This is a genomic window from Sphingomonas sp. SFZ2018-12 (assembly GCF_022496715.1).
In the GTDB taxonomy this organism is placed as follows: Bacteria; Pseudomonadota; Alphaproteobacteria; order Sphingomonadales; family Sphingomonadaceae; genus Sphingomonas.
This window is the reverse complement of the sequence record NZ_WTFM01000002.1, coordinates 787,314-843,336: the sequence shown is the minus strand read 5'-3', so window position 1 is coordinate 843,336 and position 56,023 is coordinate 787,314. Positions and strand designations below refer to the sequence as shown.

Here is a 56,023-nt window from a genome sequence, read left to right as displayed (position 1 = left end):
GCCGATGGGCCGATTATCCGATCCGCTGTCGCGCATCGGTGCCATGAGTCCACAGCGCTAAGTCGCATTGTTTTGTAACTCATAGCGGTTGTGCTACGAATAGCCCACCATGAAGCGTCTACTCATCCTGATTCTGGCGATGTTTGTCGTGGCGGCTCCGGTTCCGGCGCTCGCGACGCAGGCGATGTGCGCCGATGCGATGCCGGTAATGGCGTCGATGGATCATGGCATGAAGAAAGGCTCGTGCTGCGACGAGAAGCACAAGGCGTGTATGCTGGCGTGCGACGCGATGTGCGTCGTCGCGCTGGCGACGCCCGCGCCGCAGCCTTCTGCCCGGGCGATTGAGCTCAGCGTTCGCCCGTTACCGCAACTGGTATCGTTCACGATCGCCAAGCCCACGCGCGGGCTTGATCCTCCTCCTCGAAACGTCGCCTGACCCAAGCGCCCGACGGCGCTCCCACTTTACCGGATGCGGATCGCGACTGCCGAATGGCCCGCGCCCGCATGGATCAAGCGACATAACCGGCCCGACCCAGAGCGGCGGGACTGGCATCATTCGAGGAACTTATCATGACCCGTTTTTCAAGCATCGTTCTCGCTGCGACCGCGCTTGCCGCAGGCCTTGGCACCACCGCCCCGGCTTTCGCCGCCGCCCATGGTAGCGATGGCTATCATTGGGAATACACGCCCGGCCCGCGTGGCACGGCGCATCGCGTAGCCGACCGTCCCGCCAAGCCTGTCGAAACGGCTGTTATAAAAGGGCACTGGCGTTGGAATGCCGGCCCCCGCGGCGGCGTTACTTGGGTCCCCACCGTCACCGACCGCCGGATGGTTCCGGTCGGGCAAATGGCCGACATGAAGGCTACGCCGGAGATGGCCGCGAGCGCATCGTAACTCCCCCTTCGCCCGATGGACTGACGTCCATCGGGCGACATTCTGTCACGCACAAGGACCGTCTTCTATCGACGGTCCTCTTTGCCGTTTCAGCTCGATCAGCCATAAATGGCGAAGGGGGATTATGATGCACCGAAGGATCATTACTGCGGTCGCAATATTCGCGTCGGTTCCGGCGAACGCGGGGCCATTGACATTCGATCAGGCGCTGGAGCGCGCCGATCATGATGCGCCGAGCATTGCTGCGCGCGCCGCGTCTGCCGATGCGGCGCGATCGGCGGCGATTGCCGCTGATCGGCTGCCCGATCCCAAGCTCGAAGTTAAGCTGCAAGACTTTCCCTTTACCGGTCCTGACGCGGGCAAGTTCAACAGCGACAACTTCACGATGGGCGTGCTCGGCATCAGCCAGGAAGTGCCCAACATCGCCAAGCGTCGAGCGCGCGCCGCGCGCGCGACTGCCGATATCGGGATGGCCGATGCCGAGGGCGCAGCGGAACGTCGACGGGTCCGTGTCGCAGCGGGGATGGCGTGGGTCGATCTCTATTATGCCGAGCGCCGGCTGGCGATCCTGGACCGGCTGGGCCAGCGACTGAATGATCTCGCAACGACCGCGCCGGCCCGGCTGGCGAGCGGTGCCGCCCGTCCGGCCGAGGCGATCGAGCCGCAGCGACTGCGCGCTGCGCTCGATGACCGCCGCAGCGATCTCAAGGCGGCAATCGCCAGCGCCCGTGCCCAGCTGACGCGCTGGACGGGCGAGGCCGATCCGCAGGTGGTCGGTCCGCCGCCGGATGCGACGCTCAACGAGGCCGGCCTGCGCGCCGGACTGGCGACGCTCCCGTCGCTCCAGGTCAAGGACGCGCTGATCGGCCAGGCGGCCGCTGAGATGCGTCTGGCGGAGGCTGCCAAGCATCCCGATTGGGAAGTTAGCGGATCGATTGGCAATCGCGAGCCGCGTTACGGCAACCTGTTCTCGCTGGGCGTCAAGATCGACCTGCCGTTGTTCGCGGGTAAACGCCAGAATCCGGTGATCGCGGCCAGGGCGAGCGAGATGGCACGCGCCCGCCTCGACCGAGCCGATGCCGAACGCGAGATCATCGCGGCGTTCGAGAGCGATCTTGCCGATCATCGGATGCATCATGAGCGGCTTGAGCGTGCGCAGGATATTTTGCTCCCGCTGGCCCGCCAGCGGAACGATCTGGATCGAGCGAGCTACGCCGCCGGAAGGATCGATCTCGGCACCGCGCTGCAATCGTCGATCGCGCTGGCCGAGGCGGAGGTCGACCTGCTCGACCGCGAGGCCGAGGTGGCGCGCGACGGGGTGCGGATCACGCTCAGCTACGGAGGAGATCGGCCGTGAAGATGAACGCAGATCGGGCCTCCCAACTTGCCGCAGCGTTGGCCTTCGTCGCGCTGATCGGGTTCCTCGGCGGTCGTTATTCCTCACCGCCAAATGGTGGTGCGTCCACCGGGTCGGAAGCGGCCGGCGGCAAGCAGCCGCTTTATTATTACGATCCGATGTTCCCGAACCAGAAGTTCGACAAGCCCGGCAAGTCGCCGTTCATGGATATGGAGCTGGTCCCCAAATATGCCGATGGGGGTAGCGGCACAGGGGGCACGGGTGCGAGCGGCCCCCCGGCAGTGACGATCAACCCGGCGGCGATGCAGAATCTGGGCGTTCGCATCGCCGCAGCGAAGCGCGATACCCTCGCGACCGGCGTTGATGTCACCGGCGTCATCGCCTTCAACGAGCGCAACGTTGCGGTGGTGCAAGCGCGCAGCGCCGGGTTCGTGCAGCGCGGCTATGGCCGGGCACCGGGCGACGTGGTTGCCGCCGGAGCGCAGATAGCCGCGTTGCTCGTGCCCGAATGGGGCGGCGCGCAGCGCGAATATCTGGCGGTTCGGCGCACCGGCAATGCCGCACTCGCGGCAGCGGCACGCCAGCGGCTCGCGCTACTCGGCATGCCGCCGGGGTTGATCGCTGCCGTTGCACGGAGCGGGCGCGTTCAAGACGTAACGGCGATGACCACGCCGATAGCAGGCGTCATCGACACGCTCGACGTGCGACCTGGCATGACACTCGCCGCAGGCCAGCCGCTCGCGCGGATCGTCGGCCTGCAATCGGTATGGCTCGACGCGTCGGTCCCCGAGGCTCGGGTTGGCGAGGTCCATCCGGGTGGCACGGTGACGGCGGAACTCGCCGCCTTTCCGGGCGAGCGCTTTCCCGGGCGGGTGCAGGCGATCCTGCCGACCGCGCAGAGCGACAGCCGCACCGTCACGGTGCGGGTCGAGCTGCGCAATCCGGGGCTGCGATTGCGGCCCGGCATGTTCGCCCGCGTGGCGCTGGGCGAAGGCGAGCGCAGCGCGCTGTTGATCCCGACCGAAGCGGTGATCCGCACCGGCAAGCGCACGCTCGTGATGCTCGCGGCAGGCGATGGCCGCTATCATCCCGCCGAGGTTCAGATCGGCCGCGAAAGCGGCGGTCGCAGTGAAGTCCTTGCCGGTTTGGCCGAGGGCGAGAAGGTCGTCGCCTCGGGCCAGTTCCTGCTCGACTCCGAAGCGAGTCTGACCGGCATCCCGGTCCGCCCGATCGGCGCGGCTCCTGCGGGAAGCCACAAGTGATTGCCGCCGTCATTCGCTGGTCGATTGCGCAACGACTGTTCGTGCTGCTCGCTGCGGCGATGATCGCGGCGGCAGGGTTCATTGCGGTGCGCTCGACCGCGATCGACGCGCTTCCGGACCTGTCCGACGTGCAGGTCATCATCCGCACCAATTATCCGGGCCAGGCGCCGCGTATCGTCGAAAACCAGGTCACCTATCCGCTCGCGACGACGATGCTGTCGGTGCCCGGCGCCCGGGTCGTGCGCGGCTATTCCTTCGTCGGCTACAGCCTCGTCTACGTGCTGTTCGAGGACAATACCGACCTCTATTGGGCGCGCAGCCGCGTGCTCGAATATCTGAGCCAGGTCCAGGGACAGTTGCCGGCGGGCGCCAAGACCGAGCTCGGGCCCGACGCGACCGGCGTTGGCTGGATTTACGAATATGCGCTGGTCGATCGCAGCGACCGCCATGACCTGGCCGAGCTCCGGAGCTTGCAGGACTGGTTCCTCCGCTATGAGCTGAAGACGATCCCCGGCGTCAGCGAAGTCGCGACCGTTGGCGGCATGGTGCGGCAATACCAAGTCGTGCTCGATCCCGACAAGCTGATCGCCTACGGCGTCACGCACGAGGCGGTGATCGACGCGATCAGGCGCGGCAACCAGGAAGCGGGCGGCTCGGTGATCGAACAGGCCGAAGCCGAATATATCGTCCGCGCGAGCGGCTATCTCGCCAATCTCGACGATTTCCGGGCGTTGCCGATCAAGACGACGGCGGGTGGCGTGCCCGTCACGCTTGCCGATGTGGCAACCGTACAGGTCGGCCCCGACATGCGGCGCGGTGTGGCCGAATTGAACGGACAAGGTGAAGTCGCCGGCGGCATCATCGTTCTGCGCTCGGGCGCAAACGCCCGGGCTGCCATCAGCGCGGTCAAGGCCAAGCTCGAAACGCTGAAGGCCAGCCTGCCGGCCGGCGTCGAGATCGTTCCCACTTATGATCGATCGGCGCTGATCGGGCGATCGGTCGATAATCTGACGAGCAAGCTGATCGAGGAGTTCATCGTCGTCGCGATCGTCTGCGCGCTGTTTCTGTGGCACGCGCGATCGGCCTTGGTCGCGGTCGTGACGCTCCCGCTCGGCGTTCTTGCCGCTTTCATCGTGATGCGGGTGCAGGGGATCAACGCTAACATCATGTCGCTGGGCGGCATTGCCATTGCGATTGGCGCGATGATCGACGCCGCCGTCGTGATGATCGAGAACGCACATAAGCATCTTGAGCGCTGGGCGCACGATCATCCCGATGAGGAGCTGAAAGGCGCCCGCCGTTGGGCGGTGATCGGGAATGCAGCTTCGGAAGTCGGACCGGCGCTGTTCCTCAGCCTCATGATTATCGCCTTGTCGTTTGTTCCGGTTTTTGCGCTTCAAGGGCAGGAGGGGCGGCTGTTCGCGCCGCTTGCCTTCACCAAGACTTACGCGATGGCCGCCGCCGCCATCCTGTCGATCACCCTGGTACCGGTGCTGATGGGGTATCTGATTCGCGGTCGCATCCCGCCGGAAAGCGCCAATCCGATCAACCGCGTGCTGACCGCGCTCTATCGGCCCGCGCTCGATTGGGTGCTCGTTCATCCGAAGCGCACCTTGGCCATCGCTGGCCTCGTCTTTGCGACCAGCCTCTTCCCCCTCTCGCAACTGGGCGGCGAATTCATTCCGCAGATCGACGAGGGCGACCTGCTATACATGCCATCGGCCCTTCCCGGCATCTCGACCGCCAAGGCCGCGCAACTGCTCCAGCAGACCGACCGGCTGATCAAGACCGTCCCCGAGGTCGACAGCGTGTTCGGCAAGGCGGGACGTGCCGAAACGGCGACCGACCCCGCGCCGATGGAAATGTTCGAGACAATGGTCCGCTTCAAGCCGCGCGACCGGTGGCGCCCCGGCATGACGCCGGAGAAGCTGGTCGATGCGCTCGACCACGCGGTCAAGGTGCCGGGCCTCGCCAATTTCTGGATTCCGCCGATCCGCAACCGGATCGACATGCTGTCGACCGGGATCAAGAGTGCGATCGGGATCAAGGTGGCGGGTTCCGATCTGACGCAAATTGACGCCACGGCGCGCCATATCGAGGCCGTCGCCAAGACCGTGCCCGATGTGAGTTCTGTGCTCGCGGAGCGGCTGACTGGCGGACGCTACATCGACATCGATATCGATCGCTTTGCCGCCGCCCGGTTCGGGATGAATATCGCGGATGTCCAGTCGGTTGTCTCGAGCGCGATCGGCGGCGAAACCGTGGGCCAGACGGTGGAGGGGCTGGCGCGCTATCCGATCAGTGTCCGATATCCGCGCGAGTTGCGCGACAGCGCGGACGCGCTGCGCAATCTCCGCTTCCTGGCGCCGGGCGGTCAGCAGGTGACGCTGGGGACGGTGGCGACGATCACGACCAGCGAAGGGCCGCCGATGCTGCGTAGCGAGAATGGACGGCCTGTCACGTGGATCTATGTCGATGCGCGAGGGCGCGATCTCACCTCGATCGTCGCCGATCTCCAGCATGTGATCGACCGCGACGTGAAGCTGCCGCCGGGGATCAGCGTCAGCTTCACCGGCCAGTTCGAATATCTCGCGCGTGCAAGGGAGCGGTTGACGGTCGTCGTGCCGGCGACGCTCCTCATCATCTTCGTGCTGCTCTATGTCACCTTTGGCCGGTTCGACGAGGCATTGCTGGTCATGGCGACCCTGCCGTTCGCGCTGACCGGCGGGTTCTGGCTGCTTTGGCTATTGGGCTACAACCAGTCGGTGGCGACCGCAGTCGGCTTTATCGCGCTGGCGGGAGTCGCGGCGGAGTTCGGCGTGGTCATGCTGATCTACCTCAAGCACGCGCTTGCCGAGCGCGGTGCGGACCCGTCAGCCGAAAATGTCGAGGCGGCGGTGCGCGAGGGCGCGCTGCTACGCGTGCGGCCCAAGGCAATGACCGTGGCCGTGATTTTGGCCGGGTTGTTCCCGGTTCTGATCGGAACCGGCACGGGTTCGGAGGTCACCAGTCGCATCGCCGCGCCGATGATCGGCGGGATGCTGACTGCCCCGCTTCTGTCGATGCTCGTCATCCCGGCAGCCTATCTGCTAATGCGTCGACGCACCCGCTTTCGACCTGGAGATGAAGGAGTATTTTCGTGAAAAAGATCATTTCTATCGCCCTGCCGCTGATGCTGGCTGGCTGTGGCAATCCCGACACCAGCCCTGGCACTAATGTGCATGCCGCCGAGGCGCAGACCGAGCCCAAGATCGGCAACGGTGAGGGTACCGTCACCGCCATCGATGCGAGCACCGGCAAGATCACGCTCTCACATGGCCCGGTAACCGAGCTGCAATGGCCTGCAATGACGATGGGCTTTTCCGCCAAGGATGGTCAGACGGGCGGGCTTAAGGTTGGCGACCGGGTTAAGTTCAGCTTCCGGTGGGACGGCAAGACTGCGGAGATCGAGTCGATCGAGCGCAAATGATCTGGATGGAAATCAGTTCGGAAGGTCCGATCCGATCGATGGCAACGCTGTTATGATCCAGTGTCCCGTTGCCCCGTCTTATCGACACTCTATCATGCCGCTCACAAGACTATTGCGGTCCTGTCGTCGCAATGCAGCCCAGGCAGTTGTCCGGCGCCCAGAAGCCGTACGACTGAGGAATTTCCTTTCCGCGAGCCTGCACGGCGCGGCTATTCGACTAGCCGATCGGCTCAACGAACGACGAACCGCACCGTCCCGTCGGTTCTGTCGCCATCGGTGGCGATGGCGTGCCAGGCGATTAGATAGCTACCCCTGGCGAGCGGTTTCTGTGGCTTTGTGATGAGCGTCCTCGCGTCGCCGCCAAGGGTCGTCGCGACGCCGATAGGCATCGGGCTGCCCGCTGCCTTCCCGGGAGCGGCAGTCATGAACAGTTCGACGCGCGATTTGGGCGAGAGCTTCTCGTCGTAGCGAAGTTCGAGCCGGGCCGGCGCAGCGACGGTGGCATTCGCGGCTGGCGTCGATGCGACCAATTTGGAATGCGCCTGCGCGGCGGTCCCGGCCAACAGCGCGGCCGCCACAGCGGATATCGTCAGCAAGGTTCGATTAGTGGGCATCACAACAATCCTGCGCGGTTGGTTCGATCTCTTTACGCACGCCGACCGGGCTCCCCTCATCGACGGCGCGAATTTCTGAGCGGGTTAGCGAGTGGAATAATCTGAGGGCCGAACCCCTGCGCTGCGTATCGGTCTTGAAACTACAGTGGAGGACGTGCGGTCAATGCAGCGGGGGCAAGGTGCAAATTGGGTGCTGCGGCTGGCAATCGTCGTCTCGACGATCGTTGTCGGGTCAGCAGGCCTTGCCCAATCGGAGCCGCCCGCGCCCGCCGCCCGCGATCTGCATGAAGCCGTCGATATCGCCATCCGCTTGTCTCCCGACGCTGCCAGCCTGCCGGCGCTCAGGGATCAGGCGAGTGCGCTGGCGCGCGCCGGTCGCGGCCCGTTCGCAGGACCGCCGGTGGCGGCAGGCGATGTGCTGACGCGGGGCAGCGGGTCGATCGAGCAGGAAGTCTCGGTATCCGCCGGCTTGCGCTGGCCCGGCGAGGGACGCGCAATCCGATCATGGGGCGCGAACACCGGCCGGGCAGCGGACTCGGGATTCGCCGCCGCCCAGCTCCGCATTGCAGGGGAGGTGCGGGACGCCTGGTGGGCGCTGGCTGGTGCTCGGGCGATGGTGGCGGTGAACCGCGATCAACTTGCGATCGCGACTACGACCGGGTCGCAGGTTGCCAGGCTCGAAGCCGCCGGCGAGGAGTCACGACGCGATCTGCTGCTGGCGCGAAGTGAGACGGCAGCGGCGGCGGCGCGGCTCAGCCAAGCGGAAGCCGAGCTGGCGCGCGCCGAGGCGGCTTATGCGGCACTTGCAGGTGCCCCGCCGAACGATCTGACACCCGAAATATTAACGCGCCGTTCCAGCATCGAGGATCATCCCGCGCTTCGCGCGGCCAGCGACCGCGCGATCGCGGCAGACGCCCGCGCACGGGCGCTCGCTTATGGCGCGCGCATCCGGCCGGAAGGACAGGTCGGTGCGCGCCGTGAACGGATCGGTCCGGGACAGGGGTCGGCGACATCGCTTCTGCTCGGAATACGCGTGCCGCTGGGACGCAATCAGCTTGCGGTCGCCGACGCTTCCGGCGCTCGCTCCGAAGCGCTCGCCGCCGTTGCCGAGGCAGCCCGCCTCCGCGCCCGCTTGATCGCCGAACAAGCCGCCGCGCAGCGCCGGCTGGGCTCGGCTCAAACCGCGCTCGACGCCGCCGAGGCGCGTCGATCCGCGTTGGCGCAATCGTTCGCGCTGACGCAAAAAGGTCAGCGCGAAGGCGAGATCGGCTTCATCGAAGCCTTGCGCGCCCGCCAGACACTGTCCGAAGCGGAGCGCGACCTAGCGGCGGCAAAGGTTGCCTACGACGCTGCGATTTCGGCTTTCAATCAAGCCATGGGTGTGCTGCCGTGACGAAACGCATGATGAAATTGCTGGGGCTGATGGCGCTTGCCCTGAGCGCGTCGAGCGCCATGGCGCACGGCGATGAGGATCATGCCGCGGCGAGTGCGCCGACGGGCGTAGCGATTGCTCCCCGGATGGAGGCGGCCACCGAAACCCTTGAGCTGGTGGCGGCGGCCAAGGCTGATGATTTGACGATCTGGATCGACGGCTATGCCGACAATGTACCCGTCACGAACGCCAATGTGAGCGTCACGCTTGACGGCAAGACCATTCCGGCGGCCGCCAAGAACGGCGTTTATGTGTTATCCGATGACGGACTGTTGAAGCCGGGCAATCACGAACTTTCGTTCCTCGTGACGCGCGGGGATGCGATTGAATCGCTGTCAGGTGATCTTGCAATACCGAAGCCTGCCGCCAGCAGCGGCGTGGCATTGTCGTGGACTTGGCTGCTCGCCGGGATCGCGCTGCTGATCGTGCTCGCGGCGGCGTGGTATTGGCGCTCACGGCGTCTGGTCGCGGCAGGGCTGACGCTGCTGATCGGCGCGCAGCTTGCGACAGGTATCCCGGTATTGCCATCGCCTGCCCTGGCGCATGGCGATGAGGACGCACCCGGCGCACCGGCCGGCTCGGGCGAAGCGGCGGTTCGGACGGCCGACGGCAAGTTGTTCGGACCCAAATCGGTCCAGCGCATTATCGGCGTCCGCACGTCACCCGCCGTCAGCGGCACCGCGCAGCCGGTGGTCAGTCTGACCGGCACCGTCGTCGCCGATCCGCAGCGCGGCGGGCTGATCCAGAGCGCGACCGGCGGCAAGGTTGGTGCACCCGCGTCGGGCCTTCCGACGATCGGCCAGACCGTCCGCGCCGGGCAGGTTCTTGCCTATATTGAACCGCCGCTCCAGGCGATCGACCGCGCCGACATCGCGCGCGAACTGTCGGACCTCGATCAGCAGGTCGCGCTCGCCGCCAACGCGGCGGCGCGATTGCGGCGGCTCGATGGCGTCGTGCCCCGGCGCCAGATCGAGGAGGCGGCGATCACGCTTCGGGGATTGCAGCGCCGCCGAGCGGCGCTCGGCCAGGCGCGCAGCGCCCGTGAAGTCCTCGTGGCGCCGATCAGCGGTGTCGTCGGATCAAGCGCGGCGCGGGTCGGGCAGGTCGTGCCGGCAGAAACCACGTTGTTCGAGATCGTCGATCAGTCGCGCACCTTTGTCCGCGCCAATCTGTTCGATCGCCGCACATTGTCGTCCGGCGCAAGAGCCGTCGGCAAGACCGCCGACGGCGTGACCTTCGATCTCGTTTTCGAAGGCGCGGGTCTGGTCGATCTCGGTCGCGCCGCGCCCGCGCTGTTCCGCGTGACGGGCGGTGCCGCCAATCTCCGCATCGGGGAGCCGATTACGATCGAGGCGCCGGTCGGTGCGCCCGTCGCGGGCGCAGTAATTCCGCGTGGTGCCGTCATCACCAACGCGAACGGGCTGGAATCGGTGTTCGTCAAGGCTCGCGCCGAGCTGTTCGAGCAACGCACCGTCAAAACGTCCCCGGTCGATGCCAATCGGGTGGCGTTGCTGTCGAACGTCAAGCCGGGCGAGCGCGTCGTGACAGCGGGCGCGGAACTGCTCGGACAGGTGCGCTAGGCGATGTTCGACCGGCTTGTCGCCTTTTCGCTTCGCAACCGGATACTCATCCTGTTCCTGTCGGCGGCGCTTCTGTTGTTCGGCGGCTTCGCCGCGAGCCGCCTGCCGGTCGATGTGCTTCCCAATCTCAACCGGCCTGTCGTCACCATCTTGACCGAGTCGCCGGGACTGGCGCCGGAGGAAGTCGAGACGCTTGTCACCCGGCCGATCGAGACCTCCATGAGCGGCGTCCCAGGCGTCGATCGCGTACGCTCGGTGTCGGGGATCGGCTTGTCGATCGTCTATGTCGAGTTCGGCTGGAAGGAGGACGTGTTCCGGGCGCGGCAGCAGGTCGCCGAACGGTTGACGCTGGTGCGCGAGCAAATCCCCGCCGACACGGTGCCGCAAATGGGGCCGGTGACGTCGATTATGGGCGAAATTATGCTGGTCGCGATCCCCTATGGCCGCGCCAGCCCGATGCAGGCGCGCGAAATCGCCGATTTCCAGCTTCGCCCGCGGCTGCTGGCCATCCCGGGCGTCGCGCAGGTCATCCCGATCGGCGGCGAGGTGCGGCAATATCGGGTGTCACCCGATCTCGCGGCGATGAACGCCGCAGGCGTCAAGCTCAAGGATGTCGAGGAGGCGGTGCGGGCCTTCGGGACGAACACCGGCGGCGGCTTTGTCGATCAGTTCCAGCGCGAGTTCCTCATCCGCAATGTCGCGCGTACCACCCGGATCGAGGACTTGCAGCAACTCGTCGTCGGCAATGACGCCAACGGGCCGATCCGCCTTTCGCAGGTGGCCAAGGTCGATTTCGCCGCCGCCTTCAGGCGCGGCGATGCAGGTTATGACGGCAAGCCCGCCGTGGTGATCGCGATCCAGAAGCAACCGACGGCCGATACCCTGACCGTGACGACCGAGGTCGAAAAGGCGCTCGAGGAAGTCACCGCGACATTGCCGTCAGGATTGCGCGCCGACCGTGTTCAGTTCCGTCAGGCCGACTTCATCAATACGTCGATAAACAGCCTCAATCGCGCGCTGATCGAAGCTGCGATCATGGTCGCGATCGTCCTGTTCGCCTTCCTTCTCAACGTGCGGACGACCGCAATCTCGCTCGCCGCGCTGCCGGTTTCGATCCTGATCACGGCTGTCACGTTCGAGGCGTTCGGCTTGTCGATCAACACGATGACGCTTGGTGGCCTCGCGATCGCGATCGGCGAACTGGTCGACGATGCGGTAGTCGGCGTCGAGAACGTCTATCGCCGCTTGCGCGAGAATGCCGCCAGCGACGATCCGCGCCCGGCCCTCGCGGTGATCGCCCATGCAACGGGCGAGGTCCGCTCCGGGATCATCTATGCAACCGCGATCATCATCCTGGTGTTCCTGCCGCTGTTCTTCCTCGGCGGCGTCGAGGGCCGGTTGTTCAGTCCGCTCGGCATCGCCTATGTCATTTCGATCCTCGCCAGCCTGGTCACCTCGATCACGCTGACGCCGGTCCTGTGCTATTATCTGCTGCCCAAGCTCGCCAAGACGCACGCCGAGGCGGAATCGGGCCTGGTCCGGCGCCTTAAGGCCGCCAATCGTCGCCTGCTCGACTGGGGCTTCAGCCGGTCGCGCCCGATCCTGATCGCAGGTGCCGTCGTGACGGGCGTGTCAATGCTGGGCGCATACAGCCTGCCCCGCGCGTTTCTGCCGCCGTTCAACGAAGGCAGCTTCGTCGTCAGCGTGCTTTTCCAGCCGGGTATTTCGCTGGAGGAATCGAGCAAGCTCGGTGCCGCCGCTGAACAGCTTCTGCTTCAAATTCCCGAGATAGCGTCGGTCAGTCGCCGGACCGGTCGCGCCGAACTCGATGAACATGCCGAGGGCGTCCATTCCAGCGAGATCGATGTGGCGTTGAAGCCCGGCACCGACGATCGCGAAAAGGTCGCCGGCGAGATCCGTGAGAAGCTTGCCATCTTGCCGGGGTCGATCGCCGTCGGCGCGCCGATCGGCCATCGCCTCGAACACCTGTTGTCGGGCGTTCAGGCGCAGATCGCGATCAAGATTTTCGCCGAAGACCTCGATGCGTTGCGGACCACCGCCGAGACGTTGCGCGCCCGGATCGCCGCCGCGCCGGGAATCGCCGATTTGACCGTCGAGCGGCAAGTCCGCGTGCCCGAACTCGACATCCGGGTGGATTATGATCGCGCCGCATCTTACGGGGTCGCCCCCGCTGCGGTTGCCGAGGCGGCCGAGACGCTGTCGAACGGCAAGATCGTCAGCGTGATCGTCGACGGGTTGCGTCGGTATAACGTTGTGCTGCGGTTGCCCGACAGTGAGCGAACCACGGCTGCGCTTTCCGACCTGTTGATCGAGACGCCCAAAGGTCCGGTCCCCCTGCGCAATCTCGCCGAGGTCCGCGAAACGGATGGCCCCAACCAGATCCTGCGCGAAAATGGCCGCCGACGTATCGTGCTGTCTGCCAACGCGGCGCCCGGCGCCAATCTCGGCACTATCGTCGGCGTTATCGATGCCGAAGTCGCGAAGTTGAAGTTGCCGCCCGGCGGATCAGTCAGCGTCGAGGGGCAGTATCAGGCGCAGCAACAGGCGGTACTCACGATCGGCGGGCTGAGCGCGATCTCGTTCTTGATGATCTTCGCGCTCCTGTTCACCCGCTATCGCTCGACCACGCTCGCACTCATCGTCATGGCGGGTGTGCCAATGGCGCTGGTCGGCTCGGTCGTCGCGCTGTGGATCGCCGGCCTGCCCCTGTCCGTCGCGAGCCTGATCGGGTTCGTCACGCTCACCGGCATCGCTGCGCGCAACGGCATCCTCAAGATCAGCCATTATATCAATCTCGTCCTCCACGAAGGCGAATCCTGGGGCGACGCGATGATCGTGCGCGGGACGTTGGAACGCCTGACCCCGGTGCTGATGACCGCGCTCGGCGCCGGATTGGCGCTGGTGCCGCTGCTGCTCGGCGCCGACGAGCCGGGCAAGGAAATCCTGCATCCCGTCGCGGTCACGATCTTTGGCGGACTGCTGTCGGCGACGCTGCTGGACGCTCTCGTCACGCCGATCCTGTTTCGGCTCTACGGCCGTAAGCCCCTTGAAAACCTCGTCGCTGAGGCTCGCGCCAGCGGCAGCACCGACGCCTTTTAACATATGAGGAATGATCCATGAGAAGCTCGCCAGTCTTGTTACTCCTCCCGATCGTGGCGTTGGCTAGCTGCGGCGCGCCCAAAGGGTCGAACAATCCCGATGCCATGTCCGAAAACGCCGCAGCGGCGGGCGACCACATGGCCATGGGCGGCCAGGCGATGGGCAAGGAACGCAAGGGCGCCCCTTCGATGTCGCTCGCTTTGAAGCCCGCCGGACCTTTTGCAGTCGGCAGATCGCAAGCTGTGGCTCTGATGCTCACCGATCTCGCCACTGGCAAGTCGATGGGACCGGACGACATGGCGGTCGCTCATACCAAGAAGCTGCACCTCCTGATCATCGATGGCAGCCTCAGCGACTATCAGCATATCCATCCGCAATATGACCCGTCGAAGCCGGGCACCTGGCGGTTCGACTTTGCCCCGCGCTTTGGTCGTACCTACAAGGTCTGGGCGGATGTGACCCGACCGAACGGGGGGCAGGAATATGTCGGCACCGAAATGGTGGCAGGCGACCAGCCTGCTCCAAAACCGAGCAGCGCAGTGGCGACGAAGGCTGCGGCCGATGGCCTGATTTTTTCGCTCTCCTTTTCGGGTCCGTTGAAGGTTGGGCAAGGCGCGCAAGGGTCGATCGCGATCGCCGACGGCAAGACGGGCCAGCCGTTCGCCGGTTTGCAGCCGATCATGGGTGCGTTCGGCCATATCGTCGCCTTCGCCGGCAACTGGAACTCGATCGAGCACGTCCATCCACTTGGCGCCGAACCGACACTGGAAACCGAGCGGGGTGGTCCCGTCATTCGCTTCCATATCAAGCCTGAGCAGGCCGGCACCTTGAAGCTATTTGCGCAAATCCGTGCAAACGGGCGCGAGACGATCGTGCCCTTTACCCTGACGGTTCAGCGGTGATGCGATAAGATGGCCGAAGAATGAAAGGCTAAAGGCTGATGGACACTCTCGACACCATGCTGGCCGGGCTCGCGTCCGCGCCGACACCCGCCGCGCTCGACGCGCTCGACGAGCGCGTCTTCGCGGACCTGCTTGCGCGCGCGGCCCATCCGGGTCCCTCAATCGCCGCCTTTGGCAGTGGCGCTGCAATGGTGGCGTTGGCGGTCGGCGTGGCAACGGCGCAGCTTTCGATCGCGCCGCAAGCGAAAGCCCCGGAACTAGCAGCACTTTCATCGCCGACGGCCTATGCGCCATCGACCCTGCTCGGCCAATGATTACGAGCCAAACCCGGCGCCTCGCCCTGATGACCGTCCTGGCGTTCGTCGCCGGGATGTCAGGCGTTCTTGCAGGCCGGGCTTTACTTGCACCAGATACACGACCGACGAGCGATTTTCACGAGTTTGTTCATCAAGGTCTCGATCTCGATAGCGCTCAAAAGGCGGCGCTGGAACAACTCGAACAACGCTTTGCGACCCGTAAGCGCGCGCTTGAGCTCGAACTCCGCAGCGACAATGCGCGTCTGGCCGAAGCGATCCAAATCGAGCACGGTAATGGTCCGCAAGTGGCCGCAGCAGTGGATCGCTCGCACATCGCCATGGGTGAACTTCAGAAGGAAACGATCGCGCATATTTTCGCGATGCGGCAGATATTGCGGCCCGATCAGGCGGGCCGGTTCGATGCGGCGGTCGTCCGGGCGCTGACCGAAGAAAAACGGTGAGCCTGGACCTTTCGGCGGCGACCGAAGGAGAATTGGCTGCGCTGACCTTAGCTGGCCGCCAGGCGGCGTTTGCCGAGATCATGCGGCGCCACCGCGATCCGATCTTCAGGCTTGTGCAGGCTCATCTCGGCAGCGCCGATGATGCGCTGGATGTCGTGCAGGAAAGCTTCGTCGCGGCGTTCGTGCATCTGCGCCGTTACGACGGCGCGCGACCGATGCGGGCATGGCTCTCGCGCATTGCCATCAACAAGGCGCGCGATTTTCGGCGTAAGGCCGCGGTACGGAGATTGCTGAGAAACGGATTCGCTGAGGCAGAAACCCAACTTCTGTCGTTGGCAGACGATCGTCCGAGTGCGGACCAGGAATACGATGGGCGCGCTCAACTACAGCGCATTGGCGCCGCCATTTCGAATCTGCCGCACAAATTGAAAGAGCCGCTGCTTCTGAGGGCGATCGAAGGACTCTCCCAATCGGAAACTGCGATGACGTTGCGAATAAGTGAAAAAGCCGTGGAAACCCGGATCCGGCGTGCCCGTATCAAGCTCAGGGAGGCGCTCGACATTACCGAGCAGTCGGGCCGAACGGTGCGCGGCAAGCCGTAAATACGCTGATCGATCCGCTCGGCGTGGCCACTATCGCCGCCTCGTTGACGTCAACGAAGCCAGCCTCTTCGATCAATCGAGGCAGGATGCCATCGGCATTCGGCTGTGTATCGGCGCGGCCGTCGATGCGCTGCACCTTGAGGCGAAACAGCGTCCGCATCAACCACGATCGTTGTAACGAATAGTCGGCGATGACCAGACGACCGCCGGGTTCGAGCGCCGCGAACATGGCTGCGAGCGCCGCGCGTTTGCCGGCTAGCGGTATTTGATGGAGCACCAGCGTACAGGTAAGGGCGCCGAACTGACCCTGCGCCGCTGTCTCGTCGGCGAACCCGAGACGAAATTCGGTGGCAATGCCCGCCTTCTCTGCCTTGCTGCGGGCCATTTGCAGTGCTTCGGGATCGGGATCGCGACCGAACGTACGCGCCGCTGGCTGAAGCCTTGCGATCGCAAGTATCAGAGTTCCAGTCCCGCATCCGACGCCAATGAGCTTTTCGCCAGCGATCGGTGCCAGCTGGCGGAGAACGGCAGCGCGCCAAGCCTGTTCGCGTGTGAAAATCCGAAGCGCGAGGTCGTAGAGGCGCATCGGTGCCGAGCCAAGGGCAGGCGTGTATGCCTTCGCGCCGCTCGCGATCGGGTTATCATCGCCCGAACCTGCCTGCATTGACCAATCTCCATCCGCGCCCGTTACCACGAGGGATTACGCGGCGAGGGACGTAATCCGTTATGGCAGCACCGTGTTTTCGAGGGCTTGACCCTGACATGATGTCAAACTCCATATCGGTGTGCTCTGGAGAACTGACATGACGAATCAGGCGCGCGAGCACGGTCACGATCACGAGGCAGGGAACTGCTGTTCAACCGGGGCGACACCTGGTGAAGCGGCAGCCCCGGAGACCGTCAAGGATCCCGTTTGCGGGATGGACGTCGATCCCGCGAAGACGCAGCATCACGCAACCCATGGTGGCACCGAATATCATTTCTGTTCGGGTGGGTGCCGGACGAAATTCGTCGCCGATCCGGAACGCTACCTGAGCGAGCACCCCCGTCCCGAACCCGTAGCGGCGCCGGGTGCGATGTGGACTTGCCCGATGCACCCCGAAATCCGTCGCGACGGGCCGGGAACGTGCCCGATCTGCGGAATGGCACTGGAGCCGGAAGAGCCGTCGCTCGATGACGCGCCCAACCCCGAACTCGTCGATTTCACGCGGCGCACCTGGCTCGCCGGTGCGCTGACCGTTCCGCTGCTCGCGATTTCCATGGTCGCCGAGATGATCGGGGTTCACTTCATCCCGCCCGCGCTCAATCCGTGGGCGCAGCTCGCGCTGACGGCACCGATCGTTCTGTGGGCGGGGTGGCCGTTCTTTCAGCGCGGCTGGACGTCGATCGTCACGCGCCACCTCAATATGTTCACCCTAGTCTCGATCGGGGTCGGCGCGGCCTTCGTCTACAGCGTCGTCGCGACATTGGCACCGGGCCTGTTTCCGCCGACGTTCCGCATGCACGGAATGGTGCCGGTCTATTACGAGGCTGCCGGTGTCGTGGTGACGCTCGTGCTGCTCGGTCAAGTGCTCGAACTCCGCGCTCGGGCAGCGACGGGGCGTGCGATCCGTGCGCTGATAAATCTGGCGCCAAAGACAGCGCGCCGGATTGCCGGGGACGGGGCCGAGGAAGAAGTCGATCTCGCCGCAGTCGCCGCGGGCGACCGACTGCGCGTTCGCCCGGGTGAGGCGGTGCCGGTTGATGGCGTCGTCGTCGAGGGCCGCTCGTCGGTCGACGAGTCGATGCTGACCGGAGAGCCGGCACCTGTCTCGAAGGAGGACGGCGCGAGCGTCACCGGCGGCACCGTGAATGGCACCGGCACACTGGTGGTTGAAGCGCGCGCGGTGGGATCGGACACGGTTCTGGCGCGGATCGTGAAAATGGTTGCCGAGGCGCAGCGCAGCCGGGCGCCGATCCAGGCGGTGGCGGACCGCGTGTCGGGCTGGTTCGTGCCGCTCGTTGTGGCTATCGCAATCGCGACGTTTGTTATCTGGAACCTCTTTGGCCCCGAGCCTCGGTTCGGTCACGCGCTGCTTAACGCGATAGCCGTGCTGATCATCGCCTGCCCCTGCGCGCTTGGGCTGGCGACGCCTATGTCGATCATGGTCGGCACCGGGCGGGGCGCGCACGCGGGCGTGTTGATCAAGGATGCCGAGGCACTCCAATTGATGGATACGGTCGATACGCTGGTGATCGACAAGACCGGGACGCTGACCGAAGGCCGTCCTGCAATCGTCGCGGTCGAAACCGCCGAAGCGTTCGCACGAAACGACGTGCTGGCAGCCGCGGCCGCGGTCGAGGCGCGATCCGAACACCCGCTCGCCTATGCGGTCGTGACCGGCGCTCGCGATGACGGGCTTGAGGTCGTGTCGGTCGATAGGTTCGACTCGCAAACCGGCCTCGGCGTCAGCGGTCAGGTCGATGGCCAAGAGGTGGCCGTGGGCAATTCGGCGCAGATGGAGCGCGTCGGCGCCGACGTGTCGGCGCTCAGCGACGTAGCCGACCGCCACCGCGCGGAAGGCGCCGGCGTTATGTTCGTCGCGATCGATGGACGGCTAGCCGGACTGCTGGCGGTCGCCGATCCAATCAAGACGTCGGCACGCGAGGCCATCGCCGCCTTGCGCGAGGAAGGTCTGCGGATCGTCATGCTGACGGGCGATGCGCAAGGCACGGCGAACGCTGTCGCCAAAGCGATCGGCGGTATCGATGAGGTCCATGCCGGCCTCAAGCCCGAGGACAAGGCGCGCATCGTCGGCGAACTGAGGGCCAAGGGCGCAAGAGTAGCGATGGCGGGGGACGGCATCAACGATGCGCCGGCGCTGGCGGCGGCCGAGGTGGGTGTTGCGATGGGCACCGGGACCGACGTGGCGATCGAGAGCGCTGGCATGACTTTAACGAAGGGCGATCTCGCGGCGATGGTGCGCGCTCGCCGACTGGCGAAGGCGACGATGCGCAACATCCGTCAGAACCTGTTCTTCTCGTTTTTGTTCAATGGAATTGGGGTGCCGGTGGCCGCAGGCGTCCTTTACCCGGTCGCCGGCATTCTTCTGTCACCGATGATTGCTGGAGCAGCGATGGCGCTGTCGAGCTTCACGGTGGTGACAAACGCGCTCAGACTGAATGCGGCCAAGCTGTGAAGATCGGTCCGGCCTCGGCCGCCAGTGGCGTCTCGCCGCGCATGATCCGCCACTACGAGAAGATCGGTCTCGTTCCCTCGGCACCGCGCCGGGACAGCGGCTATCGTGACTATTCCGACACCGAGGTTCACCGTTTGCGGTTCATCGCCAACGCGCGCGACCTCGGATTTCCGGTCGAGGAGATCAGGACGCTTCTGGGACTGTGGAGCGATGCTTCTCGATCGAGCGCCGACGTCAAGCTGCTTGCCACCGCACGCGCCGACGAACTAGGTCGCAAGGCGGCTGCGCTCGAAGCAATGCGGCGGTCACTTCTCGACCTTGCCGGACGCTGCCACGGTGACGACCGGCCCGATTGCCCGATAATCGACGACCTCGTGGGCGATATCCCTGTCGCGTTGCGGAAGGACTATTTGCCCGACGACCAGTGAATGTGGACGATCTTCCAGATCTTGCCGAAGCGCCGCAGCACCATTGGTTCGGTCGAACTGATGTCGATTGCCCGCCCCTTGTAGATACTGCTCGTTCGAGATTCCGTTGCGATCCATGCCACGTCATCGATTGCCTCGCCCGATTGGCTCTTCACCGTTTGGGTGGTTGACTTGGAAAATTCCGCGTCGGCAGTAAGGTGATGTCCGGCGTATTCCGCCTTGCTGCGCTCGACGCCGCCGCTCTCGTAAATCAATGCACTGCTGTCGAGGAGTGCAGGGGCGACGCTCGGATTGCCATTCTTCAGCGATCGGTGAAACGCCTCAACGACCGCTGCCGCGTCGCGCGCTCCCGCCGGGATCGAAGAAGAAGTGGCCGAAGCCGCACCGGGATCATGAGCCTGAACGGACGTCGTCAGCAACGGCACCAAGATCGAGAGACAGAACAGTGCAAAGGTTGAACGCATTTTTACCCCGAACGACTTGAACGATGTCGAACCACCATACGGGTCGGAGCGGCCACCCCTCATAGGTCGAAATTCAGTTTTCGGGGGTTCCGGACTGTTGCCCGATCGACTTGCCGCAAAAGAAGGTCTGCTTGCCGCAGGAGTTCGTACCAATCCGCCACTGAAACCCGGACGCGAACCCGGATGCCGAGGCCGATTTCTAAAATAATTCAATGACTTCAGCGATCTTTGACGGAGCGGGAGGGAAGAGACCCCCATTGATTGGGATCTCTCTAAGCGCGAAATTGCAGGCGAGACTCATGTCCGCTACGGCTACCGCCGTGTCTATCACCTCCTTCGCCGGGAAGGCTGGGCGGTGAATGCCAAGAAGGTTTACAGGCTTTACAGGGCGTTGGGCCTTCAGCTGCGCAACAAGACACCCAAGCGGCGGGTGAAGGCAAAGCTGCGGGAGGACCGTGCGCCGGCGGTCCGCCCGAACAATGTGTGGGCGATGGACTTCGTCCACGACCAGCTGGCGACGGGTCGCAAGCTGCGCATCCTGACCGTGGTCGACACGTTCAGCCGGTTCTCGCCGGTGATCGATGCGCGGTTCAGCTACCGCGGCGAGGACGTCGTGGCCACGCTCGATCGCACCTGCCGGAAGGTGGGCTATCCGAAGACCATCAGGGTGGACAATGGCAGCGAGTTCGTCTCGCGAGACATGGATCTATGGGCTTATCAGAGGGGTGTGACGCTAGGCTTCTCGCGGCCTGGCAAGCCGACCGACAATGCCTTCATCGAGGCGTTCAACAGCAAGCTGCGCAGCGAATGCGTGAACACCCACTGGTTCCTGTCGCTGGAAGACGCTTGCGAGAAGCTGGACCGCTGGCGTAGACACTACAACGAAGAGCGACCGCACAGCGCGATCGGGAATATCCCCCCGATCATGCTGGCAAACCCGACCGGGGCCACCAGCCCTCCGGATCCAGGCCAGGCGGAAAACTCTAGACCCGAGCGTTCCAAGGTTGGGTAGCAGTGCAAAGAGAGCCGGACTCTACCTCTGACTGGTAACAATCAGGGGAGCACGTCACGGCGCTTGCTGCTTCGATCACATTGCCCGAAGGAAGCTAATCGGGCAAGGCGCAGCGATGAGAAGCCGCTAAATTCCGTTCAAGGTCGGGGCAATGTAAAGCCCCTGAAAGACGGTGTGGAATGTTGTACGCGTGGATCGATGGGGCAAAGCGCCCTCCCTTAGAGAAGGGCGAAAGCACGACCTGTCATGATTGCGGCAACCTGCTGACTTCCGTCATTCCCGTCGAGAACGTCAAGCACTGGCGACACAAGGCCGGGGATTGCGATGCCTGGAGCGAGCCGGAAGGTCCGTGGCATCTCGGCTGGAAAGAGCAGTTTCCAGAAGGCTGCCGCGAAATCGGGCTGATCGACCCCGCGACCGGGGAGCGCCACAGGGCCGATGTGCTCTGCGGAGCCGGCACGCCTGCTGCGACCGTGCTGGAGTTGCAGTTTTCACCAATATCGGAGGACGAGCGCACCGCGCGGGAGGTCTTCTATCGTCAGGCGCACCGCATGTTCTGGCTGGTGCACGTCCACGATACCCAGTCGAGCTTCACGGGTTGGAGCTTTGCCAGCTCCATCGACTTCAGTTCGCGGCCCGTCGACATTGACGGCCGCCGTTACGCGATCATGCAATGGTTCGGTCGGAGCAAGCAGTTCATCGAGAAGTGGAAGCGCGCGACCGCGCATGTCTTTTTCGAGTGCCAAGGCCGAATCTTCTTCCTCGCCGGCGATGCCCTGTCGCGCCGCATGACGGGCGGCGCGCCGCTGAAGCGGGGCCAATATGCCCTCACGTCATTGACGCGAGAAGAATTCATGCGCGCCGTTCAGGGGATCGGCTGACCCATGACGAATGGTAGCGGCATCCGCGTGGTGATGGATGGTAGTATGGACGCCTATATGGCCGCCGCCGACGAGACCTTGGCCGAGCTGCTCGTGTCAGATAGCGTGCTGGTCGCGGCGCTCAGGGAATATGATAGCTTTTTCCGGACACGCCTTTTTACGCAAGGCCCTGCCGAGCCCATTGCGCTTGTGCTCTTCATGAACGCCTATCAGCTGTTCCTCGCCGGCGCGCGCATGGCTTTGAGCGGCCATTGCGCCGCGGTCTTCCCGTTGCTGCGCACTGCTCTCGAATCTGCCGCCTATGGTGGACTGATCGCCAGAAACCCCGCGCTAAGCGAGGTCTGGGCGGGCCGACATCGGGGCGATGCCGAGAAGAAGGCGTGCCGCAAGAGCTTCACCTTCGAGAAGGCCATTTCCCCACTGGAGGATCGCGCGCCCGATATTCACGCCCTGGCTGTTTTGGGCTACGAAGGGGAGATCGACTACGGCGCCCACCCCAATATCAAGGGCGTGTTCGGGCATGTCTCGCTTAACGACCAGCGGGAGGACGGCTGTAAGGCCGTGACCCATACTAGCCTTTATGGCTCCGCGCACATCGAGACCATCCGGGGTTTATGCGCCTGTCTCGATTTCGGGTTTGCCATCATCGGCATCATCGCCCTGTCGGGTCCGACGATCAGCGACAATCTGGTGGACGGGCTTCAGTCGCTCAACGACGCGAAAAATACTGCGGTTGCACCCTATCAGTCCCCGAATAGCTAGAAGCAGTACGGCGCTCGTGGCTATCAGCTAGACCGATGACGGCGTTTTTCTGGCGCTTTCATCGATCCAGCGCAAATAGCGGGACGGGCGCATTTTGAGGGCTGATAGCTCAATTCATCCGAGAGAGCCCACGGTTGGCCGCATCGTTCCACGCGGAGAACCGGGTCGCTAACCGGGTTGCTAGCCCCTCAGCTATAGAAAAATCTAATAAAATCAATTGGTTTTGGCGGAGACGGAGGCCGTCACATTATCACGCTCCAAGCACGCATTTGCGGCGTTTCCGTCTCAGTGTAACCGCTCGATACCATAAATTATACCATGAAATTCAGCGGACGCTTGTCCCCTTGCGCCGCAGCGGTGTGCGGGCAGCCGTGTCGTGCAGTCCAATGGAAATCGAAAGACTGTATCTGCCCGATCGCCGCGCAGAAGTCCCGGCCGATTGCGCGAAACGAATGGTCGCAGCTAAGGTGGGTCAGCGGGGAAGATTCGGGGGTTCCATGAACAAGGCAATGATGGCGCTGGCCTGCATGTCGACGGCTATGTTCAGCTTGCCGGCGGTGGCGGAGCCGATTTGGGGCAAGGTCGACTTCGGAATGAGCCGCGACCAGATCGAGCAGCTCTACCCGGAGGGCCCGGAAGTCGATTATCAGCCGCGGGCGATCGAGATCAGCGGTATCACGATCATCGGCAAGTGCCAGGCCGAGGTGAACATCTACTTCGACGACGCTCGTCTGGTGAACAAGGTGATGATCGCGGGCGACCCCAGCATCGGCGGGCGATGCTCGCGCGATGTCATGGCGGCGCTGGCGGCCAAATATGGGGAGCCGCTCGACCGCGACTACAGCTTCGGCACGCTTGCTTCCCGGCAGGGCCGCGTGCTCGTGTGGTCACGCGCCGATGGTGTGACGATGCAGTTCAAGAAGTACGAGAACGGGCTTTGGGGCGGCGGTGGTCTCGGCAAGGCTTCATGGGAACTCACTTATTCGCGGCTGGGCGACGCCATCGATCTCTGACGATCAGCGCCACCGCGCCCTGAACTCGCGCAGCACCGGCAACACCCGGCGCACATAGCGGCCCGCCGCTGGTGCATGATCCGCCATCGCATCGGCAACCGTCACGAGCATCACGAAATCGAAGATGCCGTCATAGCCAGCCCGAAGCTCCGCCGCCGCGCGCCATCGCAGTTCGGCAACGTCACCGCCATAGATCAGCGCGCGCGCCTGCACCTCGACCTCGTGCCCCCACAACTCGATCCGGCGGCGAATGCGCGGCAACCGTTGCACCGCCAGCGCCAGGCCCATCGGCAGCACGCCGGCCGCCACCGCATAACCGGCCGTCGACCACGACCAGGCCAGCGCCAACAGCACCGCCGCCGCACCGATGGCCCCCGCCCCGATCGCCGGCCAGTACAGCCGCGACCATTTCCAGTCCCGCTCGCCCAGTTCCTGCGCCAGCGACGCCGCGTTGCTGCCGGGGTTGCCATACATCGTGACGCCCAGCACGCCGTTGCGGCCGTTGCGCGCCGGGTTCAGTCGATTGATGACGCGGATCGGCGGCCGCCATCGGAACATGGTCATGCTGATCTATCCTTTGCGGGTCGAAGATGGCATTCAGCCGGCATGCCCATTGCCGCCGTCAGCCGATGAAGCGCCCCGGCCCGCTCCAGATCGAGGCCGCGCTGCTGGCGATCCTGATCATCGCCGCGCTTGCAATGTAGGATTTCGTTCTATTCCTGTTCGCGCTCCACCAACGGGAGCGAAACGATGCGACAGGTCCGGCTCGACGAACTTGAGTTCAACCTCTTCCTGGCGATGCAGTCGCTGGGCCAGGCAATCAAGAACGACCTCGCCGGCCGTCACCGCGAAAAGCGCCGTCGCGCCGAACGCATCGCCGCCGCCGTCATCGCGGAAAAGCTGAAGCGATTCGAGATCATGACCGACACGCCCGAACCGCCCCCGTTCAGGGGCTGGGATCAGGACGGCGCGCCGCTTCCCTCGGCGGCTGTCCGCAATCCAGCGTGACGCCGGCGTCGACGAACCACCGGCACGCGGTCCACATCCGCACGTCGAGATCGATGCCCCACTGGTTGCGATCCTCGCGCCACTGCTCATAGGCGCGCTCGGACGTCGCCGCCTCGGCGGTTATTTCAGGGCGCGCGGGGCGCTCCAGCAGCGCAGGCGGCGGGGAGAGGGCGACCGGGGGACGTTCGCTGCAGCTCGATGCAGGCGCGAACACGCTGACGATCGCTAACAGGGCGATCCGGAATAGGGGCAATCGCATCGTCGATTTCCTTTCGTTCGGCCGCGATCTTGCTCGCAGCGGTGGTGCGGGTCGTGGCGAGCAGCTGGTCGGCAGCGCGCTGGATCCTCTCGATCGCCGCACGGTCTCGCGCGATCTGGGCCAGCCAGCGCTGCTGCACGCGGTTCGCCCCGCGATGGTCGCCATAGAGGAACAGCCCGACCAGAGCCGCCAGGGCGGCGAGATAGGGCAGGAACGGGCGGACGAGCCGCCAGATGGTGAGTGGAGACATCACTGATCCTTGTCGGTCGCGAGCGCCGGCATGACGCTCAGGTCAATCTGCGCGGTGTTCTCGCCGCACCATGCGAGCAAGATTTTCGCAAAGCGGCCGTGAGGCTTCACCGCCCAGTCGCGCTCGAAGTTGCAGCGGCCGATCACCCCCGCGACCGCGAAGGTAATGCGCTTCACCAGTTCGTCTTTGTCTGAGACGTTGTGCTCGCGCCACGGGATGGCAACTAGATCGATGTCACGGTTCAGTGACCCGTGCACGCAGATCGCGTAACCGGCCTCTTTCGCGGTCATGCGCATTGGGGGCAGGATCAGGTCAAGGAGTGCCCGATTATAGGCACCCTGCACCGTGTCGTCGGCTGCGGTCCGATCGCGCATCACGCTTTCCAAGCCTTGATGATGCTGGTCATCGCCTGCCCGCCGAACAGGAAAGCGACCAGCCAGTAGAGCTGCTCGGGATAAGCGCGCAGCAGCGCCGCCATCGCCGACGCCATGCGAACGCCGGCGTGCGGCACGATCGCCTCGACGATGCCGACCAGCAGTGCGCCGAACCCCATCGTCATCACGCCCAGCGCCCACAGCAGCGCCGGCCGCGCCAGCCGGATCGCCGCCGCCTGCCACCCGGGCAGCCCGGCCACGTCCCACATGTCGTGCGCCGCATTGCCCTCGGGATTGTCGTCGGCGGCCGTCATGCCCACCCCCCGGCGACCAGCGCATCCTGAAACTTGATCGCATGGTCGGCGATCAACGCCGCCTTGTCGGTCCCGTTGATGATGCGCCGCGCTGCGGTGAACTCGCCCAGCGTGCCCAGCCGGTTCGGCAGATAGGTCGCCAGCGACTTGGCCGTGAACGCCCCGGTCTCCATCCCCCAGATCAGGATGCGCACGGCCACATCCGGCTCCAGCGCGCGGTCGGGTTCGGCCAGCAGGTCGATGCCCAGAAACTCGCCCGCCCGCGCGTAATTGGCCCGACCGGTGATCTGCACCAGCCCGCGCCCGGCGTAGCGGATGCCGTCGCCGTCCGCCTCGGGCGTGTTGCCCAGCTGCTGCGCCAGCCGCCCGGTGTCGTACTTTGCCAGATACTTGTCGCCGCCCTTCTCGCGGATCGGCCGCAGCCGCGCCTCATGCCAGGCGGTGGCCAGCCCATAGGCCAGCCACGCAACCGACCAGTGCGCCGCAGACGCCAGCAGCGCATTGATCGTGTCGACCTGCACCTGGTCGAGCGACCCGGTCAGCTGGCGGGCGCGGTTGAAGAACGCCGCTGGGTTGGCAAGCGCGCGCTCCGCTTGCACGGTCACGTCGCCGCCCAACGCGGCCCAGATCGCCGCGGCAGTCTTCGGCCCCCATACGCCATCGGGGGTCACCCCGACGCGGCGCTGGATCGTCTTCAGGTCGATCATTTCGGTTCACTCCCCTTGCGCACCCGGCGCGGGCGCGCTGCCTCCGGCACGTTGCCCCGCACCTCATTCTGCAGTTCGGAAATCGCGGCTTGCGTCGCGCCGCGCACCTGGCCGATCGTCAGGGCTTCGAGCACGCGGATGCGGTCGTTCAGCGCCGCGATCTGGCGTGCATGGTCCTCGCGCTCTTCGGCGCGATCCTGCTCCAGATGCTCGATCCGCTTGATCAGCAGCGCCATCTGGTCGTCCTTGGCCTTGACCAGCTGCCCCATCAGCCACCGGCCCAGCCCGACACAGAACAAAAAGGTAAGTGAGCATCCCGCCGCGAAGGCCAGCGCCAGCTTGCCGCCGAGCGGGCCCATGTAATCCTCGGGGCCGATCACGCCGGCGCGCCCTCGGGCTCCGGTTCCGGGGCGGGCTGTGGCGGCGGAATGAAGGGCGTGCTCGCCATCATCTGGTCGCGGAACGCCAGCAGTTCCTCCGCCTGGATTCGCGCCCATCGCGCCCGCGTCGCGTCGGCGTCGATCGCGCCGGGCTGCACCTCGATCGTGAACGACTGCGCCGGCCGCACCATCCCGCGCCCGCCAATGGCGATCACCTGGCCCGCTTCGTCGACCAGCGACGCGCTGACCATCATGCACAGCTGACGCGGCGCCAGCGGCATGTTCGCCGGCATCGCCGGGTCGATCTCGACCGCCTGATAGCGGACGCGGATGACCTCGCCGGTCCCGGCCTGCCAAGCCAGCTCGTAATGCGCGCGCCCGTCGGCCCATGTCCACATCGGGTGCAGCCCCGGATAATCGGGCAGCGGCGTCAGCGTGACGCCATCCCCCGGCATCGCGGTGGTCTGAACGGTTTCGGTCATCGGCTACGCCTTCCGCTTACGGGATGTCGGTCAACTGGTTTTCGTAATAGCGCTCGCGGATGCCGCCGCCGCCGCCGCCGCCGCCCGAGACCCCGGCGCCCGCGGGCGTGCCGGGGCCGGGCGTGATCACCGATCCGACCAGTCGCCGGTTCGGCGCGTTCAGGTCGTTGGCGTTGGTCGTGAACCCATAGGTCGGGTTGCCGCTCACATAGCCGCTGTCGTCATAGATCCAGTAGATCGCGTTGAACGCCGCGCCGAACAGGAACCCGCCGCCAAAGGTCAGCGTGCCGGCATCGTCGATCAGCAGGTGCGGAAAGACCTGGATCGTCGCGGTCGATCCGTTGCCGTCGTGATAGGCCCACACCGGCGATCCCGGCACGTTGGCCGCAATCGTGCCGCCGACATTCGTGTTGCCGCTGGTCGGGATGTAGACCTGCTGCGCGCCGCCCAGCGCGTACATGCTGTTCAACCGGCGCGACGTGCCGCGCCCGTTCGCGTCGACCTGCGACAGCCGGTTGCCCACCACCGCCGCCGTGTTGTCGGCATTGCGCGGGGCGTTCATCGCGACCCGGAACGCCTCGATCGCCGCCTTCGTCGCCTGCCACCGCGTGGACAGCGTGTCGCGATCCAGCGGCGTGTCGACGCTGCTGTCGATGTACGACGGGGTCAGCCCGCCCAGATAGGCGCCGAGCGACCCCGCCGGGCTGCCGAGCGGCCCCAGCGCGTTGAACGCCGCCGTTTGTGCCGACGTCACCGCAGGCGGCAGCCCCTGGTTGATATAGGACAGGTTGACCGCCTCGAACTCGCGGTTCAGCGACTGCCAGTCATTGACCAACGACCACTTTTCGGTGCGGTCCAGGATGCCGTTGTTCTCATAGACAGCGATGCGATCGAGCGCCGCCGTCGCCCGGGCATCGACATAAACCCGCAACGCATCCGCCAGCGTCGTCAGCGCATTGCCATAGCCCTCCAGCCTCGCGCGATAGGTGGCGCGATCGACCGGGCTGTCGGCCCCCGGCGTCAGGCCGCCGGGCGTCAGGCCGTTCAGATAGTTGACGAACTGCGTCCGCGCAGTGCTCGCCCCGCTGCGCGCCGACGTGACCACCGCCGACCCGGTAATCGCCGCGGCGCGCCCGTCGAGCAGTGTCCACGTCGCCTCCAGCTGGTTGTACGTCGGCAGCAGGATCGTCGACTTCTCATAGGCCGACAGGATGCCGTCATCGCCCAGCCCGCCCGCCGCGCTGATCGCGCTCTCCAGGTCCTGATAGACCGATCCGACCAGCGCGGCATGGAACGCCTCGATCGCCGTGTAGGCGGCCGACCAGCGCGCGTTATAGATGCTGGCATCGACCGGCGTGTCCTGGGTCAGGTCCGTGTAGGGCGGCGTCAGGCTTTCCAGATAGGTGCCGATCGAGTTCGGCGCGCCCGGCAGCGCATAGATCGCCGCCGCCGCCGCATCGCGCGCGGCAATCGCGTCCGCCGGGCTGCCCTGCGAATCGAACTGGTCGATCAGGCCGTTGAACCGCTTGACCAGCGATTCATATTCGCGGCGCACCGCCGGCTTTTCAACGCGGGTCAGCCACCCGTCGCTCGCGATGCGCGCCAGCTCCGCCGTGCTCGCATCGATCTGCGCGACAACAGCGTCCTTGCCGGTGACGTTCGCCCAGTCCGCCCGCGTCGCCGCATCGTTGCGAAGCGCCTGCGACAGCGCGGTCAGCGACTGGGTGTACGCGTTGATCAGCGAATCATACGTTGCCCGGTCGATCGCCGTTTGCGTGGACGTGTCGTTCCATGCCGGGGACAACCCGTTGCGATAGTTCAGCCAGTTCGTGCGGGCCGTCGCGGCGTTGCTGCGCGCCGTCGCCACCGTCGTGACCGTGCCCGGCACCGCCGCGGCCTGATTGTCGAGGATCGTCCAGGTGCCTTCCAGTTCGGACGACAGCGGGATCAGCCGCTTGATCTTCTCGTCGATCGACAGGATGCCGTCCTCGCCGATCGCCTGCAGCTCCGCCGACAGTCCGGGGATGCCCGCCTCGACCGCTTCCAGCCGGCCGATCAGGTCGGCGCGCACGTCGTCGATCGGCGTGCCGTCGGCATATACCGCGTTCGGCGGCGCGCCCGTCGTCACCGGCCCCAGCACCAGGCGCAGGCCGATGACGCCGCGCACCCGGTACGACACCGCCACCTCGTAATCGGCGGCACTGTCCAGCCCCAGGATCACCTTGGTCACCGTCTCGACCGGGTCGATCGACGGCATCGTCCAGGTCGTCGTGCCGACCTTGCGCACCTCGAAAACCACGGCATCGGCGTTGGCGTTGCCGATCCCGCCGGTCACGAAGATCGCCGGCTCGCGATAACCGGCATCCACCCGCACGCCGCCGGTCGCGTTCCACTCGGTCGCGAGGGGCGCGGCGGGTTCTTCGTCTTCGATGCCCAGCGTCGGCGCGGGCGGCACCACGCCGCTTTGGCCGAGCGCGAAGGCATGCTTGCCGGCGGTTTCGGTGCGGAACGTGAGCGTGACAACGCCATCGCGCGGGTTCGTCGACTTCCCGCGAACGATCGCATCCTGATCGACCAGCCCCACCTCGGGAATGTTGAGCGTCAGACAGTCGCCGACCCGGAACACGCCGAACTGCGGCTTGAGCGGCAGCGAGATCGGTTGAAGCTCGCGGCTGTCGAATACCTTGTAGGCGGCAATCGTCGCGCCCTGATCGGCCTGCTGGACCAGCGCAAAATCACCCGAGCCGGTGCTCTCCCGACCGTCGGCCGCCACATACTCAGGGATCTGGACAACGGCGAGCGGGGTCATCTCCCAGCCGTGCGCCTCGCTCCGGATCCGGGCGCGATACCCGTTCAACCGCTCACGCCGTGGCCGGATGCCGGCAAGGTTGCGCACGGGGCCTGCCAGGTCGTCGCCGGTCACCGTTCCGATCGGCACGCGGGGCTGCTGCACCATCGTCGCCAGCCGCGCAGCACCGGGCACCGGCTCCGAACAACCGGCTTCGGCGATCAGCTTCAGGACTTCCCAGCGGCTCATGTTCGAACGAACTTCGCCGCCGACTTTCCAGCCGTTCGCCTGCTGCACATTCGCGGCGGTGACATAGGACGCGACGTCGATTTCCTCGATGCGCGCGCCGATCCCCAGGATCTTGCGATAGGTCGCCGCCGGGTTGGTTTCGTCACGCTGCCAGATGCCGAGCGCCCACATGAGCTCGTGCAGCGCGGGCAGTTCCGAATAGACCCATGTGGCGCGTGCGGCGGCGTGTGCAGCTGCGTTGCTGGGGTCCGCCCATCGGCAAGGGCCTGATCCGCCCGGATAGGTGCTGTCCAGCCGCGGATCATAGACCTTCGCACCGCGCACGATCCACGACGGTGCCGGCTCGCCCGATTGGAACCGCTTGCCCTTCACGTTGAAGGCCAGCGTGTGCATCGCGCTGGCGTATCCGCTCATCCGGTGCGCGCTGCTCCAGCCCGGCAGCGCCGGCACGCTGCCCTTCGGCCCGGGACGCCCGGCGGGGTTGGTCAGCGCGGTCGCCGGCGTCGCGCCCACGCTCGCGCGATGCCAGATATGCGCGTGGCCTTCCTTGCTGTCGTAATAGTAGCCGACCGCGTCGCTGTTCGCGTTGAAGCTGACCGTCACCCGGTCGGCCTGAAACGCCTCGATCGCGTCATAGGGCCCGCCCGCGCCCAGCACGGTGACATAGGTTTTGTAGAGATTGTCCGGGCCGTAGGTGCGGCGATAGGCCATCGTGCCGCCAACCGACGTCCGTCCGATCACATAAGGCAGCGGCCCGCCGGGATCGATTTTGAAGCTTGTCTGGCTGCCTTGCGCCCGGCTGACCGGCTTTTTTGCGGTCAGCGCGGCGCCGATGTTCGCAACGGTCGCCACGGCCGCCGCGATCGGCTGGATCGGGCTCGGGATCAGCGCGACGACGCTCGCCACCGCGCCGATGATGCGAAGAACCTTGCTCATGCGCGCCAGGCCGATTCGATGTTGGCCAACGGGATGCGGATAACGGTCGCGACTTCGGAATCCTCGTGGAAACCGAGCACGGTGTTGTTGCCGGTGGCGATGACCAGCGCCGGCCAGTCGTCGGTCCCGGCCACCATGAAGATGTCGCCGGTGATCGCCATGGCCGGCGCGATTCGTTCGAAGCCCTTGGCGTCCAGCACGTCGGGAAGTGACGCATAGCCGAGCCGCCCAAGCGCGCGGCGCGCGCCCAGCGCCGACGAATAGGAGCCGGCCTTGCTCAAGCCCATGGACAGGCCGCGCAGCTGGCGGAGATGCCAGGCAACCATTTTTGCGCAGTCCACGCGGCCCCATTCGAAGGCGCGGCCCTGATAGTGCGCGACCGTGGCGCGCGTCGCCGCGGCGCGAAGCTCGATCTCGGTCATGTCAGAGGAACCTGAATTCGCCGCCGCCACCACCACCACCGCCGCCGGGGTTCTGCGGAATGGTCACGGCTGCCGGGGGCCGATCGCCGGGACCCCAGATTTCGTTGATCGGGGTGCCGGTCATGTGGACGAAGCCGAGCTCGCCCGGCCAGATCGACTGGTGGAACGTGTCGGAAAGCGCCGCGCCCTCGTCTTCTTCGGCCAGCCGTTCCCACACGCTGGTGACGGAGATTCGCACCACGGCCTCGCCCTGGTCGAAGTCGAGCGCGGGCACGTCGATTTCGCCGATGAACAGCAATTCCGGCGTTCCGATGACGGCACCGGTGTCATGGTCCAGCTCGCCAAGCCATACCTGCACCCTCGCTCCGGCCGATAATGGCCCGGCAAGCGCAACAGCCGCCGCCAGATCGGGCGGATACATGCTGAAGTCGAACGCCGGCATCGTGTCGCCGATCGCTTCGGCGATTTCCTCCATTTCGGCGATCGTCCCATAAACAGGATCGCGACCAGTGAAGGTGCCGCCGTTGAACGGGACGCTGATCGACCCGTCCGCGATCCGGATCGTGTGGTCGGGCAGGTCGATCTGGATCAGGCCGACGAGCAGGATGCGCGTGGTCATGCGTCCTCCTCGATGATGAATTCGAACGACACGAACCGGTCGAGCGGCTGGGGTTTGCGCAACGGTGCCGTGATCGATCCCTCGATCTTCGGCTCGGCGATTTCCGCAATGGTCCCGGCAGGAAGCGGCACCCTCAGGAGGTTCTGGATTCGAAGCGTTGCCGTCCCACCCCCGCTGGCAGTGACCTGCTCGGCTGCGAAGTCGAGATAGCGACGGCCGCCAACCACGAACGAAATCGCCTGGTCCTGCCGGATCACATACCCGGCGGTCAGCCCAGACAGCGGGATCAGCCGCCCGGCCGCGGTGAGCGATGCCACGACCGGCGCGCCGGGCGATCCGATCACCAGACCCGGTTGCGGGACGGTGATGATCGCGCCCTCCGCGCGTGCGCGCTTCAGCGTCGCAAAAGCCACGCGGCCGTCGGGTTCGATCGGCTTCGCTGCCGTAGTGATCGAGATACCATAGCGCGAGCCGGCGCGGTCGACGTTCAGCACCGGCCCGCCCAGCGGCGGGACCAGCCGCCCGCCGAAGTCGATTTCAAGGATCTCGGTCGGCCCCAGCGCCAGGCCATCAAGGCTGACGCTCATTGCGGCACTACCCGGCGGCGAGCGCGGGTGAACGCGCGGTTATTGTCATCGACGACGCGCACGCTGACATCGCCACTGATCTGCTGGACGCGGGGCACGAACAGCGATCCCTCTTCGACCAGCACCTGCACGACGGCCGGGACAGGCGCAGCGGGGCGCATCATGCCCGGCGACACCCGCGGCGCGACATAGCCACCGCCAGCGAACGACGGCATCCGCCCCGAATTGATCTGCTCAAGCAGCGCGCGGTTCTCTGACGCGGCGGCAGCGTTGACAATGAATTCGCCGTTGGACACGCGCGCCAGGATGCTGTCCGAGCGGCCGGTGCCTGGACCGACGATTCTCCCGCCAGTTGCGGCTTTGGGCGTGCCGCCGAGCAGCTTGCCGATGCCCGAAAAGATCGAGCCGGAACCGCTCAGGCTGCCGAGCGCGTTGGACAGGCTGTTGCCCTGCGCCAGCGAGCCAAGCACGAGCGCGACAGCCCGCAGCCCCTCGGCCTTGAACTGCTGCCACAGGCCTTTCGTGCCGCTCGTGAACAGCGTTTCGAACAGGTCGGCCGATGCATAGAGCGCGTCGTCGCGAGCCTGCCGGGCAATTTCGATCTCACGAAGCTCGGCGTCGCTGAACGCCTTTGCACGGCGCTCCGCTTCGTCGCGCAGCTCATCGAACCCGCCAGTGTCGAAGAAGCTGGCGAGCCGGCTTTCGGTCGCCCGGGTGGCATCGATCGGCGCATCGCTCAGCGCCTCGGTACGCAGCCGCTTCAGCGTGTCTTCAAGTTCCTCGGCAGCCTTCTTTTCGGCTTCCAGGCGGCGCTGTTCGGCCGACTTGCCGGTGCGACCGGCTGATCTACCCACCTTTGCTCCGCTTGATGCAGCGGACACTGCAGATGCCCGAGGCGTACCATCGTTGCGGAGGCCGAGAGATTCGAAAAGCCGCGATTGCCCGGAGCTCAGCACCTCCCGAAGCCGGCGGTCCGAATTCGCGGCACCGGCCGCTGCATTTTGCGACCGGAAGGTCTCTGCGTATCTGGTCCGAGCCGTACCGAGATAATCCGCGCCGAAAGCGTTCAGCTGGTCGATCCGATCGAATAACGCACCGATCTCTCGCCGGAAGCGAGCCGAAAAGCTGTCGGTATCGTTCTGCAGTCCACCGAAGAAAGCCCGGCCGGCCAGAACGAGCGGATCAAACGCATCGCCGAGCGTCTCCAAGGTCGATCTGATCGTCGTGCCCAATTCTCTTGCATCGTCTCCCAACGACGCGAAGCCAGCCGAACCGTCGGAGATGAACGTGGCAATGTAACTGGAGAACTCACCGCCTCGATCAAATTCCCCGATCACGCGGGTGGCGTCGTTCCGCACCTTTGTCAGCGCCTGATCGATCGTTACCGGCAGCTGCTGGAACTCAGTATCGATCCCGGCGGTAAACTGGCGGTCGGTCAAGGCGCGGATCAGCTTGTCGCCGGAAAGTTGTCCTTCCTGTCCCAGCTCGCGCAGCTGCCCGATCGTCACCCCCAGGCTGTCGGCCAGCAGCCGCGCGAGCCGTGGCGCGTTCTCAAGGACGCTGTTGAGTTCCTCGCCGCGCAGCGTGCCCGACTGCACGCCCTGAACGAACTGCCGCAACCCGCCCGCGGCCTCACTTGCCGTTGCACCGCTGATCGCGAAAGTTTTGGTAACCGTTTCCGTGGCACGCGCCGCTTGCTCTTGCGTGATGCCCAACTCTGCGGCGCTGCGCTGAAAAATGGCATAAAGATTAGCGGTCGCTTCGAGCGGCGATCGAGTAGCCTCCGCCACCCTGCTGACGTCCAATTGAGCTTGCCCGAAACTCCCGGACGTGGCCGTTGCAAGGCGCAATTGCGCGTCGAGGCGCTTTGATGCCTCTGCATAGCTCACCAGAGAACTGACTGCCTGGCTGGTGATCAGCCCCAAGAAACCCCCACGAAGCTGAGAGAGTGATCGGGACACATTACCGATCGACCGCTCAAGCTGCGGCATCCCGTCAGCACCCGTGCGCCTGAGACGGCCGTCGAACCGATCCAGCACCCGCCGCGCTTCGCGGTCGAACTTGTCGACGCGCCCGCCGCCTTCATCAAGCTTGCGGCGAAGCAGCTCGATCGACGCGTCGACCTGCAGGAGCAATTGCCGGGTATCGACGGTGTCAACCATCCCCTATCGATCCTTCTCGCTGCAGTTGATGTCCCGCCAGGCTTCCCAGGCGGCATGGAATTCGTGCGGCGTCGACCGCCAGAACTGATCCGCCGACCAGTTCAGCGCAGCCATCGCCAGGCCGGCTATTCGGCGACGGGGGTCGCGGGGGTCGTTGTCCCCGTCGCCTTGGGCTCCCCCGATGGGAGCACGCCGCCGGTGACCGCGCGCAACAGGACGATCGCGACGCGCGGGATGACCTTGAGCAGGCCCTCGGAAAAGATCAGTTCGCCGATGCGGTCAGGCTGCACGCCCTGCACTGAAATGCGCTCGATGGACTTGCCCCACGCACGGATGCACTCGGTCACGATGATCGCGAGCGTTTCGATGGTAAGCTCGTGCGCCTCCGCAGCGAATGCCAGCTGGGCGACCGACCGCCCGGTCTGCTTTTCGATCGCCAGGATCGCCTCCCAGGACGGGCGGAGCACGAAGCTCTGCCCGTCCAGGGTGACTTCGACCTCGCCGCGAATCTCGTTCGCCTGTTCCGTCACGCCAGCTGATCCTTGGTGGGCGCGGCAGCCAGGGTCAGCTGCGCGGTGACCGCGACGACGGCGTTGCGACCCATGTCGGTGTCGAAGTTGCCGATATACATCGACGCCGCGAACACGGCGTCACCGCTCGCGCCGGACGATCCGCCCTTGCGGATTTCGATGTCGACCGGATCCGTGGCAGCTGCAGCCGCCTCGAGCGCTCCATAGCCGGTCGCGTCGGGCAGGTTCGGATAGAGCTCGAGGTCGATCGTCAGCGTCTTCAGGCCCGGCGCCTGCGTGCCATAGGGGAAGTCATCCTTGGTGCTCGTGTCGATCTGCTCCGACTGTCGGCTGATCGACAGGCTGGTCTGCCCCTTCACTTCCGCGAAAGCGCCTGGCGTTCCGCTCTTGATCCACAGTCGATAATCATTGCCCAGCTTCTTCGCCATTGTGCTTCTCCCATGCGAAAAAGCCCCGCTGGCGAAGCGGGGCCGGGTGGTTGATCGTTCAAAAAATCAGGCGGCGAGCGCGAAGCCCGTGAAGTTTACCGTCCCGACATAGGTTTCGGCGTCGCCCGACAGCACGACCTGGCTCGACTCCACCGTGAGCTCGATCGAATAGCCGTCGACCGTCATCGTCACGCCGTCGATCGCCTGCTCGACCTGAGCGACCAGGTCCGAGCATGGCTTACGCTGCTGGCCCTCGGTCACGACGACGACGATCATCGCGATGCGGCGGTCGGGGTCATCCTTTGCGCCGATCGGGCTCGCGTCGATGTCGCCGATGATGACTACCGGGGGCGCCGCATTGTTCGGCGCATGCTGATACACGCCCGCGCCTGTAATCTGAGCGTCCAGTCGATCGAACGCCGCCTTCTCCGTCGCATTGATCGCATCAGGCATTGCGACCCCCCGCGATCCGCCCAAGCGCACGTTGGAAAACGCGCTGCAGTTTTGAATTCAGGTCGCGGCGCAGCTCCGGATAGCGGCCGTAAACCAGCCGCCGGCCCTGCAGCGGCCGAACGCGCAGCTGATAGACCGATACCAGGTCGCCAGCCGGCTTTCGGCCGCTGACGAGCCGTTTTGCGGCGCCGGTGCGGCGGCGCGAAACCGTGACCGTCTGCGACCTGCGGCCAAACTCCAAGATACGTGCATAGAACAGCTTCGCACGGCCGCGCGGCGTGGCGATGAAGCCGACGCGCAGGCGCAGCGTACGCGGAAACACCTTCATCTTCAGTCCGGCCGCGAGCGCGCCGGTGCGGCGCGGTGCCTTTGCGCGCATGGCAGCCAGGATCGAACGCCCGGAACTCTCGAGCGCGGCGGCGATCTCGACCCGCACATTTTCCGGCAGCCGCTTCAGCAGCCGCCGGATCTGCGCGACCCCTTTGGAACGACTGGGCATCAGGGTGCCCGATCCTCGGTTGCGGTGATCACCAGCCAGTCGCGCGAACCGGTCGGGCGCTCGCACGTCTCGATGTCTAGAATGCGGCCCTGGTCCCGGATGCGGTGCTGGCGCGTGATCCCGGCTTGCCAGCGAATGGTGACTTTCCACAGCTGGACATTCTGCTCGATTGCGTTGCGCAGCGCTTCGTCGCCGCGAAGCGGGATCATTTCAGCCCAGGCACGCTTATGGACTGTCCAAACCTGTGTGCGCCCGCCGCGGCCATTGTCGGTGTCGGTTGCCCGTTCGAACGCAATGCGGCGATCAAGCACCGGCTCTGCCATGTCAGCGGCCCCAGCGCCGATAGCGGCGCGCCAGGCTGACCGCCGCCTTCTCCGCTGCTTCCATTTTTGCGGCGTCGTACAGCCCCTCGACCAGTACCAGGATCGCGCTCTTGAGCTCTGCCGGCACCGCTGCCGGCGTCGCATAGCCCGCCGCGATCGTAACCGACACATCGCCCTCGATCGATCCCGCCGACGGCCACCCGTCGTTCGCGGGCGCATAGAGCATCGCCGGCCGGACATCGGCTCGCACGGTCGCGCCTGCCACCGTTCGATCCGTGCCGTCGACATCGCGATAGCTGACCGTCGGCTGCGCACCGGCCGCAATTGGCCAAACGCGCAATCGGGTCGGATGTGCAAGCCGATCGATCGCGACGGTCACGGCCCGTGGCGTCAGCGTCAATCCCGTCAACGCCTCGACCCTGCCGGTCGCGGTCGCGACATGCCGGGCGATCGCCGACTCCTGCGCCGCCTGCGCATCGGGATCGTCGTCGCCGATCGGCTCGATGCGCAGGTGGAACATCGCCTCGGCGACGGTGACCGGATCGGCCATATCAGGCAATCCTCACGGCTTGTGCGAACGCCTGCAGCGCCGTGTAGAGGAGTTGCGGGCCATTGAAGTTGGCGGTCACCGGGAGCGCTCGACCATAGTGGAAAAACGCGATTTCATTGACGCCGACAAAGGCCGAATTGCTGCCGGACGCGGTGCCGATCCGGAAATCGTCGTTGCTCAGCGCTGCCGATGCATCCGCACCGTTTCGGCTGGCCGCGCCGTTGAAATAGCTGGCCCAGGCGTTCGCCGCAGTCCGGTTCCACATGATGTGACCGGCATCCTGGCCGGAGTTGCTCAGCGTCACCGTCGCCGCAGTGTTCGGGCGCCCGATCCACGTGTTTCCGGCGTTCACCCGTCCGATGAAGCTGTTTCCATTGCCGGCCTCGTAGGTTTGAGCGCCTGCATTCGAGATCGCGGTCAACGACCAGATGCCCATGTGAGCGTCATTCTGCGCGATCTTGCGGTTCAGCGCCGTCGTCGGGTTGTGGGATTGGCCGCGCAGATGATCGGCGACCAATCCCGTGCCGCGCCAGCCGCGATCGGGCGTAAAGATCGGCGCGCCGACGACGTCGAATCGGCCGGTGACGCGGCCGAACGTCGATCCGCTGATCCAGGGTTGGAAGGCGCCGCCGCCGACCAGATTGAGCCTGCTGATTTCCGGCTCTGCCGCGCACAAAGCGGTTAGACAGTCCAGATAGGGGATCAGCGGGCGCAACGCCTTGAACAGTTCGTCATAAGCGGCGCGGCGTACCTCCAATGGCGGAATTGTCGCGCGGGCAATGAAGGCAGAGGTCTCTGCCTGCTCTTCCTGCGGCGCTCGACCCTGCCCGCAGAATTCGTGCAGGAATACGGCCTTGGCCTGCGGATAATTGTTCGAGCTGTCGGAAAGGCGGCACGGGAACGTGAAAGGCGGGCCGCCATCCGGCGCGTTGCGGTTCCAGTATCCATGATACAGGACACGATGGCGCGGGTTCGCAACGAAGCGCGCCATCGCCCGCACATAGTCGGGACGATCGGCACCGATCCCCCATTCGTCGATCGTCAACCACTTGTCGTTGGCGATCGCATAGTCGACGAACCGGCGGAAACCGAACTCGAAATCTTCGACGTGCAGCGCCTGATGCGGCGTCTTGTAGCTCATCCGGTTGAACGTCAGCCCGTTCGCCACATCCAGGCCGACCAGGTACGGATCAATACCGATCGCGTCGTAATGCGCCGGCCCCGGGTCGAATCCGGTCGCCGGGTCGAACGGATCAACGATGAGGCCCGTGTTGGTGAAGTTGGCTAGCGCCGGACAGAAGGTCACGATGAACCGGTTGCTTTTGGCGCGGATCAGGGCCGCGGCCTTTTGAAACGCGGCGATGTAATCGGCGCGCGCATTGGCAATGCTGGTCGTCGCCCCCCACGGCCACCCGGTGAAGTTCCCGGCTTCCCAGCCCGGCCGGATGAAGATCGGCCCCGACGGGTTATGCGCCAGAATAAGGTCGAGGATCAGGTTGAAATCGACGTCAAAGTCGCCCGCGGCGAACTGCGCCGGTGTCGACGTCTGCGTCGGCGGGCTGGCCTGGGTTCCCGTAGCGAGCGGCAGCGCCCAGACGAGCTTTTGGCCCGGCCAAGTCGCAATCGACGAACGCACGCGGCTTAGCACGTTCGGCCAGGTCGAGGCGTCCCCGAACGCGTGAATGAGCTCGGGCGCGCGGCCAGCCCAATTGGTCCACTCGACCCGGTCCTGTTCGTTGATGCACCGCACCGCCATGGGCGGCATTCCCGCGACGGCGGGTGCGGTGAGCACGGCCGAAGACCTTCCCCTCGCCGTCAATGCCGTGTCCAGGCCTGGCGCGTTGAAGTCGATTTGGGTCGCGGTCATGCTCGTGCACCTCTTGCTGCGGGCTCATCCGGGCGGGTCCGACCGCCCACTGGCTCGCCCATCAATTGAACAGCGCCGCCTTGCGTGCCGCCGCGCGCGCCGCGACCCATGCCGCCAGCTCGCTCGACGGGTGCAACCCGTCATTCACCGCCACCCCGCGCACCGGCACGCCCGATGCCATCGCCCCGGTGATCGCCGGGAACACGGTGCAGGTGACGTTCCCGACCCCGCTCACCGCCGTGACCGTCGTCACCGCCGCGCCGGCCTGGCCGGCGTTGATGGCGATCGCCGCGCCGACCGGGATCGGCCCGCGCACCGTGATCGACGTGGCACCCGCCAGCGTCGCCGCCTGCAGCGTCGTGTTGATGGTCGAGAAATCCGCGCGCCACTTGCCTTCCGCCGCCGCGCCCAGCGTCTCGCGCCCGTCGAACAGGTGCCCGATGAACTCGAACGCATCGACCCCGGCGGGCAGGCCCGCCAGCGCGTTCTGCACCTGCTGGGTGAGCCCGCTCGGCCAGTCGTGCGACGTGACGAACGTCTGCCCGGCGGCGGTGGTGAACTGGCTCGTGTCCGCCGTCGTGTAGGGCGTGAAGCCCAGCTGCAGCAGCGGCACCGGCCAGATCGCCTTGGCCAGGTTGTTGCTCACCGTGATGCGGTCGCGCCATGTGTTGAGCGATCCGGTCGCATCGTTCAGCCCCATCTGGTTGATGATGCGCGTGAAGGGCAGGTTCGGCAGTGCCGTCATCATCTCGGCTCGGCGCGTGAAACTCGCCGCCGCCGTGTTCTGCCGGGCAGCGGACGATGGCGCAGCCAGCTTGGCGTAGGGGATGCGCTGCGCTCCATCGGCCGTGCTGTCCAGCCAACGCGCGACCCAGCCGCGATTGTTGCGCGCGTCGGCGGTGTTGTTCGCCTCGCCGGTGCCGAACGCGATGCTGTCGCCCAGGACCAGCACGACGTCGCGCCCGTCGCCGCCCTGGGCCACGGCGGCGCTGGGGCCATAGGCATAGAGGTTCGACGGTTCGTTGTTGGGGATTGCGCCGTCAAACAGAAACGCGGCGCGCGACGTGTTCGCCAGCGTCCAGCTTTCGCCATTGGCGGGTACGGGAAAGAAGCTGCCGAGCATCGCTGCGGCGCCGACCACCGCGCGCCAGGCGGTGATCAGGTCCACGCGGCGGCGTGCCGGGACCAGCAAATTGACCGGGTCGCTCCACACCCCCTGGCCGGGCGCAAGCGTGACCGAGGACTGGCCGTTGAACGTCAGCTGGCGGCGCTCGCTGCCCACGATCATCGCCACGCCCTCGATCACGATCGGCTGGTTTCCGTCGACCTCCTGGCTGAGCGCGCCAGCGTTGCCGCGCAGCGTCCAGTTCGAGAAGTAGAAGCGATACCCGGACACGGGATAATCTGGCGACCAGAATGCCTTGTCGGACGCGCCGAACTCCTGGTTGGAGTTGGTGGTGTAGATCGACAGATGCTGGTTCGCCTCCAGGCCGGTTGCAGCAAAGCGATAGGCGGCAGCCCGCGCGAGCCCGCCACGCAAGGCTGTCGCCGGTTCACTTCCCGGCGTGTTGAAGTCGATCTGCTGGTTCATTGCCGCACCTTCTGCCGCGAGAGATTGGGGCGGCGCGCGGGCCGCCCCGATGGTCAGTCCTTGGCTGTGCTGCCGATCTGTTCCGCGATCCGGCTGGCGACGAGCGCGGTGTCGTCGGCGGTCGGATCGTTCAGGTCGATCCGGGTGGCTTCGGGTGACGCATTCGCCGTCGGGTTCGGATCGAGCGCGGGATGCGCCAGCGGGCCGGTGCCGTTCGCCTCGGGTGCACCCGACGGGTCGAACGACCCCGCTTCCGGAGCATCGACGACGATCTCACCCTCCGCCTTCTGCTCGGAGAGTGCGTCTTCGATGGCCTCGAACACGCCCTTGCGGTTTTTGCCCGCCACTTCGGCGGTGCGCAGTTTCTCCAGCTCGGCTGCCGACAGGCCGGCGAGCGCGGCCTTCACTTCATCGACGTTGCCGCCGAGCATCTTGTTCAGGTCGGTCATGGGGGTCTCCTGGTTCACCGAAACCGCGTCGGGGAGCGCGGCTTCGAAGAACCGGGCCGGCAGCGCCGGCCCGGCGGATAGGTTCAGCGATCAGACGGCGGTCTGGTACGCCTTCATGGCATCGGGATTCTTGACCCCGCCGCCAACGCGCTTCGTCGTGTAGAACAGCACGAACGGCTTGTTGGTGTAGGGGTCGCGCAGCACCCGCACACCGATGCGGTCGACCACCTGATAGGTCTCGGCCATGTCGCCATAGAGTGCGGCGATCGCATTCGCGGCGATCGTCGGCATCGCCGGCAGGTGCACCACCGGCGCGCCCGCGAGCGAGCTGGGCTGGCCGATCTGCATCGAGGGCTGCCAGAGATAGTTGTTCTGGCCGTCCTTCAGCTTGCGCACCGCGCCCGCGGTCGCCCGGTTGAGGAACATCATGGCATTCGCCTCATATTCCTCGGGCAGCGAGTAGATCAGGTCGAGGATCGTATCCGCGGTGACCGCGGTGTTGTTGCCCGACTTCGTGATCTGGATCGCGCCCCAGGGGTGACGCGCCGCGTTCGCCGCGCCGGTCACATAGGTCAGGATCCCGTGCGGCTTGTTCACGCCGTCACCCGAAAGGAAGGCGATACCCTCCTGCCGAGCGAATTCGGTGCTGACCTCGTCCGCAAGCCATGCCTCGATGTCGACTTCGGCATCGTCGATCAGGCCCTGGGTCGCCGCCGGGTTCGCATAGAGCTCGCCGAGCGGAAAGGTCAGGCTGGCGAATGCAGGAGTCGACGTTTCCGGACGCGCCGCCTGTTCGCCGACCCAGCCCGAACCGAACGCCCGGTTGTTGAAGACCTTGCTGAACCCGGCGCTGCTGATCGAAATGACGCTGGCATACTGCCGCACCATCGAAACCTGCTTCAGCCGGCCCGCAATCGTACGGTCCCATTCGATCGGCGCCAGGAAGCCGCCCTCGCCGTCGGTCTTCGTGACGGCAGCCTTGACTTCGTCCAGCTTCTGGCTGGACGTGCCACCCTTGAAGTAGGCGCTGAACTCGGAAGTATATTCCGGGTCGCGCGGTGCAGCCTTGCCGCCGTTCAGCTTGGCGGCCTGCAGTTCGCGCGCCTGATCGTCCAGCGCCTCCTGCAGGTTGGACAGCGTGTCGTTGATCTTCGCCAGCTTGTCCGACGTCACGACGTCGGCCATTCCGGCCTTGATCTCCTTCACCTCGGAGGCGTGCGTTTCCTTGAACGATTCCCACGCCTTGTTCAGCTGCTCGAACATCGCCTTCGGGTCCGACACGTCTGCGCGGACGCCCGCGCCGACGATCGCGCGGGGCATCGGGCCGACGTCGACCAGCGGCGGCGTCAGCGGGTTGATTTCACCTTCGCGCTTCAGCGCGAGAAACGGATGGGCGAGCACCGTCGCCACCGCCCGGAGGGCGGTCCAGCCAATCATCTTCATGTGAGCCTCTCAGATCGTGAGGGTGGAGAGCATCCGACCGAAAACGTCGGTCAGTCCGGTGCCGCCAGCGCCAGGCGTGGAGGCGGGGTCAGAGGCAGCGCCGGGCGTGCCTTTGAGGGTGTTGATGCGTGCGCGCGCCTGACTGCGCGTCATCCCGCTCTGGATCAGCGCGAGCTCGGTCGCGCGGATTTCATTCGTCCTGCGGTCGTCGGCGCGTGCCTGCTCGTCGATGCGGACCTGATCCGCCGGCAGCAGCGCGTCGGCAAAGCCGCGCTCGACGGCCATCGAACCGGACATGTACGTCTCGGCGTCCATCCACTTCGCGCACTCGGCTGACGTGCGACCCGACGCCTGCGCATAGACGTCCGCCATCGCGCGATCGAACGGCTCAAGATACTCGGACACCTCGGCCATGTCGTGCCGGTTGCCGATGGCAACGACCCAGCAGTTATGGATCATCAGGAACGATGCCGCGCCGATCTCCACCCGGTCGCCCGCCATCGCGATGACCGACGCGGCCGATGCGGCCAGGCCCATGATCTTGATCGTGATGTCCTGCGGATGTTCGCGCAGCACGTTATAGATTGCCAGCCCCTCGAACATGTCGCCGCCCGGCGAATTGATCTGGACCTCGACCGGCCTGTCGCCGATCGCGCGCAGCTGTGCCGACACCTTCTGCGCGGTCACCCCGCCGCCGGTCCACCAGTCTTCGCCGATGACATCGAACATGGTGATGACATTGTCGCCGATTTCCAGCGCTGAGGGGCGGATGCCGGCGGCGTCCGCATTCCAGCGGTCGAGCACCGGTGAAGGCGTGAAAGCGGATACCTTGCGATCCGCCGGCAGCGGGAGCGCGGCCGGGCGCTGGCGCGCATGCACGCCGTTGATGGCGCGGGGCAGTTTACGCATTGCCGGTGTCCTCCTGGGCGATCGATGCGCCGGTGGTGCCAGGGCGGGGCAGTTCGTCTCCGCCTGGAATCGGGTTCATGTCGAAATTCTCGCGGGCTTCGTTCGGCACCATGAAGGCGCTGTTCGGCCCGAGCGCCGCCTTGAAGAAGTCCGCCTGGTCCTTCAGCGAGCCGCGCAGCAGCGCGCCCTCGTTGAACTTGGCGTAATAGGTTTCCTGTTCGGCCGGGCTGAGCAGGCAGAGCCAGACCGCCTCCTCCCAGATCACGAACCACTGCATCAGGCAGTATGTGACGAAGTAGAGACCGAGCTCGCGGACCCCCGACCCCCAGCTCGTCTCATCGAACATCAGCAGCGGCCGGGGCGCGCCGGTGAACCGAGCGACCTCTTCGGCCAGATGCTTGGTCATTTCGGTCAGCTGCGCGTCGCGCGCCGATGATCCGAACGGCTTCGCCTTCAGACCCTCCTCCAAGATCATCCAGTCGTCCTGCGCGTCCGTGCCCGCATAGTTTTCCTGCAGGCTCTTGCGCAGGTTATCGAACGCCTCGTCGCCAAGCGTCGCGTCGGTCTCAAGCGCGCCGCGCGCCATCGAACCTTTGGTCAACAGCCGGGCGGCAGCGCCGCGCGCGCGCACCGCCATGCCGATGGTGTCGGCGGCGACGTCGAGCATCGAAACGCCCTTGTAGCCGTCGAGCGACAGCGGCGACCGAAACCGGAACACGTTGCGCTGGTCCAGCACGGCCGTGCCGCCGCTCGGGCGGCGATACTCGAATGTCATCTGCCACGAATCGGACAGCTTCGGCGTGACCGAATGCCGCGGCAGCGGGATCAGTTCGGTCACCTGGCCACGCGACCTGATCTTCAGCGCATACGCATTGCCGTCGAGCAGGCAGGCCAGCTGCATGTAGCTCTTGAATTCCGAAGCCGTCTGGAAGTTGTTCGGCTTGCGGTGCAACAGGTTGAAAAGACCGTGATCCTTCGCCTTTTCGGTCGTTCCATCCGGCATCCTCCGCATGAGGTGCAGCGGCAGCATTCCCATCGATCCAGCGATCAGTGACATCGCGCGAAAGAAGGTGCTGTTGCGCAGCGCCGACTTCGCCCCGACCGTCACGCCCGCAATCGTCTCGCGCCCGCCGCTCATCAGCGAGCGCAGGTCGGGATCGCCCAGGTCGAATGTCTCATACGCCATGACAGGCGCGCGCGTGGCGGCCCCGCCGCGAAATGCGCTGGACCGGCGATAGCCGGCGGCGCGACGATAGTCGTCCGGCGAAAGGGCGGTCATCGGCACTCCGTCAGATCCGGCGAACGCCGCGTTTCGAATAGACCGACTTGGCTTTCGATGGCGGCATCGCGGTGATGACCCCCACTGCGATGCACAGCGCGATCGCCGCGTCGATCTTGTTGACGGCCCGCTCCTTGGCGAGCCAGTAATTGCCCCAGCGGTCCTCGTCCGTGACCGCCGACATCATCGCCGAGATCAGCACCGGGTTGCGCCGCAACCGGATGCGACCCTCCAGGATCATCGCCTCCAGCGCCTTGACCGAGCTGGGCATCCACAGCCCCTCGGGATCCTTCTTCGCGCGCTTCGCCGCAGCGACCATCGCCTCCGTCGGCTTGCCCTTCTTCGTGCCGCCCTGAGGGTGCTCGATCTGCTCGACCGCGACGCCCAGGCGTTGCAGCTCAGGCTCGAACGACGCGCGGTAGGCGTAGCGGTCATAGCCCAGCGCGATCACGTCCAGCTCGTGCGCATCCTCGGCCACCGCCTGAGCGACATGCTCGTATGCGATGACCGCGCCCTTAGGTGCCTTCAGGTGGCCGTCCCTGACCCAAACCTCATATGGCGCCTTGTCGCGCATTGCCCGCGCCTGCAGCGTATCGCCCGGCGTCCATGCCTCGATCCACGCATCATAGGTCGGCTTCTCGACTGTCGTCGTCTTGCCGTTCTCGACGATCTGCATCGTCTTGCTGCCGGTCTCGACGATGGTCGCCTTCACCGTAAGGTCGCGCGTCTGCGAAAGGTCCAGCCCCAGCGCCGCCGGCTTGCCCCGGTGCATCGCGGGATCGAAGTCGGCGAGGCATGGCTCCAGCGTCTCGCGCGTCATCCATGCCGCCTCGGCGTCGGTCCAGACGCAGAAGTGAAGCCGCAGGATACCGTTCAGCTTGCCCGGCATCTGCTTGGCCTGGGCAACCACCCCGGCCAGATACTCGTGCGTGATCGTCACCCCGAGCAGCGGATTGGCTTTCGGCCAGCAACTCGGGTCGTTGAGCGGATCGTCGCCGCGATCGAGCGAGCAAACGAACGCAAATGTCGTGTCGTCGATCACCTCGCCCAGATAGGCCGGGTCATCGTCCTTCGCGTCCGGGTTGCCGGCGGCGCACCGGATCGCGTGCTCGTGCTCCTCCCAGCAGATCGAGTTCCGATCCGACCCGCTGTTCGTGATCATCAGCAGCAGCGGCTGCCGTCTGAACTTGAACCCGCGCTCGAGCATTTCCATCACGCCGCGGTCGGGGTGCTCGTGCACCTCGTCGCACAGTGCGAAATGAGGCCGCGGCCCCGAACCGGTCTTCTTCGCTTCCCGGCTGATTGGCCGGAAGAACGAATTGGTTGCCAGGAACGCCATGTTGAAGACGTTGCCCGCACCGCCGCTCTGCTTGACGCGCTTCGCCAGATCCGGCGACTTGTCGACCATCTTGACCGCGTCCTGGAACAGGATGCCGGCCTGTGTCTTCGTGGCGCCGGCCGCGTAGATCTCGGCGCCAGCCTCACCGTCGGCCATCATGCCGTACAGCCCGATTCCGCCCGCGAGCGGCGACTTGCCGTTCCCCTTGCCTTCCTCGATATAGGCGCGTCGGAACCGCCGTGTGCCGTCGGCGCGCTTCCACCCGAAGATCGAGCCGACCTTGAACGCCTGGCTCTCGTGCAGGATGAGCGGCTTGCCCTCGAACTGCCCCTCGCTCAGCTTCAGCTTGGTCTCGAAGAACCGGATCGCCCGGTCAGCAGCTTCGCCGTCGAAGTACAAGCCGCGCTCTTGGCCGGTCGCCAAATCATCAATGTGACGGCGGCACGCGTTGCGCACATGCGGCCCTGCGACAACCTCACCGGCGAGCACGCGCTCGGCATAAGCCAGGGTCCGATCAGTTGGACCCGAAGAACTCGTCCCCCTCTTTCTCTTCGGCTTCGCCGCGGTTGCGTTCATCGGTCAGCCCGAGCTCGCTCATGTAGGCGCGCAGCTGCCCGTGCTTCGACGCCGGGAACCCGACGCTGTTGAAGCGGAACTCCGCCCATAGTTCGCAGAACGCGATCGCAGCGGGCTCGCGCGACCCGTCCAGCCAGCCGGCCGGCTCGATGTATCGCTTCCACGCGGCCAATGCCTCTCCCTTGAGCCAGGTCGGCCGTTTGAGCGCACCGAACTTCGTCTGCGCTTCCTCGACCTGGGCTTTCGCCTTGGCCTTGCTGCCATGCCGGGTGACGTTGTGCGTGCCGTCGACCAGGCGCAGCTTTACCGGTTTCGGCTTCGCTCCACGCGCTGCCATCGACGATCTCCAACCCCGGCGCGGCCGTTGCACATTGGCCATCCCGGAACATTAATCTGCAAATGCGCGAATTTCAGGTCGGGGCGGTGTCCAAGGAAGCGCGCAATAAAGTTTCAACATGGGGGCGGTCAGGCGACCGGCCAGCCGTCGATCCCGATCGGCACCCTCGGCGCGCGCTGCCCGAACTGCTCTGCGGTCACCTGCGCATGGTGATCGTGGCACAGGTTGCGTGTGTTGCTGTCGACGTCCTGCCCGCCCTTGATGAGCGGCACGACGTGATCCACCACATCCGCGAGAGCCGTTCGCCCCTCGGCACCGCACATCTCGCAGAGCCCATTAGTGCGCTCTAGCCGTCGGCGGCGCTGTTCGACGCCGCGTCGACCGCGAACGCGCTCATTGGACACGGCGACCTCGCACGATCTGCCTAATCTGCGCGGCAATGCGCTCACCTTCGGCAATCAGACGCTCTGCCCGCTGCACCGTGCGCGATGGTTCCGCCATATCGAACGCGAGCATGTGAAGGTCCGACGCCAGTTGCTCAAGCAGCCTCGCATCGCCCGTTCGCATGCTCGCTTCCCCCGAAACGGGAAACGCCCGGCAGCCAATCGGCTCCGGGCGCAGCTATAACTCTGGCAGTCGTCATACGCTTAGGTGCGCACGGGCGCAATGGCCGTTACACCGCAATATGGAGTTCGAATTATGCTAGGTTGCCACGGCCGAGGGGCTATGGTCTAAAACGTCAAGTCAGGACCGGTTGCCCGGGGAGCCAATGAGGCGGTGGTGGACTGCCCCCTCATGTCGCGAGGTCCGAGGGCAACCGATCCTGACAGCATCCAGCATTTTGATACCAGATGGCCCCATCGGCACGAAACCGGAATGGAGCGTGGTGTCAGGTTACTGCCTAAAAGGGCCTAGGCAAGGGGGCCAACTTCCGAAAGTTGATCACAACCCCGTTGACAACACGGGTTTGAACTAAAGCCCCGCCTTCTGAGCGATCAGACTCGCCACGAACGCACAACACACTTTCGCCGCATCGATCGCCGATCGCTTGTTGTTGGCCAAGCTCGACCCGGCCGTGCCCGCCTCCTGGTCGAACCGCACGACATTCTCCCAAACGTCCCAGTAGCCGGCCGGAATCTCCCTTTTCAGATAGGCGAGCTCGTCGAGCGCCTCTTGCTGCGCCCAGCCGTCTCCCGACCCGATGATCCTCTCCCGGGTCGGATCGGTTGCCCCCCGCCCCTCCGCCGCCTCCCAAAGCCCTATGCAATAACGAACCGCGCGCTGCTCGATCTCGCCGAACAAGCGACGCCGCCGGTCTTTGGCGGGCACCTGCATGTCGATCTCGGTCGCCGCCTGGCGCTCCTCCGCTGCGATCCAGCGCGCGATCGGCGTGCCCCCACGGTTCACCATCGCCCAGAACACCCGATTGCGGCCCTCACCATGCTCGCCCGATGTGTCGACGATCGGCACGCGCTCATAATCGCCGTGCGCCGCCGCGAATGGATTGATCAGCGGCGCACTCGCGCGCGCATTCTCCTCCTGCTTGCGCAACCGGCGAGCCCGCAACGCCATTTCCGAGGTTGCCGCGGCTCCCGTCTTCCTGCTCTTCTCGATCATCACCATACCCCGCCCAAAGCCCTTCACGCGCGACATCAGCCGCCACAATGTTCTTATCCTGTTCATGCGGCACGCCCGGTGGCAAGCGCCGCCGCCACCTCCGCTTCCGTGATCCAGCCGGCCGCGAGGCCCATCTCCCGCAACGGCGCGGGCATCGCCCGGATCTTCTCCGGCGCGATCGGCTGATCATCCCCCTCCGGCTCGAAGTGGATCGCCGGTAACTCGCGCTCCCGCAGCGCCGCCAGCTCGCGGATGCGGCGCGTCGCCAGTGCATGCCGGAGCGCGATCTCCTTCGCCTCCTCCCGGATGGCCCCGTCGACTTCGCTGATGAACGCGATCGGCCGCTGCAGGACGCGCTGCGCCGCGCGGATTGCCGTCCGGCCGGGCAGGTTGGCGAGCGCCGCCACCATCACCCGCACCCATGCGCCGGCCTGTTCGGCGGACATGGTCGGGGCAATCTTCGTGCAGATCAGCGACAGCGCATCGGCCAGCACGGTCGACAGCGGGCCGGGCTTGCGTTCGCCAGGCAGCATGCCGTTCGGCTCGACTTCTGCCAGCGGCCGGCCGCGCGCCTCGCAGTCGGTGATGATCGGTACGAGGTCGAGCCCCTCAGACATCCGCATAGCCGTATCGATCGTCCAGTCCGTGCTGCTCGCGAAAGCGACGACGGCTTTCGAGCGGTCCGCTTGGTCGGTCGTGGTAATGGCGTTTTCCATCGGGATTGCTCGCTGAGGGAAGCCAGGCGGCTTCGATGCTGATCCAGTTTCGTTCGATCATCAGGTCGGCCAGCCGGCCGGGTGGCCACTCGTCACTGCTCAGCTTGGCCAGCCGGGCGCAAAGCAGCGAATGGGCATGGTCTGTCAGCGGAGACCGCTTGGCACGACGGATCGCCAGCAACGCGGCCCACTGCTCGGCGGTCACGCCGTCCGGTGGCGGATAGTCCAGCCCAGCCGCCCTGCCCGATCGACGGGACTTTGCCGGCACCGCCTCGCGCGCCTCACGTGCGGGCGCGATATTCCCCTCCGGGTGGGGGTGCAGGGGTGGGGTTGTTTGAGGGGTCTGGGGAGAAAGAAGGGGAGGGGAAGAGGGGGCGGGTTCGGGCGGGACTGTCCCGGCCGTGTCACGGGACTGTCCCGTGACTGTCCCGTGACTGTCCCGCGCCCGCTGACGTTGCTTGCGCTCGCGCTCGGCTTTGCGTCGCTGCTCGATCTCGCCAGCCGCTTGACCAGCCAAGGCGTGCGCCGCCTCAATCGCCTCGACTGCGATTGCGATCGCCTCGGTCGGTGCGCCAGCCGCTGCCATGTCCCGGATGACCTGCGAAAGGTTCACGCGGCGATCCTCATTTCCTGCAGCTCCGGCTGATTGGCGGCGACCAGCGCGCGTGCCACCGGCGGGCAGACGCTGTTGCCGATCGCGCTGATCTGCTCGGCGATCGTCAGCGGCTCGTGGACCAGCTTCCCGCGCTTCATCTTGGGCACGACCGGATCGAGGATGTAATCGTCGGGAAAGCCCTGGGCGCGCGCGAGCTCGCGCGGTTTCAGCATCCGCAGGCCGATGTCGACGATGACATAGGTCTTAGCATCGATCGTGACCGTGACGACGGCGAAGCGCGCCTTGACGGTGATCGTGTCGAGCGGCCGGTCGACGGGCTGGAGTTGCGCGACCTCATTCTCGCCGTCGGTCGCATAGTATTTGACCAGGAACGCGGCGACCTGGACCGCGCTTTCCAGCAGCTCCGGCGGCAGGTCGCCTTCCTCGATCAGCGTCGTCTGGACGATGCGCTGCTGTGAGCCGGTTGCGGTCGCCGTCGATAGCGGCACGGTCGCAGGGCGGCCGGCCAGGCGCTTGTTACGCGGGCCGCCGTTCGCCTGCTCGATATGCGCGGTGATGACAGCGTGATGGTTGGCACCCGCGAGCGTCGTTTTCAGCGGCATGTCCGGCTTGCCGCGCCCGCCATTGGTGTTGCTCGTGTAGAAGCTCGACAGGAACGCGGTGACGATCCCGTTCGTGTCCTTCTCCGAAGCGGCAATCGTGTGGTGCGGCTGGTCGATCGGGCGATTGCGCCCGCCTTGCTGGCCAAAGGTCACGAATGGCGCGAGTGCGGCGGTTGCGACAGCTCCTTGCGATCCTTTCGCCGTGACGGTGCCGAGCGGCTTGGAGGGATCGAGAGCCCGCGGGGCCTGGCCGTCGCGCTCGCCATTGCCCATCTTGACCAACGAAGCGCCGACCATGTTCAGGTGCGCGCCGCCAGCGGTGATCGTGTGCGTGGGCTCATCAGCCCCGTTGAACGGCTTCTGGGAGTTCCGGTTGGTCATCAGGTGCGGCGCGAGCTCGACGTCGACTGCGCCGTATTCCGGCTGGGTGGTGACCGTGCGCAGCGGATCCGCTGGGTCGAAGGTCCGGGATGCGCGCGTGTTGGTGAAGGCAGTGCCGACGATGAACGGCTTCGCCGCGTTGACGACGTAGCGCATGACCCCATGCGCGATCCGCCGCTTGGTGCTCTCCGCCAGCTCGCGTTTGCGGCCGAAGATCGACGGGCACGGGATCGACCAGTCGATGCACTCGGCAGCCGTTCGATAGGGCTGCAGCTTACCGGAAATGACGTCCGGATTATCCGGCGCGCCATGCGTCGGCTTTGGCCACACGATCGGCAGGCCGTCGCAGCGCATGATGATGTAGAGCCGCTTCCGGCTGGTCGGCGCGCCATAGTCGCATGCCTTGAGCTTGCGCCACTGCACGCGATAGCTGAGCCCGCGCCAGGTCCGGATCAACCGCTTGAACGCGCGGCCCTCAAGCCCCTTGATCGGGATGCCGTGTTCGTCGAGCGGGGCGGCGTATTCGAACTCCTCGACATTCTCCAGATAGGCGACGGTCGGGCGCGTCTCGCGCAGCCATACCGTCACTTCATCGGCCAGCGCGCGGATGTGGCGATCTTTGACCGGGCCGCCCTTCGCCTTGCTGTATTCCTTGCAATCGGGGCTGAACCACGCGCCCGCGACCGGCTGGAGCTTCGTCGCCGCCGCCGGCCACACGGCGCGGATGTCCTGGCAGAAATGCCGAGTGGTGGGGTGGTTTGCCTTGTGGATCGCGATCGCGCTGGGGCTGTGATTGATCGCGATGTCGACGTCGCGACCCAGCGCCTGGGCAATGCCGGTGCTGGCACCGCCGCCGCCGGCGAACCCGTCGATGAACAGCGGGCGCATCACCCCTGCCACCCGTCAGCGCGCGCCCGCGACAGCACATCCTCGCGTGTCGCGAACTGCTCCTGCCCGACAACCCAGCCGCACTGTTCGATCAGTCGGCGCGCCGTCGCCTCGCCGAAATCGTCGCGATAGACAGCGGCCGAAAACACCGGGATGCCGCGCCTGCTCGAACGGATCCTTGGCCGCGTGCTCGCGCCGCTCGACTTCACGCATGACTGCACGCGCGCCATTGCGCCGCGCGTTGTGGACCTTGGCATTAGCCGCCGCTGCGGTTGCCCCGCGCCGGTTCAGCGCATAGCGCAGCGCCTCGGGGTCGATGTGAATGCCCTTTGGCAGGGTTACGACGTCGCCGATCTTCATTCCGGCAGCTCTTTCGATTCGAATGCTGGGATCGGCGCGAGCCCGAGCTCGCGCCGCAGTTGATTCATGGTGGCGATCCGGCGCTGGCGTTCAGAGCCTTTGCGTTCGGCGATGGCCTGCACCGCGACCCGCCGCCGTTCGCGCTTGGCGACGACGGCGGGGTGCGGCAGCACGCGCCTCACCAGGTTCATGATGAGCGCGCGCATCGGTCAGGCCTCCGGCTTGCCCATGAAGACGGGCAGTTCGGTTTCCGCGCGCACGCGCTCGACCGCCATGTTGAACGCATGATCGAACGTGCGGTCGGTGCGCCACAGCTCGAACCAGAACGACAGCCGGCCGCCGTTCTTGCGATAGCGGAGCCGCGCGGCGATGCGGTAGAGCGCGTCGTTGGCAAACACCGGAATGCCGATCAGGAACAGCGACGGCACCTTGACCGGAGCACCGTGCGCATCGGTGTGCTCGGACTGGAAGCGCACCACGCCTTCGCCGCTCGCCAGGTTCACCGCTTCCTGGACGACCGCATTCTCGTTGATCTGCAGCCCGCGGGAGAGCTCCATCAGCTTGTTGGGCGACGCCACCATGTCGCCGCCGCCCAGCGTGTCGATCAGTCGCTGCACATCTTCCGGCAGGCTGTCCTCGCCGGGTATGATGTACAGCACGTCGATGATGCGGTTCTCGAGGAACGCGGCGAAGTCGACCATCGACATCGGCTCGCCGTCCTTCTCCTTCCACGCCTTCCATTCGTCGGAGAGCGGGAAGTCGAAGACGGAGCGGTGGCGACCAAATCGTGGGGACACGTGGTCAGACCGACCCTCAGGATGATAGTCGATCACCGCCGTGATCGACGGTGCTTCGCGGCTATTGTCGGCGAAGATCGCCGATCCATCATCTTTGAACCGGTTGACATGCGCAATCAGGCTGTCGATCGAAAGCAGCCGCGCCTGCCCCTTTCGTTCTCGCGGCTGGTCGCGCCACTCGTCGAACACGTGCGGCGACAGGGGCACGACGTCGTTGCCCTTGACGACCGCCAGCGCCGTCACGCCGGTGACCGGCTCTTCGATATCCACCACTTCGGCGCGGACATAGTCCTCGACGAGCTGGCGGGCTTGCTTGATCAGGCCGTCGGCCTGGATGGTTTCTGACATTGTTCTTCCTTTCGAGATGAGCGGGCTCAGCCGACGTCGCGGAAGCCGGGCGACCCGACTTCACGCACGCCGAACAGCTGGTCTTGCTGGGGATTGCTGGGGGTGAACCGGCCGTCTTCGGTCGACCACATCACCGACTTCGGCCGCTTGGCCTCTGGGATGGCCACCTTGTGCGACGCACCGATGGTGAACACCCGGCCCTCGAGAGCGAAGTCGAGGGTCAAGGTCATCTTGCCCTTTGCCTTGCCGCCACTCTCGATCGCGACGTTCGCCATCTCGTTGCGCAGATCGCGCAGTGCTTCGACCAGCGTCGCGTCGAGCTGACCATCTTCGAGGAAACGGATGAATTCGCCGAAACTGTTGGCTGCCGGCGGCAGGCGAAGGCCGTCGGCCGCCCGTGCGGGCGGGGCAGTGGTATCGTTCATGGATAACTCCGGCCGCAGGAGAGATGGATCGACCCGGGCGCGCGGCGCCGCCCGGTGCGAAACTGGGAAAGGGGTTGGCGGCGCTCGGCAGGCTCAATACGCATTCATCACCTCCCGCTCGTGCTTCAGCTGCATGCGCAGTTGGTGGTTCGCGACTTCGCGCTTCGCGTGCTGGGCAGTGCCCGCGACTTCCGCCAGGATGATCTCCTTGCGCTCGGCCAGCCCGAACCCCTTGCGCTTCAGGCTCTTGTTGAGGGCCCAGTATTCGCGCGGGCACCACGCCAGGTGACGCGCCCGGTTGATCTCTCCCCGCCGGGCCGACAGCTCCGGGCCAGCCGCTTGCTGCAGGTTCTTCAATCCGATCTCGAGGCCGCGCTGGCGGCGGCGCTCCCGCTCCTCCGGACACGCCATCGCGCGCGCCGTGGCCTCGATGCACGCCTGGCGATGCCGCGCGATGAACGCGGGGTCTCGGCGGTGGGCCGCGAAGCACTCGGCCTGACGCGCGGCGCGTCGCGCCTGCACGGCCGGGTCGGACTGCATCACCCGCCATGCGCACGGCCGGCAACGACCGGTCCTGGACTGCCGGCTGATCCCGGCGCCGCAATCGGAGCAGGTGCGCGTCACGCCGCCTCCCCCAGCCCGATGAGGTCGAACAGCGTCGGCGTCCCGGCCGCGCGCTCGGCATCGGCCAGATAGCGGCATGCGAACTCGAAATAGTCGGGGTTGAGCTCAGAGCCGCATCCGCGACGGCCCTTCTCGATCGCGCGCAGCGGCACGGTGCCGAGCCCGGCAAAGGGGTCGAACACCGTTTCGCCCTTCATGCTGAACCGGTCGATCAATCGGTCGACGATGTCGAACTGCAGCGGGCAGACGTGCTTCTCCGCCCCCTTGCGCGCCTGCTCGGCGTTAAGGGTGCGCATCCGCACTACATCGTCCCATGTGTCCGGCCGATGCGCGCCGGGCGCCAAGCTCATGAACGTGCGGGGCAGGTGACCGCGGCCGTCATTTGCCGGCCGAGCCTCGATCGTCTCGCCGATGGCGACATGCGCCTCGTGATCATAGATCAGGTCGCGGGTTTCGACCGTGAACTGCTTGGCCAGCGGCCCGACCGGCATTTGAGCGAACGCGTCGATGCGCGCGCGCAGCTCGCCCGGTGTCGCCAGCCGATTGCCCGACGATCGCCAGAAGGCGTGCGCGTCGATCTGCCACCGCGCCAGGCTGTAATCCGCCGCATCTTTCGCCACCGGCCGGTCGGCATATCCGCGACTGCGGTCGCTCTGCGGCCGGCGCAGCAGTAGGATATACTCCGGCGACCCGACCCCCATCTTCGTGCCGTCCTTCAGCATCTCGCTGTAGGACAGCCGATAGGTCTGGTTATTCTCGCGCACGACGTCGGTGTTGACGTGGATCAGCCCCAGATACTGGAAGCCGTGCG

Annotated in this window: 60 protein-coding genes and 1 pseudogene (1 of these 61 running past the window's edge); 20 read left to right on the top strand and 41 right to left on the bottom strand. The window is 65.7% G+C overall.

The annotated features are described in order from the left end of the window. Window positions 1–139: 139 nt before the first annotated feature. The 6 genes from GO308_RS13120 (at window position 140) to GO308_RS13095 (ending at window position 6,982) form a co-directional block, all read left to right on the top strand. Window positions 140–436 (top strand): hypothetical protein, encoded by a 297-nt coding sequence (locus GO308_RS13120; protein ID WP_240885767.1) that lies wholly within the window; start codon window positions 140–142, stop codon window positions 434–436. A gap of 134 nt (window positions 437–570) precedes the next feature. Continuing rightward, the gene (locus tag GO308_RS13115; protein ID WP_240885766.1) at window positions 571–894 is read left to right on the top strand and encodes a hypothetical protein; all 324 of its coding nucleotides are present in this window, start codon (window positions 571–573) and stop codon (window positions 892–894) included. Between the two features lie 190 nt (window positions 895–1,084). Next, window positions 1,085–2,251 (top strand): TolC family protein, encoded by a 1,167-nt coding sequence (locus GO308_RS13110; protein WP_240885765.1) that lies wholly within the window; start codon window positions 1,085–1,087, stop codon window positions 2,249–2,251. 2 nt (window positions 2,252–2,253) lie between these two features. Beyond that, window positions 2,254–3,513 (top strand): efflux RND transporter periplasmic adaptor subunit, encoded by a 1,260-nt coding sequence (locus GO308_RS13105; RefSeq protein ID WP_240885825.1) that lies wholly within the window; start codon window positions 2,254–2,256, stop codon window positions 3,511–3,513. Next, on the top strand, window positions 3,510–6,656 hold the full coding sequence (locus tag GO308_RS13100) for an efflux RND transporter permease subunit (protein ID WP_240885764.1): 3,147 nt from the start codon (window positions 3,510–3,512) through the stop codon (window positions 6,654–6,656). Before GO308_RS13105 ends, GO308_RS13100 begins: the two co-directional genes overlap by 4 nt. Next, window positions 6,653–6,982 carry a copper-binding protein gene (locus tag GO308_RS13095; RefSeq protein WP_240885763.1) on the top strand — a complete coding sequence of 110 codons (330 nt, stop codon included), beginning with the start codon at window positions 6,653–6,655 and terminating at the stop codon, window positions 6,980–6,982. The genes GO308_RS13100 and GO308_RS13095 overlap by 4 nt, the downstream gene beginning before the upstream one ends. 230 nt (window positions 6,983–7,212) lie before the next feature. Here the strand turns inward: GO308_RS13095 and GO308_RS13090 are convergent, their stop codons facing one another. Further along, complete coding sequence (locus GO308_RS13090) at window positions 7,213–7,560, bottom strand: copper resistance protein CopC (RefSeq protein WP_240885762.1); 348 nt, start codon at window positions 7,558–7,560, stop codon at window positions 7,213–7,215. 199 nt (window positions 7,561–7,759) lie between these two features. Between GO308_RS13090 and GO308_RS13085 the strand changes: the two genes are divergently transcribed. The 7 genes from GO308_RS13085 to GO308_RS13055 all read left to right on the top strand — a co-directional run bounded on the left by GO308_RS13085 (window position 7,760) and on the right by GO308_RS13055 (window position 15,989). Then, window positions 7,760–8,989 (top strand): TolC family protein, encoded by a 1,230-nt coding sequence (locus tag GO308_RS13085; RefSeq protein ID WP_240885761.1) that lies wholly within the window; start codon window positions 7,760–7,762, stop codon window positions 8,987–8,989. An 8-nt stretch (window positions 8,990–8,997) separates the two neighbouring features. Then, a complete protein-coding gene (locus GO308_RS13080) occupies window positions 8,998–10,608 on the top strand; it encodes an efflux RND transporter periplasmic adaptor subunit (RefSeq protein WP_240885760.1) in 1,611 nt (536 codons plus the stop codon). A 3-nt stretch (window positions 10,609–10,611) separates the two neighbouring features. Then, window positions 10,612–13,728, top strand: a complete 3,117-nt coding sequence (locus tag GO308_RS13075) for an efflux RND transporter permease subunit (protein WP_240885759.1) — start codon at window positions 10,612–10,614, stop codon at window positions 13,726–13,728. A 104-nt stretch (window positions 13,729–13,832) separates the two neighbouring features. After that, the gene (locus GO308_RS13070) at window positions 13,833–14,630 is read left to right on the top strand and encodes a hypothetical protein (RefSeq protein WP_240885758.1); all 798 of its coding nucleotides are present in this window, start codon (window positions 13,833–13,835) and stop codon (window positions 14,628–14,630) included. Window positions 14,631–14,686: 56 nt separating this feature from the next. After that, a complete protein-coding gene (locus GO308_RS13065; RefSeq protein WP_240885757.1) occupies window positions 14,687–14,944 on the top strand; it encodes a hypothetical protein in 258 nt (85 codons plus the stop codon). 29 nt (window positions 14,945–14,973) lie between these two features. Next, window positions 14,974–15,387, top strand: a complete 414-nt coding sequence (locus GO308_RS13060) for a periplasmic heavy metal sensor (RefSeq protein ID WP_240885756.1) — start codon at window positions 14,974–14,976, stop codon at window positions 15,385–15,387. After that, entirely contained in the window at window positions 15,384–15,989 is a 606-nt protein-coding gene (locus GO308_RS13055) for an RNA polymerase sigma factor (protein ID WP_240885755.1), read from the top strand. Before GO308_RS13060 ends, GO308_RS13055 begins: the two co-directional genes overlap by 4 nt. Here GO308_RS13055 and GO308_RS13050 read toward each other — a convergent pair. Further along, window positions 15,949–16,653 (bottom strand): class I SAM-dependent methyltransferase, encoded by a 705-nt coding sequence (locus tag GO308_RS13050; RefSeq protein WP_240885754.1) that lies wholly within the window; start codon window positions 16,651–16,653, stop codon window positions 15,949–15,951. The genes GO308_RS13055 and GO308_RS13050 overlap by 41 nt on opposite strands. A gap of 256 nt (window positions 16,654–16,909) precedes the next feature. Here GO308_RS13050 and GO308_RS13045 point away from each other — a divergent pair, with 256 nt between their 5' ends. Both GO308_RS13045 and GO308_RS13040 read left to right on the top strand, forming a co-directional pair. After that, window positions 16,910–19,168 carry a heavy metal translocating P-type ATPase gene (locus GO308_RS13045; protein ID WP_240885753.1) on the top strand — a complete coding sequence of 753 codons (2,259 nt, stop codon included), beginning with the start codon at window positions 16,910–16,912 and terminating at the stop codon, window positions 19,166–19,168. Continuing rightward, window positions 19,165–19,596, top strand: coding sequence for a Cu(I)-responsive transcriptional regulator (locus GO308_RS13040; RefSeq protein WP_240885752.1), 432 nt, complete (start codon window positions 19,165–19,167; stop codon window positions 19,594–19,596). Before GO308_RS13045 ends, GO308_RS13040 begins: the two co-directional genes overlap by 4 nt. Here GO308_RS13040 and GO308_RS13035 read toward each other — a convergent pair. Continuing rightward, window positions 19,575–20,123, bottom strand: coding sequence for a nuclear transport factor 2 family protein (locus GO308_RS13035; RefSeq protein WP_240885751.1), 549 nt, complete (start codon window positions 20,121–20,123; stop codon window positions 19,575–19,577). The genes GO308_RS13040 and GO308_RS13035 overlap by 22 nt on opposite strands. A gap of 214 nt (window positions 20,124–20,337) precedes the next feature. Between GO308_RS13035 and GO308_RS13030 the strand changes: the two are divergent. From GO308_RS13030 to GO308_RS13015, 4 genes and pseudogenes are all read left to right on the top strand, one after another. Further along, window positions 20,338–21,072: pseudogene (locus GO308_RS13030) on the top strand (IS3 family transposase); the annotation flags it as partial. 179 nt (window positions 21,073–21,251) lie between these two features. Then, the gene (locus GO308_RS13025) at window positions 21,252–21,953 is read left to right on the top strand and encodes a hypothetical protein (RefSeq protein WP_240885750.1); all 702 of its coding nucleotides are present in this window, start codon (window positions 21,252–21,254) and stop codon (window positions 21,951–21,953) included. Between the two features lie 45 nt (window positions 21,954–21,998). Further along, window positions 21,999–22,715, top strand: a complete 717-nt coding sequence (locus tag GO308_RS13020; protein ID WP_240885749.1) for a hypothetical protein — start codon at window positions 21,999–22,001, stop codon at window positions 22,713–22,715. A gap of 497 nt (window positions 22,716–23,212) precedes the next feature. Then, the gene (locus GO308_RS13015) at window positions 23,213–23,728 is read left to right on the top strand and encodes a hypothetical protein (protein ID WP_240885748.1); all 516 of its coding nucleotides are present in this window, start codon (window positions 23,213–23,215) and stop codon (window positions 23,726–23,728) included. A gap of 3 nt (window positions 23,729–23,731) precedes the next feature. Here GO308_RS13015 and GO308_RS13010 read toward each other — a convergent pair whose 3' ends face one another. Beyond that, window positions 23,732–24,292: a hypothetical protein gene (locus GO308_RS13010; RefSeq protein WP_240885747.1), complete on the bottom strand. Its 561-nt coding sequence runs from the start codon at window positions 24,290–24,292 to the stop codon at window positions 23,732–23,734. 186 nt (window positions 24,293–24,478) lie between these two features. Between GO308_RS13010 and GO308_RS13005 the strand changes: the two genes are divergently transcribed. Next, window positions 24,479–24,736, top strand: a complete 258-nt coding sequence (locus tag GO308_RS13005; protein ID WP_240885746.1) for a hypothetical protein — start codon at window positions 24,479–24,481, stop codon at window positions 24,734–24,736. 125 nt (window positions 24,737–24,861) lie between these two features. On the opposite strand, the gene GO308_RS13000 is transcribed toward GO308_RS13005, so the two are convergent. The 37 genes from GO308_RS13000 to GO308_RS12820 form a co-directional block, all read right to left on the bottom strand. Beyond that, entirely contained in the window at window positions 24,862–25,245 is a 384-nt protein-coding gene (locus GO308_RS13000) for a hypothetical protein (protein ID WP_240885745.1), read from the bottom strand. Continuing rightward, window positions 25,245–25,619, bottom strand: coding sequence for a hypothetical protein (locus GO308_RS12995; protein WP_240885744.1), 375 nt, complete (start codon window positions 25,617–25,619; stop codon window positions 25,245–25,247). The genes GO308_RS13000 and GO308_RS12995 overlap by 1 nt, the downstream gene beginning before the upstream one ends. Beyond that, complete coding sequence (locus GO308_RS12990) at window positions 25,619–25,933, bottom strand: hypothetical protein (protein WP_240885743.1); 315 nt, start codon at window positions 25,931–25,933, stop codon at window positions 25,619–25,621. The genes GO308_RS12995 and GO308_RS12990 overlap by 1 nt, the downstream gene beginning before the upstream one ends. Then, complete coding sequence (locus GO308_RS12985) at window positions 25,930–26,640, bottom strand: glycoside hydrolase family 19 protein (protein WP_240885742.1); 711 nt, start codon at window positions 26,638–26,640, stop codon at window positions 25,930–25,932. The genes GO308_RS12990 and GO308_RS12985 overlap by 4 nt, the downstream gene beginning before the upstream one ends. Continuing rightward, window positions 26,637–27,020 (bottom strand): hypothetical protein, encoded by a 384-nt coding sequence (locus tag GO308_RS12980; RefSeq protein WP_240885741.1) that lies wholly within the window; start codon window positions 27,018–27,020, stop codon window positions 26,637–26,639. The genes GO308_RS12985 and GO308_RS12980 overlap by 4 nt, the downstream gene beginning before the upstream one ends. Beyond that, window positions 27,017–27,502, bottom strand: a complete 486-nt coding sequence (locus tag GO308_RS12975; protein ID WP_240885740.1) for a hypothetical protein — start codon at window positions 27,500–27,502, stop codon at window positions 27,017–27,019. Before GO308_RS12975 ends, GO308_RS12980 begins: the two co-directional genes overlap by 4 nt. A 16-nt stretch (window positions 27,503–27,518) precedes the next feature. Then, entirely contained in the window at window positions 27,519–31,475 is a 3,957-nt protein-coding gene (locus GO308_RS12970) for a hypothetical protein (protein WP_240885739.1), read from the bottom strand. After that, window positions 31,472–31,933 (bottom strand): hypothetical protein, encoded by a 462-nt coding sequence (locus GO308_RS12965; protein ID WP_240885737.1) that lies wholly within the window; start codon window positions 31,931–31,933, stop codon window positions 31,472–31,474. Before GO308_RS12965 ends, GO308_RS12970 begins: the two co-directional genes overlap by 4 nt. Then, a complete protein-coding gene (locus GO308_RS12960) occupies window positions 31,899–32,516 on the bottom strand; it encodes a hypothetical protein (protein WP_240885736.1) in 618 nt (205 codons plus the stop codon). Before GO308_RS12960 ends, GO308_RS12965 begins: the two co-directional genes overlap by 35 nt. Continuing rightward, entirely contained in the window at window positions 32,513–33,103 is a 591-nt protein-coding gene (locus GO308_RS12955) for a hypothetical protein (RefSeq protein WP_240885735.1), read from the bottom strand. Before GO308_RS12955 ends, GO308_RS12960 begins: the two co-directional genes overlap by 4 nt. Continuing rightward, window positions 33,100–35,265, bottom strand: coding sequence for a tape measure protein (locus GO308_RS12950; RefSeq protein ID WP_240885733.1), 2,166 nt, complete (start codon window positions 35,263–35,265; stop codon window positions 33,100–33,102). The genes GO308_RS12955 and GO308_RS12950 overlap by 4 nt, the downstream gene beginning before the upstream one ends. 125 nt (window positions 35,266–35,390) lie before the next feature. Continuing rightward, complete coding sequence (locus GO308_RS12945; RefSeq protein ID WP_240885731.1) at window positions 35,391–35,795, bottom strand: GTA-gp10 family protein; 405 nt, start codon at window positions 35,793–35,795, stop codon at window positions 35,391–35,393. After that, window positions 35,792–36,223 (bottom strand): phage tail tube protein, encoded by a 432-nt coding sequence (locus GO308_RS12940; protein WP_240885729.1) that lies wholly within the window; start codon window positions 36,221–36,223, stop codon window positions 35,792–35,794. Before GO308_RS12940 ends, GO308_RS12945 begins: the two co-directional genes overlap by 4 nt. Before the next feature lie 66 nt (window positions 36,224–36,289). After that, the gene (locus GO308_RS12935; RefSeq protein WP_240885728.1) at window positions 36,290–36,676 is read right to left on the bottom strand and encodes a DUF3168 domain-containing protein; all 387 of its coding nucleotides are present in this window, start codon (window positions 36,674–36,676) and stop codon (window positions 36,290–36,292) included. Then, a complete protein-coding gene (locus tag GO308_RS12930) occupies window positions 36,669–37,241 on the bottom strand; it encodes an HK97 gp10 family phage protein (protein ID WP_240885727.1) in 573 nt (190 codons plus the stop codon). The genes GO308_RS12935 and GO308_RS12930 overlap by 8 nt, the downstream gene beginning before the upstream one ends. After that, on the bottom strand, window positions 37,175–37,498 hold the full coding sequence (locus GO308_RS12925; protein ID WP_240885724.1) for a phage head closure protein: 324 nt from the start codon (window positions 37,496–37,498) through the stop codon (window positions 37,175–37,177). The genes GO308_RS12930 and GO308_RS12925 overlap by 67 nt, the downstream gene beginning before the upstream one ends. A 1-nt stretch (window position 37,499) precedes the next feature. After that, window positions 37,500–38,048, bottom strand: a complete 549-nt coding sequence (locus tag GO308_RS12920) for a hypothetical protein (protein WP_240885722.1) — start codon at window positions 38,046–38,048, stop codon at window positions 37,500–37,502. Window position 38,049: 1 nt separating this feature from the next. Further along, entirely contained in the window at window positions 38,050–39,915 is a 1,866-nt protein-coding gene (locus GO308_RS12915; RefSeq protein ID WP_240885721.1) for a hypothetical protein, read from the bottom strand. Window positions 39,916–39,976: 61 nt separating this feature from the next. Next, on the bottom strand, window positions 39,977–41,506 hold the full coding sequence (locus tag GO308_RS12910; RefSeq protein ID WP_240885718.1) for a hypothetical protein: 1,530 nt from the start codon (window positions 41,504–41,506) through the stop codon (window positions 39,977–39,979). A 53-nt stretch (window positions 41,507–41,559) separates the two neighbouring features. Further along, entirely contained in the window at window positions 41,560–41,955 is a 396-nt protein-coding gene (locus tag GO308_RS12905; protein WP_240885716.1) for a hypothetical protein, read from the bottom strand. A 90-nt stretch (window positions 41,956–42,045) separates the two neighbouring features. Further along, on the bottom strand, window positions 42,046–43,392 hold the full coding sequence (locus GO308_RS12900) for a phage major capsid protein (RefSeq protein ID WP_240885715.1): 1,347 nt from the start codon (window positions 43,390–43,392) through the stop codon (window positions 42,046–42,048). A 15-nt stretch (window positions 43,393–43,407) separates the two neighbouring features. Next, window positions 43,408–44,307: a head maturation protease, ClpP-related gene (locus GO308_RS12895; protein ID WP_240885714.1), complete on the bottom strand. Its 900-nt coding sequence runs from the start codon at window positions 44,305–44,307 to the stop codon at window positions 43,408–43,410. Beyond that, the gene (locus tag GO308_RS12890; RefSeq protein ID WP_240885713.1) at window positions 44,300–45,586 is read right to left on the bottom strand and encodes a phage portal protein; all 1,287 of its coding nucleotides are present in this window, start codon (window positions 45,584–45,586) and stop codon (window positions 44,300–44,302) included. The genes GO308_RS12895 and GO308_RS12890 overlap by 8 nt, the downstream gene beginning before the upstream one ends. 10 nt (window positions 45,587–45,596) lie before the next feature. Then, window positions 45,597–47,348, bottom strand: a complete 1,752-nt coding sequence (locus tag GO308_RS12885; protein ID WP_240885712.1) for a terminase TerL endonuclease subunit — start codon at window positions 47,346–47,348, stop codon at window positions 45,597–45,599. Between the two features lie 91 nt (window positions 47,349–47,439). Next, complete coding sequence (locus GO308_RS12880) at window positions 47,440–47,838, bottom strand: hypothetical protein (RefSeq protein WP_240885711.1); 399 nt, start codon at window positions 47,836–47,838, stop codon at window positions 47,440–47,442. Between the two features lie 128 nt (window positions 47,839–47,966). Continuing rightward, on the bottom strand, window positions 47,967–48,242 hold the full coding sequence (locus tag GO308_RS12875) for an HNH endonuclease (RefSeq protein WP_240885710.1): 276 nt from the start codon (window positions 48,240–48,242) through the stop codon (window positions 47,967–47,969). After that, the gene (locus GO308_RS12870) at window positions 48,232–48,405 is read right to left on the bottom strand and encodes a hypothetical protein (RefSeq protein WP_240885709.1); all 174 of its coding nucleotides are present in this window, start codon (window positions 48,403–48,405) and stop codon (window positions 48,232–48,234) included. Before GO308_RS12870 ends, GO308_RS12875 begins: the two co-directional genes overlap by 11 nt. Window positions 48,406–48,810: 405 nt before the next feature. Next, complete coding sequence (locus GO308_RS12865; RefSeq protein WP_240885707.1) at window positions 48,811–49,521, bottom strand: hypothetical protein; 711 nt, start codon at window positions 49,519–49,521, stop codon at window positions 48,811–48,813. After that, window positions 49,518–50,072 carry a hypothetical protein gene (locus GO308_RS12860; protein WP_240885706.1) on the bottom strand — a complete coding sequence of 185 codons (555 nt, stop codon included), beginning with the start codon at window positions 50,070–50,072 and terminating at the stop codon, window positions 49,518–49,520. The genes GO308_RS12865 and GO308_RS12860 overlap by 4 nt, the downstream gene beginning before the upstream one ends. Beyond that, window positions 50,065–50,784: a hypothetical protein gene (locus GO308_RS12855; RefSeq protein ID WP_240885705.1), complete on the bottom strand. Its 720-nt coding sequence runs from the start codon at window positions 50,782–50,784 to the stop codon at window positions 50,065–50,067. Before GO308_RS12855 ends, GO308_RS12860 begins: the two co-directional genes overlap by 8 nt. After that, window positions 50,781–52,658, bottom strand: coding sequence for a DNA cytosine methyltransferase (locus GO308_RS12850; RefSeq protein ID WP_240885704.1), 1,878 nt, complete (start codon window positions 52,656–52,658; stop codon window positions 50,781–50,783). The genes GO308_RS12855 and GO308_RS12850 overlap by 4 nt, the downstream gene beginning before the upstream one ends. A 15-nt stretch (window positions 52,659–52,673) precedes the next feature. Further along, complete coding sequence (locus GO308_RS12845; protein WP_240885703.1) at window positions 52,674–53,018, bottom strand: hypothetical protein; 345 nt, start codon at window positions 53,016–53,018, stop codon at window positions 52,674–52,676. After that, the gene (locus GO308_RS12840; protein ID WP_240885702.1) at window positions 53,015–53,224 is read right to left on the bottom strand and encodes a hypothetical protein; all 210 of its coding nucleotides are present in this window, start codon (window positions 53,222–53,224) and stop codon (window positions 53,015–53,017) included. The genes GO308_RS12845 and GO308_RS12840 overlap by 4 nt, the downstream gene beginning before the upstream one ends. Window positions 53,225–53,227: 3 nt before the next feature. After that, complete coding sequence (locus GO308_RS12835; protein WP_240885701.1) at window positions 53,228–54,163, bottom strand: DUF2303 family protein; 936 nt, start codon at window positions 54,161–54,163, stop codon at window positions 53,228–53,230. 26 nt (window positions 54,164–54,189) lie between these two features. Beyond that, a complete protein-coding gene (locus GO308_RS12830; RefSeq protein ID WP_240885699.1) occupies window positions 54,190–54,588 on the bottom strand; it encodes a hypothetical protein in 399 nt (132 codons plus the stop codon). A 93-nt stretch (window positions 54,589–54,681) separates the two neighbouring features. Beyond that, entirely contained in the window at window positions 54,682–55,128 is a 447-nt protein-coding gene (locus tag GO308_RS12825) for a hypothetical protein (protein ID WP_240885697.1), read from the bottom strand. An 80-nt stretch (window positions 55,129–55,208) separates the two neighbouring features. Further along, a protein-coding gene (locus GO308_RS12820) for a DNA methyltransferase (RefSeq protein WP_240885695.1) crosses the window boundary here: on the bottom strand, window positions 55,209–56,023 show its 3' end. It continues 1,819 nt past the right edge of the window; 815 of the gene's 2,634 nt are visible here — the last part of the coding sequence; its start codon lies beyond the right edge, outside the window; the stop codon is at window positions 55,209–55,211.

Bases quoted from the DNA above. Each gene is read 5' to 3' on its own strand.
- GO308_RS12865 (WP_240885707.1), bottom strand. From the start codon at position 49,521: ATGAACAGGATAAGAACATTGTGGCGGCTGATGTCGCGCGTGAAGGGC.
- GO308_RS12895 (WP_240885714.1), bottom strand. From the start codon at position 44,307: ATGCGTAAACTGCCCCGCGCCATCAACGGCGTGCATGCGCGCCAGCGC.
- GO308_RS12870 (WP_240885709.1), bottom strand. From the start codon at position 48,405: ATGCGAACGGGCGATGCGAGGCTGCTTGAGCAACTGGCGTCGGACCTT.
- GO308_RS13035 (WP_240885751.1), bottom strand. From the start codon at position 20,123: ATGAGGGGTGGCCGCTCCGACCCGTATGGTGGTTCGACATCGTTCAAG.
- GO308_RS13000 (WP_240885745.1), bottom strand. From the start codon at position 25,245: ATGTCTCCACTCACCATCTGGCGGCTCGTCCGCCCGTTCCTGCCCTAT.
- GO308_RS13070 (WP_240885758.1), top strand. From the start codon at position 13,833: ATGTCCGAAAACGCCGCAGCGGCGGGCGACCACATGGCCATGGGCGGC.
- GO308_RS12935 (WP_240885728.1), bottom strand. From the start codon at position 36,676: ATGCCTGATGCGATCAATGCGACGGAGAAGGCGGCGTTCGATCGACTG.
- GO308_RS12835 (WP_240885701.1), bottom strand. From the start codon at position 54,163: ATGTCAGAAACCATCCAGGCCGACGGCCTGATCAAGCAAGCCCGCCAG.
- GO308_RS12960 (WP_240885736.1), bottom strand. From the start codon at position 32,516: ATGACCACGCGCATCCTGCTCGTCGGCCTGATCCAGATCGACCTGCCC.
- GO308_RS12990 (WP_240885743.1), bottom strand. From the start codon at position 25,933: ATGACGGCCGCCGACGACAATCCCGAGGGCAATGCGGCGCACGACATG.
- GO308_RS13065 (WP_240885757.1), top strand. From the start codon at position 14,687: ATGCTGGCCGGGCTCGCGTCCGCGCCGACACCCGCCGCGCTCGACGCG.
- GO308_RS12970 (WP_240885739.1), bottom strand. From the start codon at position 31,475: ATGAGCAAGGTTCTTCGCATCATCGGCGCGGTGGCGAGCGTCGTCGCG.
- GO308_RS13115 (WP_240885766.1), top strand. From the start codon at position 571: ATGACCCGTTTTTCAAGCATCGTTCTCGCTGCGACCGCGCTTGCCGCA.
- GO308_RS12900 (WP_240885715.1), bottom strand. From the start codon at position 43,392: ATGATTGGCTGGACCGCCCTCCGGGCGGTGGCGACGGTGCTCGCCCAT.
- GO308_RS12920 (WP_240885722.1), bottom strand. From the start codon at position 38,048: ATGGCCGATCCGGTCACCGTCGCCGAGGCGATGTTCCACCTGCGCATC.
- GO308_RS13080 (WP_240885760.1), top strand. From the start codon at position 8,998: ATGATGAAATTGCTGGGGCTGATGGCGCTTGCCCTGAGCGCGTCGAGC.
- GO308_RS13105 (WP_240885825.1), top strand. From the start codon at position 2,254: ATGAACGCAGATCGGGCCTCCCAACTTGCCGCAGCGTTGGCCTTCGTC.
- GO308_RS12910 (WP_240885718.1), bottom strand. From the start codon at position 41,506: ATGAACCAGCAGATCGACTTCAACACGCCGGGAAGTGAACCGGCGACA.
- GO308_RS13045 (WP_240885753.1), top strand. From the start codon at position 16,910: ATGGACGTCGATCCCGCGAAGACGCAGCATCACGCAACCCATGGTGGC.
- GO308_RS12840 (WP_240885702.1), bottom strand. From the start codon at position 53,224: ATGCGCGCGCTCATCATGAACCTGGTGAGGCGCGTGCTGCCGCACCCC.
- GO308_RS12995 (WP_240885744.1), bottom strand. From the start codon at position 25,619: ATGCGCGATCGGACCGCAGCCGACGACACGGTGCAGGGTGCCTATAAT.
- GO308_RS13085 (WP_240885761.1), top strand. From the start codon at position 7,760: ATGCAGCGGGGGCAAGGTGCAAATTGGGTGCTGCGGCTGGCAATCGTC.
- GO308_RS13005 (WP_240885746.1), top strand. From the start codon at position 24,479: ATGCGACAGGTCCGGCTCGACGAACTTGAGTTCAACCTCTTCCTGGCG.
- GO308_RS12955 (WP_240885735.1), bottom strand. From the start codon at position 33,103: ATGAGCGTCAGCCTTGATGGCCTGGCGCTGGGGCCGACCGAGATCCTT.
- GO308_RS12915 (WP_240885721.1), bottom strand. From the start codon at position 39,915: ATGACCGCGACCCAAATCGACTTCAACGCGCCAGGCCTGGACACGGCA.
- GO308_RS12985 (WP_240885742.1), bottom strand. From the start codon at position 26,640: ATGATCGACCTGAAGACGATCCAGCGCCGCGTCGGGGTGACCCCCGAT.
- GO308_RS13025 (WP_240885750.1), top strand. From the start codon at position 21,252: ATGTTGTACGCGTGGATCGATGGGGCAAAGCGCCCTCCCTTAGAGAAG.
- GO308_RS12845 (WP_240885703.1), bottom strand. From the start codon at position 53,018: ATGAAGATCGGCGACGTCGTAACCCTGCCAAAGGGCATTCACATCGAC.
- GO308_RS13050 (WP_240885754.1), bottom strand. From the start codon at position 16,653: ATGCAGGCAGGTTCGGGCGATGATAACCCGATCGCGAGCGGCGCGAAG.
- GO308_RS12860 (WP_240885706.1), bottom strand. From the start codon at position 50,072: ATGTCTGAGGGGCTCGACCTCGTACCGATCATCACCGACTGCGAGGCG.
- GO308_RS12890 (WP_240885713.1), bottom strand. From the start codon at position 45,586: ATGACCGCCCTTTCGCCGGACGACTATCGTCGCGCCGCCGGCTATCGC.
- GO308_RS13015 (WP_240885748.1), top strand. From the start codon at position 23,213: ATGAACAAGGCAATGATGGCGCTGGCCTGCATGTCGACGGCTATGTTC.
- GO308_RS12975 (WP_240885740.1), bottom strand. From the start codon at position 27,502: ATGACCGAAACCGTTCAGACCACCGCGATGCCGGGGGATGGCGTCACG.
- GO308_RS12950 (WP_240885733.1), bottom strand. From the start codon at position 35,265: ATGGTTGACACCGTCGATACCCGGCAATTGCTCCTGCAGGTCGACGCG.
- GO308_RS13120 (WP_240885767.1), top strand. From the start codon at position 140: ATGTTTGTCGTGGCGGCTCCGGTTCCGGCGCTCGCGACGCAGGCGATG.
- GO308_RS12830 (WP_240885699.1), bottom strand. From the start codon at position 54,588: ATGAACGATACCACTGCCCCGCCCGCACGGGCGGCCGACGGCCTTCGC.
- GO308_RS12925 (WP_240885724.1), bottom strand. From the start codon at position 37,498: ATGGCAGAGCCGGTGCTTGATCGCCGCATTGCGTTCGAACGGGCAACC.
- GO308_RS12850 (WP_240885704.1), bottom strand. From the start codon at position 52,658: ATGCGCCCGCTGTTCATCGACGGGTTCGCCGGCGGCGGCGGTGCCAGC.
- GO308_RS12880 (WP_240885711.1), bottom strand. From the start codon at position 47,838: ATGGCAGCGCGTGGAGCGAAGCCGAAACCGGTAAAGCTGCGCCTGGTC.
- GO308_RS12825 (WP_240885697.1), bottom strand. From the start codon at position 55,128: ATGCAGTCCGACCCGGCCGTGCAGGCGCGACGCGCCGCGCGTCAGGCC.
- GO308_RS13020 (WP_240885749.1), top strand. From the start codon at position 21,999: ATGGACGCCTATATGGCCGCCGCCGACGAGACCTTGGCCGAGCTGCTC.
- GO308_RS13075 (WP_240885759.1), top strand. From the start codon at position 10,612: ATGTTCGACCGGCTTGTCGCCTTTTCGCTTCGCAACCGGATACTCATC.
- GO308_RS13060 (WP_240885756.1), top strand. From the start codon at position 14,974: ATGACCGTCCTGGCGTTCGTCGCCGGGATGTCAGGCGTTCTTGCAGGC.
- GO308_RS12940 (WP_240885729.1), bottom strand. From the start codon at position 36,223: ATGGCGAAGAAGCTGGGCAATGATTATCGACTGTGGATCAAGAGCGGA.
- GO308_RS12905 (WP_240885716.1), bottom strand. From the start codon at position 41,955: ATGACCGACCTGAACAAGATGCTCGGCGGCAACGTCGATGAAGTGAAG.
- GO308_RS13010 (WP_240885747.1), bottom strand. From the start codon at position 24,292: ATGACCATGTTCCGATGGCGGCCGCCGATCCGCGTCATCAATCGACTG.